This window comes from Devosia sp. GW821-FHT12F11 (assembly GCF_058806655.1).
Genome location: NZ_JBXAPX010000001.1, coordinates 1,061,544 through 1,117,812, shown reverse-complemented (window position 1 = coordinate 1,117,812; position 56,269 = coordinate 1,061,544). Strand labels below are relative to the sequence as shown.

Here is a 56,269-nt window from a genome sequence, read left to right as displayed (position 1 = left end):
GGTTCGCCGTGCCCAGCGCGGGTGACCAGATGTTCAGCGTCAGGCAATTGTCCCCCGGGCCATTCACCTCGGGCGGCAGCAGTTCGGCGATCATCGGCGGATAGGCCGGCTGAGGCGGCTTGGGTCCGAATACGGTGGCGTCGCGAACGCCGTCCCAGGCTTGGTGCGCCTGGGGTGGCCGCAATCGGCGCGGACCGGTGGGGGGCGCGGCGAACGGGATGCCCTTGAAACTGTGGATCCCCGCCGTCTCGGTGCCGCGAAGCTGCCCCTCGCTCGTTGCAACGACGGGGGATGCTGCGGCGGCAGACGGGCCGGTCGGCCACAACCCGGCTGCCAGACCACCGCTCGCCGCGCCCATCAGCACACTCCGTCGGTTCATCGCTGCCTCCTAGTCCGCTAGCTCGCCGCTTCGACAGGCCAGATCACATCGGTGCGGATCTGCTCGGGCGGCGTCTCCGGTGGGCTGAGGTAGCTCTCCCACATGTCCTTGCCGGGTGAGAGCTTCTGCTCCTTCATGACCCTGGTCATGAGATCGTAAGTCCTGGAGACGGTGTCGTAGGGACCGAAATGGGTCGCCGTCATGTTCGTCCCACCGGGGGTTTGCCCGATGGAAAGGCCGGCTGCGCGCAGAGCGGGAATGTCGTTTTCCAGCACCGGAAACCCCAACTCGAAGCTGGCCGATGTCGCATCGAAATCGGTGTAATGGGCGAGCGGGTTGCCGGCCATCTGCGCCTTCGCCGTGGCGAACATCTGGCCCAGGGTGGCGAACCCCTGCCCGATGGTCGCAGGCATCTGAAGCAGCGTCGAGCGCAGGCTGATGTAGGCGAATGGCCTGGGCGTCAGTTCGACAATGGCCGGATCAGCCATGGTGACCTCCTGTTGTTTGACCCAATCTAGCGCCGCGACTCCGACCCGGTTTGATCCAGGTCATTTGCGCCCTCAGCCTGCCGCTGCGGCCGGCGCTGCGGGCTGCCTGAGGTAGGTGATCTTCCCCGTTTCGTTGTAGAACCGCTCGGTGCTTGTGCGCTCGCATAGCTGCGTGGCTTCGCGGGTGACCGCCGAGGCAGCTGCCGCAACACCGAAGCGGTTGGCAGATTCGAGCGACCAGCCGCGCGCCAGGGCCAGGGTCATTGCCGCGACATAGCTGTCGCCGGCGCCGACCATGCTATGCACCGTCACCTCCGGCGGCGCGATGGTGAACTGGGCGTCGCGCGTGGTGACCAGCGAGCCTCGCTCCCCCATGGCAAACACGGCGACGTCGGCTGCCCCAGCGGCGACCAGTTGCGTCGCAACATCCGCGGGAGCGCCCCGCGCCGGAGTCTCCGCCGCCAGTTCTTCCGCTTCCAGCTGATTGAGCCGGATGAGGAACGGACGTCCGGCGAGGCCCTGCTTCAGGGCTGCCCCATGCGTATCGAGGATCAGCTTGGCATTGTGCCAGCGCACGACATCGCCCAGCCGGGCGTAGAAGTCCTCGGCCATACCGGGCAGCAAGCTGCCACTGGCGACCACGTAGCCGACGCCGCCGGCAATGATGCGACCGAGCTCGGCGAGAATCTCCTCGCCCTGTCGAGACTCCTGGGGTGGTCCGGGCAGCACGAAGCGATAGTGGAGCCCGGTTTCCTCCTCCATCACCGTCATCGAGGCACGCGTCTCGCCGCTCAGGGTGTGGTCGATGCACTCGACGCCGGCCGCACGCAGCAAGTCGAGGTATTGATGGCCGGTGTGCCCGCCGAGCGCGACGAAGGCGCGGCTGCTGCCGCCCAACTCGCGTATCGCCCGCGACACATTGGCTCCCCCACCGCCGGGATGCAGGATCGCCGGGCTGCATCGCAGCTTGCGCTGCGGTTCGAGCCGGGGCACCGAGGTGGTGGTATCGAGCGCCGGATTGAGGGTCACAGTCAGGATGGGCAATTGGCTCATGATGCTGATCCCGCCTCGGCTGCAGCAACGTGGATGGCGGCAATCTGCCGGAGCATTGCCAGCGCCTCGCCGCGCGGGCGCTGGAAGCTGTTCCGGCCGACGATCGAACCGTGCCCGCCACCAGCGGCGATGGCGGTGATCTCGGCATAGACCGCATCGATGCCCTTGGCCGCACCGCCGGAGAACACCACCAACCGGCGCCCGGCGAACGCCGCCTCGAGGACATGTGCGACCCGCTTTTCAAGGGCCGCGAAGTCCGCACCCTCGTAAGCGGGCCGGGCCTGGGCTGTTTCAACACGATCAGTGGGTGGCTTTACCTTGATGATATGCGCCCCGAGTTGGGCGGCGATCTGCGCACCATAGGCGACGACGTCGATGGCGGTCTCGCCTTCGTGGGACAGCGACCCGCCGCGCGGATAGGCCCAGATGACGACAACGAGGCCATGCGCCTTCGCCTCGGCCGCCCCGGCCCTCACCTCTTCGAACATCTCGTACTGGCGATCGGACCCGGGATAGATGGTGTAGCCGATGGCGCTGCAGCCGAGCTCCAGCGCGTCACGCACCGTCGCGGTGATCGCCTCGTCCTTGATCGAGCCGAGGCCGTTGGCACTGTTGGCCTTGAGTATGAGCGGCACTGCGCCGGCGTAACGGTCGGCGCCGGCGGCCAGGAACCCGAGCGGTGCTGCGAGGGCGCTGACCCCGGCCTCGATAGCGAGCTCGAAGTGATAGCGCGGATCATAGCCGGCCGGATTGGCTGCAAAACTCGCGGCCGGCCCGTGCTCGAAGCCCTGGTCGACCGGCAGGATCAGCAGCCGCCCGCTGCCCCCGGTAAGTCCATGCATCAGCATGCGGGCCAGATTTGCCTTCACGCCGGGCCTCTCGCCGTCGTACCAGCTGAGCACTTCGCGCACCGGGCCGGTGATCTGCATGTCATTGCTCCGTCAGGACGCCGCCCGCGCGGTCGGACGGGACGCCGCAGGGTGGGACGACAGCGAACGTGCCATGGCGATGGCGGCGCCGCGCAGGCCGGCGTCCGCTGCGGTCTTGATCACTTTCACCGGAACCTTGGCGATATAGGCCGAGCGCTCGCCCCGGCTTTCGAAGGCCTCGCGGAAATGGCCGGTTTGCAGCGCCGGAATGATGTTGGCAACGAGCCCACCGCCCATGTAGAGGCCGCCGCGTGCGCCGTAGAGAAGCGCGATGTCGCCCGCCACCCGCCCCAGCCAGGTCGCCATGATCTGCAGGGCGCGTGTGGCCACCGGATCCTCACCGGAGAGGCCAAAGGCCGCAATCTGCTTGGCGCCGCTGGATTTGGCCTTCACCTTCGCCTTTGCGACGAGCGCCTCGTAGAGCCCCGCCAGCCCGGCTCCGGTGAAGACGTCATCGCAGGCGACGTAGCGTTCTGCGAGGAAGTCCGTGCCGAGTTCGGCAAGGTCCTCCTTGGTCAGGACGAAGCGGAGGAAGCCGCCCTCGCCGACAATCGGCACCCAATCCTTGCCGGCCCGGACGAGCCCGGCGATGCCCACGGCCGCGCCGGCCATCATCACGGCCTTGTTGCCATATGGAACGGCCGCGCCGGCATGCAGCTCCTGCAGGTCATATGCCGACAGGTTCGGCAGCACGAGCGCACTGGCCTCGACATCGTTGATGAGGCAGACATGGTCGGCGCGGGTTGCGGCACGCACGTCGTTGCGGCTCAGCTTCCAGTTGCGGTGAGTGAAGGTCGCGGCGTCACCCTCCACGGTTCCCGCCAGCGCCAGCGATACCTTGTTGGGGCAGCGGGGGATGGAGGCGAGATAGCGCTCGACGGCCTGCATCGGCTGTTCAAAATCGGCCGTGCTGAGGAGCGCGAAGTTGGACACCGACAACTCGTCGATGTCAGCGATGGCAAGGCTGACATACCTGGCGCCAAAAGCGCCGACCAATGCCTGACGCGAATGCTCGATCATCTGGGGGCTCCCTGTTTCGTTTGAGCCAGCATGACGCCGGTCAAGGCCGGTGCGTTTGATCTGGATCATCCGACCACGCGTTTGACGCGGATCAAGAAGCGCAGGCGTCGGTCGGGCGAGCATCATCGGCAACGGGGCCCTCGGGCCTGCCAGCTGGAGCACTACCGATGTCGCAACACGCCGATCAGATTGCCTGGTTCGAAACGCTTCGCCGCACCGATGTCGGTCGGGTGGGCGGCAAGAATGCCTCGTTGGGTGAGATGGTGCAGGCCCTCGCCGCAAAGGGCATCCAGGTCCCGCCCGGCTTCGCCACCACCGCTGATGCCTATTGGCAGTTCGTCGACGCCAACGACTTGAGGAGCCGGATAACCGGCTACCTGGCCGCCTGGGAGGAGCACCGCTCCAGCCTGTCCGAAACCGGTGAGGCCATCAGGAACCTGATCCTCAAGGCAAGCTGGCCCGAGAGCACGGCCGAAGCGATCCGCGCCGCTTATCGCGAACTTTGCCGGCGCGGCGGCGGCGGCGACATCGACGTCGCGGTGCGCTCGAGCGCCACGGCCGAGGACCTGCCCGACGCCAGCTTTGCCGGGCAGCAGGAGACCTTCCTCAACATCAGGGGCGAGGCTGCGCTGCTCGCTGCCTGCCGCCGCTGCTTTGCTTCGCTGTTCACCGACCGGGCGATCAGCTACCGCAAGGCCAAGGGGTTCGACCACATGAAGGTTGCCCTGTCGATCGGTGTGCAGCGCATGGTGCGGTCCGACCTGGGCAGCTCGGGCGTGATGTTCTCGATCGACACCGAAACCGGCTTCGACAAGGTCGTACTGATCAATGGCGCCTGGGGCCTCGGCGAGAATGTCGTCCAGGGCGCGGTCGACCCCGACGAATACGTGGTCTTCAAACCCTTTCTCGGTCGGCCGGACGTCGTGCCGATCATCGAGAAGATCCGCGGGGCCAAGACCATCAAGATGATCTACTCCGGCGGCGAGACGCCGACCCGAAATGTGCCGACCTCGAAAGCGGAGCGCGCCGCATTGGTGCTCAACGATGACGAGGTCGTCACGCTCGCCAAGTGGGCCGTTGCCATCGAACAGCACTATGCCTGCCCGATGGACATGGAATGGGCCAAGGACGGCGCCACGGGCGAGATGTTCATGGTGCAGGCGCGGCCGGAAACGGTGCAGGCCCGGCGCGAAGCCGGCGCCATGAAGTCCTATCGGGTGCAGCAGCACGGCCGCCGGTTGCTTGCTGGGCTCGCGATCGGCGATGCCGCAGTGAGCGCCCCGGTATGCCTGCTCGACAGCGCCGCGGACATCGCGCAGTTCGTCGACGGCTCGGTACTGGTGACCTCGACCACCGATCCCGATTGGGTCCCGATCATGAAGCGGGCAGCCGCAATCGTCACCGACCACGGCGGACGGACATCGCATGCGGCGATCGTCAGCCGCGAACTCGGCCTGCCGGCGATCGTCGGCACGGGCAATGCCACCGAACTGCTGCACAGCGGCCAGGACGTTACCGTCAGCTGCGCGGAGGGCGATGAGGGCTCGATCTATGAAGGGACGGCAGAGATCGACGTGCAAACGCTCGACCTCGAGCACCTGCCCACGAGCCGCACCAAGGTGATGCTGAACCTCGCCAATCCGGGCGCGGCGTTCCGCTGGTGGCGTCTACCGGCGGACGGCGTCGGCCTCGCGCGCATGGAGTTCGTCATCAGCAACGCGATCCGCATCCATCCGATGGCGCTCGTCCGCTTCGATGACCTGCGCGACGAGCAGGCCCGGCAGGAAATCGAGCGGCTCACCGCCGGCTATGACAGCAAGCCGGAATTCTTCGTCGATCGGCTCTCCCGCGGCCTGGCCCGGATCGCGGCCGCCGTCTATCCCAAGCCGGTCATCATCCGGATGAGTGACTTCAAGACCAACGAGTATGCCGGCCTGATCGGCGGCGCGGGGTTCGAGCCCATGGAAGAAAACCCGATGATCGGCTTCCGCGGCGCATCTCGCTATTATTCCGCGCGGTACAAGGACGGCTTTGCGCTCGAGTGCCAGGCCATCGCGCGGCTGAGGAGCAGGCTCGGCTTCGACAATGTGATCGTCATGATCCCGTTCTGCCGATCGATCATCGAAGCCGATCGCGTACTCGAGGTGATGGCCGAGCACGGCCTCAAGCGGGGCCAGGACGGCCTGCAGGTCTATGTGATGTGCGAAGTGCCGTCCAACGTCGTACTGGCCGCGCAGTTCGCCCGCCGCTTCGACGGCTTTTCGATCGGCTCCAACGACCTGACCCAGCTCACCCTGGGTGTGGACCGGGACTCCGCCGAACTGGCGGGCCTGTTCGACGAGCAGGATCCGGCTGTCAAATGGATGATCGGCAACGTGATCGCCGAAGCGCACAAGGCCGGCGCCAAGATCGGGCTCTGCGGTCAGGCGCCGAGCGACCATCCCGAGTTCGCCCGCTTCCTCGTCGAAAGCGGCATCGACTCCATCTCCGTCAGCCCCGATAGTTTCGTGGCCGTCAAGAACCAAGTCGCGACCGCGGAAGCGGCGAAACGATCAGCAGCCTGAGGAGCAGCAAATGAACGATCTCGACCACCGCGAGCAGGCCCAGCTGGGCCTCAAATACATCGAAGACTCCGTCGTCAACCTGCTTACGAGGCACCCCAAGGGGCTCAGTTCATCCGCGATAGCTGAGGTGCTGGGCCTGAGCGCGGACCTCGAGCCGAAGCACCGCGATATGATCGCCTCCGGCATTCTGGAACTTCTCGTCCGCTCAGGGCGTATCCTGTGGGACCAGGCCAGTCACACCTATGTCGACAACCCGGACAAGTCCTGAGCACAGACGCATGTCACAGGAAGGCAAAGTGGTCTGCCTCGAATGCGAGGCAATCAACCGGCTGCCGGCCGGGCGCCCCGCGGCTGAGGCAAAGTGCGGCCGTTGCGGGAAACCACTGTTCACCGGGCGCCCCAGGGACGTCGATGCCGCGATGCTCACAAGGCAGATCCAGAAGGACACCATCCCGGTGGTGGTCGACGTCTGGGCCGCCTGGTGCGGGCCGTGTCAGGCCATGGCGCCGGAATACGAACGCGCCGCCGCGGAAACCGAGCCCAACGCACGCTTCCTGAAGCTTGACTCGGATGCCGAGCAGGCGATGTCGGCAAGTCTGGGAATTCGCAGTATCCCGACAATGCTGCTGTTCAGCGGTGGCAAGGAAGTTGGGCGCGTGTCCGGCGCCATGTCCGCGGCAAGAATCCGCAGTTGGCTCGCCGATCGCCTCGACCGGGCGGGGCGCTGAGACCTGGAGCGCTTTATCGCGAGCTGCGCGGTGTCGGCCCGCCCTGTCCTCGGGCTTCCAGCTCCTTGCGGATGCCGGGCGGTATTTCGCGACAGCCGCAATGGACTGCGTGTTCTGCATGCCACTCGAGCCGCTGCTCGAGGGTGGCATTGCTCGGCATCCGGTGCGCCAGGTGCCACTCGCGGTTGATCTTCATAGCTGCAGTCCCGACTGCCGAAGCGCCTCGGTCGCCGAGGCAACGACCATGACAAGCTCGGGCGCCTGGGGCGCTCCGACGCTGCCGAGTGCCGCCCAGCGCCGCTCGTAACCCTGGGGCAGCATGATGGCGCGAGCGTCCAGCTCCGCCATCACATTCTCAGGTATCCCCTGGCAACCGCAATTGGCGGCATGCCGGAGATGCCAGGCGATCGCCTCGTCAGCGGAGGCGCACTGCGACAGCCGATGATTGCGATGCCAGGCATGGTTTGGTTCCATCATTGCCTCCTGGCTAGTGCATGCGATCCTGCGCCCGAAACCACGACCGGGCCTCGGCGACGATCTGGGCATCGGTCGGATGATCGCTGGCCCGCACGTCCCAGACCCGATGCGCGAGCTCGGGGAAGTGCTCGTCGAGATATCCCTTGAACGTCGTCTTGGCCTTGCCCGGTCCCATGATCAGGATGGCCTCGGCGCTGCCGAGGTTTTCAGCAATCTCGCGCATCAGTTCATGATCCATCTCGAGCGTGCCCTCACCAATGTGGTTGGCCTTGCGGTGCACATGGTGCTCGGGTCGGTCGTCGCTGACCGATTGCATATCGGCCGTCATGGCGCCGATGCGGAAGATCTTGGCGTGACGCTGGTCGAGCCAGACGCAGGCGTGAAAGCTCATCGGGTATCTCCTACAGAACGGTAATCTGGTTGGTGACCTGGGACACGCCGGGCACGCACCAGGCCGTACTTTCCGCGAGCCCCTTCTCATGCCAGGAGGTGACTTCGCCGGAGAGCGTGACCTCGCTGCCATTGGCGGTCACATCGATGCGTTCGGCATCGAGCGGCGCGATACGCGCCAGCGCCTGCTTGATCTTCTCTTGCACCTTGTCGGCCCGAACGGGCGGCCGGATCTGTGCATCGCTGCGAATCTCGCGCACGCCTTCGAGCAGTTCCACATCGTCGATCGCGGCCTGCAGCTGGAAGGGCCAGTCGACATCGCCGTGCAGTGTGATGGTGCCATCCTTGACGGCAAGGTGGAGCCGATCCAGCGGAACCGAGACGTTGGAGGCCAATCGGGCATAAGCCCGCTCGGCAATCTGCTCGTCGGAGGTTCGGCTGACACCGGCGAGCTCGACGGACAGCTCGTTGATGACCGCCCGTACTCCCTTCACCTGGCCGGCGGCCCGTTCCGCCGCGGAGCGTTCGAGCAGGGTCCCGACATGCCCCGAGATGGTAACGATCCCCTCCCGGGCTGTGACGCCGATATGGCTCGAGTTGATTGAGGGATCCAGGTCGAGACGCGACTGGACGGCGGCCTGCAGCTTGTGATCTTCACGCATCGGATGCTCCTCGGGCATGTTCGGGAACGATGCTAACGCGGGCGCCGGCGGCCGCTTTGACTCAGCTCAAACGATGCCGGCAAGCCGCCAATCGAGCGCCGGATGCCGTAACGAGCGAGCCCGCCAGCGGCGCTGGAATGATCCCGCCGCCGGGGACTCTAGTGGGACATGAAGATCGGCAGGCGCCGGGTCGCCAGAACTGATTTGGTGGCGCCGCCGAGGACGAACTCGCGAATGCGACTGTGCCCGTACGCCCCCATCACCAGCAAGCCAGCCCCTCGCTCGATGGCGACCTGTTGAAGCGCCTCCCCGATGGGACGCTCCGATCGATTGAACAGGTGGACTTCAGCCGCGATGCCGTGGTGCCGCAGATAGTCCTGCAGGGCACCGACGGAGGCTGGCTCGACCGTCTTGTCATCGGTCGCGCAGAGGATGCTCACCTGCTTGGCGACCAGAAGCACAGGCAACGCATCGCGCACGGCACGTGCAGCGGCCCGACCACCATCCCAGGCGATCGCCGCGGACGCGAGATGCAAGGTGACCTCGCCGTCGGGAAACAGCCATGCCGGCCCCCCGGATCCGAACAGTACGGCCTCCGCGATCGCCGTCTGGTCGTCGCTGCTCGCTGTCGGCATGAGCAGCGAGCAGTCGAAAGTCCTGGCCTGGGCCGCAAAGAAACCTGCAGCAGCCTCGGGCCGGGTCCTGGCACTGCGCACGGTCAGGCCGATCTGGAACCGATTGGCGAGGTGGTTGACCTCGTCAATCAGACTTTGCGCTGTGGTGTGGCTCCTCGCTTCGGCGGCAGCAATCATCCCCGACACGTTGACGAGTGCGTCCCCCAGGACATTGTGAACCTCGCCTATATCCACCTCATGAGCGAGAGCGGTCACCTCGCCGCCCAGTGTCGCGGCCATGTCGAAGGCATGCAACAGGCTGCCCTTGGGCGTGGGATCGGGGTAGGAGCTGAGTGGCAGGAAAAAGCTCAGTGACATCGTGGGGCTCCTCAAATTGCGTCCGGGGTCTGGGCCACCGCAGCGATGGCCGGCCGATCCGGAGCAGCGAGCCGGCCCATGATAATTGCAGCGATGGCGCCGAAGCCGAAGCAGAGCAGCACCAGCGTGAGCAGCCAGCCAATGACGGGGATCATCCCCAGCAAGCCCATCACCACGATCGAAACCGCGAGAACACCGACCCGCTTGAGATTGCTTTCGACCGACGTCAGCGCCCGGGCAACGCGAACACCCACAAGGTAGGTTCCGGTCAGGTGAGCGAGAGCACAGGCCAATACGACGAAGACCAGAGCGAATGGCACCAGAAAGATGCCGAAGATCGTCAGCACCAGCACCGGCACCAGTCCGATGACAGCGGCGAAGGTCACGAGCCCTGCTGCGATGCGGCGGAATGGGCGCGTTGCTCCTGTCGATTGCAGCGACTGGGTCAGCCGCGGCGACAGCGTGATGACGACGACGCCGATGACGAAGAGCAGCAGCCACCAGAGGCCAATGCCCCAGACCGCGGGCCAGATGCTGCGCACCGCATGCTCGGCGGTCTTGCCCGCTTCCGATGCATAATCGGGAGTTGCCAGCTGCTCGAACGTCACGCGGTCGGCTGCGGCCACCGATGCCGGCACGGCAATCTGCCGCGGCGCACGTATCGTTACTTTGCCATCCACCCGGGCGCCGGGGCCGAAGGCGAGGTTCTCGCCGATGAAGCTCAAATCCCCCTGCACCGCCGAGCCGAGCGTCGCCGTCTGGGCGCTGATCAGCGCCGAACCCTCGATCCCCGACGATACCGTGACGGTCTGGCCGACGATGCGCAGGTTGCCGCCCACCGGCTGCGGCGAGGTCACCGACACGGTATTGCCCATGGCGGTGACGTCCCCGCCAACCTTGCCGGTGAGCGAGACCGAGAAACCCGCAGCATAGGTGTCACCCGCCACATCGGCGGTCTGCGAGACGTTGAAGCCAGCAAGATGGGCGTCGCCGCTGACCGGAGCGCGGACTGCAACGTCGTAGCCCGCGGCGAACACATCGCGCGCCACGGCTGCGTCGACCTGCGCCGATTGGCCGGCCGTGAACTGGTCGCCTCCGAAGGTGAGGCGGGCGCCGTCCTGTGCCAGCGCCTCAACCGGCAGCAAGAGCAGTGAAATGGCGAGCAGTCTGGCAAGGGAGTGCATTGGGAGCTCCATGGGATCACGAGGGCTCGGGCCGGACGGTCGGGCCTGCGAGTTCAGCCGGCACCATGACCGGCACGGACGGATGCTGGCGCCACGGCCGGAAATTGGACGCACGGAAGCTCTGCCAGGTGAACGAGGCGCCGCCCTCGGGCAGCCGTGCGCCCACATCGAGGACGTCTTCGAGATCACCGCCGGGCAGCATCTCGATCATCGGACCGGACGGCGTAAGCCCGGCAAACACCTCGCCGCCGGCGGCATCGGCGATGCGCTGCGCTACCGGAAAGCCGACCTGCAGGGTAACGGCGCCCGGCAGCCTGTTGCGGTAGACGACGACGAGTTCCTGAGCCTCACCCGCACCCTGCCCTTGCAGGAAGTTGTCCAGCACCCCGATCGCCTGCCGGATGGCGGAAGCGATCGAAGACTCCTCTGTCCCGCAAAAGCGGACCACGTAGACGAGTGGCCGGCCCTGATGGTCAGTCGTGTGGGTCGGCGGTGCAACGGGAGCCATCGGACGGTCCGATGCTGCGGTCTGGTTGGGTGTCATCGATCCCTCCTGCGCTCTGTTGGCCTAATTGTAGGCCCGGCCAGGGGGCCTGGTTTGACCGAGGTCAAATGGCCGGCCTTCGATCGGCGCGACCATGCTTGACAACCGGCGCCGAGACAGGGAGGCCCGCATGCCCAGCATCTTCCGCACACCAGCAGACCGAACCGCCTATCTTGGCGCCTATGACGAGATGTTGCGGCGCTGGCCGCGGCCGACGCTCCGGTCCTTCGATACCGGCCTGGGGAGCACCAATGTCATCGAGGTCGGAGATCCCGGCCTTCCCCCGCTGGTTCTGCTACCGCCGGTCTCAGTGAGCGCGACGGCCTGGTTCCCGATCGTCGGCATGCTCTGCCGCCACCATCGGATCTTCGCCATCGACGTGGTGGGGGACGCCGGTCGCAGCACGCTGATCAGGATGCCGCGTTCAGGCGCTGATTACGCTGACTGGCTGGTGGAGTGTTTCCACGCCCTGGGCCTCGAGCGTCCGGCGATCGTGGGTCACTCATACGGCGGCTGGCTGACGCTGCAACTGGCAGTCAATCGCCCGGCCGCCATCGGACCGATCATCCTGCTGGCGCCGGCGTCGGGCCTTTACCCGTTCCATTGGTACGCCCGTCTGTTCCTTCGGCTTGCCGAGAAGCTGCCCTTCCGTCCGCCGGCGCGACGCGTGCTGGAGGCGCAGGTTCATCGCGGCTACGAACTGGACGGAACCTTCGTCGCCCTCATGGACGCCGTTTCGGCCCATGTGCGGACGCACGTCCTGTTCCCCACGCCTCTGTCCGATGATGAGCTCACATCGATCAAGACGCCCAGCCTGATCCTGATCGGCGAAGACGAGCGCCTCTATGACCCGGCCGCCGCGCTCGATCGGGCTCGGCTGCTGATCCCCAACGTCGACGCGAGGCTGGTGCCGCAAGCATCGCACCTCTTGCCGATGGAGCGACCAGGCTTTGTCGACGCTGCCATCGAAGCGTTCCTCGATGACGCTGCGTTGGCCGGATACAGCGCTTGAGCAGGATCAAAGCGCCTGGAGCCGGATCGGACATGCTGCACCGGTTAGCAACGGAGGTTGTTCATGGACGACGAAGCCAAGAGTTCCTGGAAGACGTTCACCGAAGAAGTCGAGGTGGCCGGACAGCATCTGGTTGACGAGGTCAACCGCCTGCTGGCGGAAGGAAATGTTCGAAAACTCGAGATCCGTTCCGAACAGGGCGATGTGTACCTGTCGGTGCCGCTGACGGCCGGCGCCGTGGCGGGTGGTGTAGTGGCGCTTGCCGCTCCGTGGGTGGCCGTCATCGCCGCGATCGCCGGTCTGCTCGGCAAGGTGAAGCTGGAGATCGTGCGAACCGAACCGCCCGGGACGCCACCCACCACCGACCCGGGCGACACCCCGCCGGCCACCAGTTGAACAGGATAGAGGGCCGGAGCGATCCGGCCCTCTTCGGTTATTGCGCTACGTATCCGCCATCGACGAGATGGTAGCTTCCGGTGATGAAGGATGCTTCATCCGAGAGCAGGAAGGCCGTAAGCGCCGCCACTTCCTCGGACGTTCCCAGACGTCCAACCGGATGCAGGCCGCGGATGACCGTCAGCGCCGCCTCGTCGAGATGCTTGGACAGCAGTGGCGTATCGATGAAGCCGGGACCGATGGAATTGATGCGGACGCCATGCTTGGCATATTCGATCGCTGCGACCTTGGTCAGCCCGACCACCGCATGCTTGGCGGCCACATAGGCCGAAGCCGTGGCAAAGCCGACGCTACCGAGGATCGACGCCATGTTGACGATGGCGCCTCCACCCGACGCGACGATGGCGGGCAACTGGTAGCGCATGCCGTAGAAGACGCCGTTGAGGTTGATGTCGATTACCTTGTGCCAACCATCAAGCGGGTACTCGCCCGTCAGCGCTGCCGGCCCGCCAATGCCGGCGTTGTTGACGGCGAGGTGCAGCCCTCCAAAGGCCGATTTGGCGGCCTCGACCATTGCTTCTACTTCTACCGCGTCGGCGACGTTGACCTCGTGCGCCCGGGCGGTGCCGCCCGAAGCCTGGATGGCGCGGGCTACATCGTCGGCGCCTTCAGGATCGAGATCCGCCACCAGCACCTTGGCGCCATCGGCGGCCAGGGCGCGGGCGATCGCCGCCCCGATGCCCGACGCCGCGCCGGTGACGACCGCGACTTTGCCTTCAAAATCATAGCTCATTGTCAGCTCCCTGAGGTTCAGATGAGCCACTCAACCCGATGCAGCTGGACGGCGCTTTGACTTGGCTCAACCGGAGGCGCCGATTGATCTAGCTCAACGGCAATCCGCGCCGATGCTGTTCACTTGAAGTCCGTTCAATGGAGCAAAACAGCAATGCCCAGGCTTTCCCGCATCACACTCGAACTGGCTCGCGAGCCGCAACACCCGCATGGCGATCGCAACCACGGATACCATCTCTACCTGCCGCTGACCGAAGAGGGGCGCATCGATGTCGCGGCCTGGGACAAGGTGCGGACCGCCTGTCGCGTTCGCCGCTTCCGCCCGGGTGAGGACGATCAGCACGGCCGAATTCGTCGCGGCCCGGGCGGCAAGTGGAGCTTCGACTACGACGACCGCAGCGATTTCGATGACGAGGTCGGGTTCCGTCTCACCCAGGAGAGCTTCGTGCCTGGCGAGTATGTCTCGGTGCGCGAGGATGACGGCCGGATGCACACCTTCCAGGTGGTCGCCGTGCGGCCCGAATGATCAGGCCGCACGTCAGTCGCTGAGGGCGGCCAGAGCCGCCGCATCGATGATTTCGACGCGATCGATCGAAGGGACTTTGATGATCCCGTCATCCTTGAGACTGCGCAGCACGCGCGAGACGGTCTCGAAGGTGAGGCCGAGGTAGTCGGCAATGTCACAGCGCTGCATCTGCAGGGCGACGACATTGTCCGACTCCTGGCGATCAAGCAGATCGAGCAGGAAGGACGCGAGCTTTTCGGCCGCATTCATCCGCCCCAGCCGCATCAGATGATGCTGGGCACTGGCGAAGCTGGTGAGGGCAAGCTGGAGCAGGCGATGGGGCGGCACACCTGACGCATCGGTGTGCACCACACGGATTCCGGCGCCATCGACGCTCTCGGCGTAGCACTGGTGCTCGTCGCCGGCCTCAAAGCCGAACACATCACCGGCGAAATGGAAGCTGTTGATCTGGCGCCGGCCATCGCTGGTGACCCGGCAGAGGCGCACGGTGCCGAACTCGACCATGTACACGGTCCCCGCCTCATCGCCTTGCGCGAAGATCATCGAATCTATCGGATAGAACGTCACCGGACCCACCTCAGCCTTGGCCACCAGGGCGGGGCTCAGCTCGGTTCCCTGCCGTGGTGTTGGGGAAGACGCGCTGGCAAGGAAGATCGGTAGGTTGGACATCTCGACACCTCAATCTGGGATGTCGGAGCCTCGCTCATTCGGTCACGCGCCGAAATTCCGGTTGGTGTGCTAGGGATTCTACTAGGTGGCCCTCGGTACGGCGATCGCCGCCCGCACAGCATCCGATAGCGCCGACCCCAAGGTTGGCTTGGTTACCGTTCGAAAGCTCGAGGCAGCCAGCGGATGCGCCGCGCTGTTGGCCAGGAACACAACCGGCTCGAACTGCGCCAATATCCGTCCGCTGTCGGAGCCGGCAGCATCGAGCGCATGATGATCGATAACTGCGCAGTCGAAAGACGACGAGGCGTAATCCACCTGCTGCAGCGAGGCTGCGGCCGTCACGTCATAGCCTTCCGCCTCGAGAGCGAACCGGAGCGAGTTCCGAAGGACTGGGCTTGGCGCAACGACAAGCAGGTGAGCCATTACTGTTCTTTCCGCATCGAACGCGCCGATGCATCTGAACATTAGGGTGTGCCGGTGCACTGCTGATTGCGCTAGATCAAGCCGCTCCCTGCTCACCGTTCGGGGCGGACAGATCGATGTCCATCACCATCCTGACCAGCTCTGCCAGACTTCGCGCCTGCATCTTGCCCATCAGGGCGGCGCGATAGACCTCAACCGTGCGCGGACTGATGCCCAGTTCGGCCGCGATCAGCTTGTTGGGCAGGCCATCGACCACGCCCTTGAGCACCTGCCGCTCGCGCTCGCTGAGGCTGTGAAGGCGATCCCGCACGCGTTCGCGGACTTGCTCGGCATCGACCTGCGAGGTGGCGAGGTCGACTGCACGGCGTATCGACTCGATGATGGTCTCGTTGCTGAACGGCTTTTCGATGAAATCGATAGCGCCGTTTTTCATCGCTTCGACCGCCATCTGCACGTCACCGTGCCCGGTGACGACGATGGACGGCATCATGTGACCAGAGGTCCGGAGCCGGCGAAGCAGTTCCACCCCGTCGATATCGGGCATCCTGAGGTCGGTCACCAGGCAACCGTTGCGGATGCCGCCGGCCACCTCGAGGAAAGACTGGGCTGTGGCGTGCGTTCGCACGGCGAACCCAGACACGTCCAGCAGAAATGCCAGCGAGCTGCGCACCGACTCTTCGTCGTCGACGATATGCACCACGACGTTTGCGCTATTCACTTTGCATCTCCTTCACCGTGGGAAGGCTGAACGTGAAGGTAGCGCCGCCCGCGTCGTTGCGCGACACCGAAATCTCCCCTCCATGCGAGCCGATGATGCGTTGCGAGATCGACAGGCCAACCCCCATGCCACCAGCTTTGGTGGTGACAAAGGGCTGAAACAGGCGCGCGGCGACTTCCTCGGAAATGCCGGGGCCAGTATCGGCCACTTCCACCGACAGCCTGTCATTGGCTTGCCGGGTGGTGACGGTCAGTTCCTTGGTTTCGCTGTCCTTCATCGCTTCGACGGCGTTTCGCATCAGGTTGATGAGCACCTGCTGTATCTGCACTCGGTCGACGACGACCTGGCTGTCGCCCGGGCCGAATTCGAAATGCGACCGGACACCGCGCTCGCGTGAGCCCATCAGGGCCAGGGCCCCGGCCTCCTCAACCAGCCTCCTCATGTCCTCCGGCCGACGCTCGATATCCCCCCGGGTGACGAACTCGCGCAGGTGACGAATGATGTCACCGGCGCGCAGGGACTGCTTGGCCGCTTCCATCAGCGCGCCGCGCATCTTGACCGCATATTCCTCGCCCACCCTGTCCAGCATCATGGCACAGCCCTGGACATAGTTGGCGATCGACGAGAGCGGCTGGTTGAGTTCGTGCGCCAGGGTCGAGGCCATCTCCCCCAGTTCGTTGATGCGGGCCATCCGGGCCAGCTCGCCTTGCGCCGCCTCAAGCTGGGCGGCACTTTCCTGCCGCTCGGTCAGATCGCGAATGAAGCCCGTGAAGTAGCGCTTGTCTGCAGTCCTCGTCTCGCCCACCGCCAGGGTCATCGGGAAGGTCGATCCGTCCTTGCGCCGCCCCACCACGACCCGGTCGACGCCGATGATGCGTTTTTCGCCGGTAGTGAGGTACCGGTGGATATAGCCGTCGTGCTGCTCTCGATAGGGAGACGGCATGAGCATGCGAACGTTCTGGCCGATCACGTCTTCCGGCTGATAGCCAAACTGCCGTACGGCCGCCTTGTTGAAGGATGTCATGGTGCCATCCGTCTCGATCACTACCGTGGCGTCCGGGACGGTATCGAGGATCGATTGCAGATGGGCCTCGCGCGTTCGCAGCGAGGTCATCGCCTCAGTCTGCCCCCGAAGCGAACGGTGCAGCATGCCGCCGAGCCAGGCCACGATCCCGCCCACCAGTACGAACAGGCCGATATTGACGCCCAGCGCCAATGGCGGTTCGGACCGGACGGCAAGAAAGTAGAACACTGCGGGAGTGGCAATCAGCGTCGCGAAGATGCCTGGCAACAGGCCGCCCAGCATCGCGGCGACCAGCACTGCCGGAACAAACACCAGGCCGACGGCGGAGCTTGGCACCAGTTCATCGACGGCGTAGCGAACCATGAAGATGGCGAGGACCATGAACAGGGCCACCAGATAAGGCGCCCACCTGCCCTTCACTGCACCGTCAACCGCCATGTCGTCGCCCACTCGGCCAGGTGCGATGCTGCCGAACCGCTGTGCAGACGGCGCCGCGCCACTGGATCGGAACTCTAGTTAGAGGATCTGGCCGGAGCAAGGTTGGAGGTAGCGGCGAAGCGAGCAGCAGTGACGGCAAGCCAGAACAGAAAACCGCCGATCGTCAAACGCTCGAGCAGGCCGACAATCGGCCAGCCGAGCACCGCTGCGGCTCCGGCCGCCGCGCCCGACAGGGCGATCACGACCAGGCACACCGAGCTGAACCACTGCATCCGGCGCTGCCCGAGGCGATGCCAGTTCCCGATGGACAGCCAGACAGCGACGATCGTCGAGATGCTGGCGACGCCCGCCAGCGCCAGATGCACCAGGCCCCCAGCCGACACCGGCGCCCCCGGCATGTCCATGGCAAATGGCCACATCAACAGGCCGGAGCTGGCCGTGACCATCAGGGTGACGAACACCCGCCGCCACCCGCCATCAGCCAATATCCACCCGGCACTGGCAAAGGCCATGAGCAGCAGGTTGTAGAGGCCGAACCCAGCCTCAATCCACTTGATGCCGGGACGTCCCGCTGCGGTGAGTGCACTGATGGGGTCGGTGACCGGGTCGTACCCCGGCAGCACCGCGCCACCGGCCAGCACGGTGACGACGTAGAGCAGCGGCGCGGCGACGCCTCCCCAGAGCGCAATGTGTTCGAGGCGCCTCAATGCGCCACCAGGACCGGCACCGGCGCCGTGCTCAGAACATCGCGTGTCGCCCCGCCGAGCATCCACTCGCGCAGCCGCGAGTGTCCATAGGCCCCCATGACGATGAGATCGGCGGCCGTCCTGACCGCTTCGTTGCGGAGGGCAGCGCCGGTGCTGGTCCAGCCGTCGATGATGTGGACCTCCGCCCGGATGCCGTGTCGGCTCAGATAGCGACCGATATCCTCGTCCGGTGCGCGGCGCTGCTCCTCCGCCGCGCCGAGTTGCTCATCGACGATCGCGACCACGACGGACTTGGCCTTTTTCAGCAGCGGCATAGCATCGGCGACCGCACGGGCCGCCTCGCGTGTGTTCTTCCAGGCCACGAGCACGTTGTCGTAGACGGAGTGACCATCGAACGACGGCGGCACGAACAGGCATGGCCGGCCCGACTGGAACAGCACGGCTTCCTCGATCCATTGTCCCTTGTCGGGATCTCCGTATGGACGCGTGCCGACAAACAGGTCGGACTGGCGCGCCTCGCTCGCCAATACGCTGCCCACCTGGCGCGGATAGACGTCGAGGCGCCTCAGCTCGTAGGTCAGACCGAGCTGGCGGAACGTGGCGTCAAGCGCCTCCGTCCTGGCTTCGGCCTGAGCCACAGACTGCTCCACCAGCCGCTGCAAGAAGGCCGATCCACTCGGATCGGTGATGGCCAGTACGTCGGGCAACTGGTGCAGGTAAATGCCGGTGAGGTGGGCGTCGAGGGTCCGTGCAAGCCCGGCGGCGTGGGCGATACGGGTCGTATCCTCGCTCGAGCCGGTCAGGTGGATGGCAATGTCCTTGATCACGGCGGCCACTCACTGCGCAACGAAATGGGTGCCCAGGAAGTAGGGCCAGATGAACAGGGCCAGCAGCCCCATCCAGAACTGCAGCTTCAGAAAGCCGATGGTGAAGAGCCAGCCGGCGAACCAGAAGGCGCCGAGCGAGGTATGCTGGGTAATGTGGATGCGTTCCATGGGAGACCCCTGACCTTTGTGCAGGCATGTTGCCCGAGCTGGACCGGACCGGCTTGATCTGGGTCAAGCCGAACCGCTGGACGTCATCCCGGCTGCAAACTCGGCGATGCCGCGGGCCAGGGACGGGCCGCGAATCTCCTCCTCGCGGAAAATCCGGCTCGCCACCACGGGTGGTGGAGTCGCGGCCCGCATCTCAGCGAGGGCCGGGTCGGGTGGTGAATTCGGGCTGGTTCCACGACAGGTGACGAAGACGGCCGTGGCATCCGCTGTTGGCAGCATCCGCAGTGCGCTCAGCACCGGTGGGGCCACGTGGGCAGCCCAGACCGGGCCGCCGACGACCACCAGGTCATAATGCGCGTCCTTCGGGGCGACGACGCTCACCCTCGGCCGGTGCCGGGTGAAGATATCCCACGCCATGGCCAGCGGCCCGTACCAGGCGAGGTATGTCTGGCAGGTGATCTCGGCCAGGTCCGCGCCCAGTTGCTCGGCAAGGGCTTTGGCAACCTTCTGCGTGTTCCCGGTATTGGAGTAGTAGAGAATCAGGGCTGTCATGTTCAGCCTCCCCTTCGGCCTTCCAGCGTGTTCCCGGAAGCTGAGCATGCGGCATGCCGGTATAGGTTGATCTGGCTCAAGTCTCTTACCTGCCGGTTGTGGAAATGCTGCCTCGAGTGCAACCGAGCGGACGGTCACGGGCAGTCCCTCTCACCCAGCGGCAGACATGACCATTCGCAATCTCGAGCAGTGCTTCCGTCCCAGGTCCGTCGCGATCGTCGGGGCCTCGCAGCGCCCCCAGTCAGTGGGGGCGATCGTGCTTCAGAATATCCGCTCAGGCGGCTTTGAAGGCGCCATCTACCCGGTCAACCCCAAATACGACCGGATCGACGACATTGCCTGTTACCGCAACGCTGGCGAACTGCCGGACGCCCCCGACCTGGCGGTGATCGTCACCCCACCGCGCGCCATACCCGGCGTCATCGGCGAGCTGGGCAGCCGCGGCTGCAAGGCGGCGGTGGTGATCACTGCAGGCGTCGATACGGCCAGCGGCCTCAGGCAGGCCATGCTGGACGCCGCAAGACCGCATCTGATGCGCATCGTCGGTCCTAACACCATCGGCATGCTGTCACCGCTGGTTTCGCTCAATGCCAGCTTCGCTCACCTGCCGGCCAAGGCCGGCAGGCTGGGGCTGATCTCCCAATCGGGGGCCATCGTCAGTTCCATCGTCGATTGGGCGGCCGCCGAGGAGCTCGGCTTCTCCCAGTTGATCTCGCTGGGCGACATGGCCGACGTCGACGTCGGCGATTGCCTCAACTGGCTGGCGATGGATGCCGCCACCTCGAGCATCCTCATGTACCTGGAGTCGGTTCCCGAGCCGCGCAAGTTCATGTCCGCCGCGCGCGCTGCGGCACGCATCAAGCCGGTGATCGCGGTCAAGCCTGGCCGACACGGCGAGGCGGCCCGGGCCGCGATGACCCATACGGGCGCCCTCACCGGTTCGGATGCCGTGATCGAGGCTGCACTCCGCCGCGCCGGCGTCATCCGGGTTCGCAACCTGGAGCAGCTGTTCTACGCCGCCGAGGTCACGACGCGCTTCCGTCCGCTCAAGTCGGGGCGCCTCGGCATCGTCACCAATGGTGGCGGGGCTGGTGTCCTCGCGGTCGACGACCTGCTCGATCTGGACGGCAGCCTGGCTCCGCTCGATCCGCAGACGGTGGCGAGCCTCGATGCCGCGCTGCCGGCGACGTGGTCGCACGCCAATCCGGTCGACATTATCGGAGACGCTCCTCCGGGCCGCTACACCGCAGCCGTCTCAGCCGTGGCGGCAGACGCCTCAGTCGACGTCGTGCTCGCGATGAACTGCCCAACCGCCCTCTCCTCCTCGCTCGACGCCGCCCTCGCCATCGCGGGCCTCGCCACGAACGGCACGATCGCCGGCAAGCCCACCATCGGGTGCTGGCTCGGCAAGCAGACAGCCGAACAGGCCAGGGCGGCCCTGCGCGACAAGGGAATCGTCGCGGTCGACACTCCGGCAGCGGCAGCTCAGGCGGTGGACTTCCTCACCCGCTGGTCCCGGCTGCGCGAACGGCTGGAGCGGGTGCCGCCGAGCGCCGGAGCGGTGCAGAGCGACGCCCTGCGGGTGCGGGCCATCCTCGAAAGCGTTGCCCGCGAAGGCCGAACGGTGATGACCGAGCCTGAAGCGAAAGCAGTGCTGGCGGCCTATGGAATACCGGTGCCCGAAACCCGCATCGCGAAAACCGATCAGGAGGTCGGCAGCATTGCCGCCGAACTGCTCGAGCGGCACGATGCGCTGGTGGTGAAGCTGCTGGCCAAGCAGATCACCCACAAGTCGGATATCGGTGGCGTGGTCCTCGACCTGACCAGCCCCGAACTCGCTCAGGAGGCGGCTGCGCAGATCCGCGCCCGGGCAGCGGCGGCAGGGCTCGACGCATTCGAAGGCTTCACCATCCAGCCGATGGTCCGTCGGCGGCACGCGCACGAGTTGCTGCTGGGGCTCAACACCGACCCCAGCTTCGGCCCAGTGGTGGTGTTCGGCGCCGGCGGCGTTTCGGTCGAGGTGGTGCGCGACACGGCGACCGGACTGGCGCCTCTCGACGAGGTCCTCGCGGGCGACATGATTGACGCGACCCGCATCTCGCGCCTGATGGCGGGCTATCGCGACCGGCCTCCGGCCGCAAGGGCGGCGGTGATATCGGCGTTGCTCTCGCTCTCCCAACTGGCGATCGAGCAGCCGGGTATCGCAGCCATCGACATCAATCCGCTGCTGGTCGACGAAAATGGCGCCATCGCGCTCGACGCCCGTATCGAGATCGCGCCGGAACGGCTGCGCGAGGCGGCCCCTAACCGGCGGCTGGCGGTTCGCCCCTATCCCTCGGGCTGGGAGCAACAGCTGGGCTGCAACGGGCAGGCATATCTCATTCGCCCGATGCGACCGGCAGATGCGGCGCTCTATCCAAGATTCCTCGAGCGTGTGACCGCCGAGGATATGCGCCTGCGGTTCCTTACACCCATGCGCTCGCTCTCACACGAGATGATCGTCCGCCTGAGCCAGCTCGATTATGACCGTGACATCGCGTTCGTCGCGCTCGAGACCGAAACCGGCGACCTCGCGGGTATCAGCCGGTTCGCCTCGGATCCGGACCATCACAGCGCCGAGTTCGGCATCATGGTGCGCAGCGACCTCCAGGGGCAAGGGCTGGGCACCGCCCTGATGCGCCAGTTGCTCGACTATGCACGGGCGGATGGCCTCACCATGATCGACGGCCTGATCCTCCGGGAGAATGGCGCAATGCTCGAGCTTGCCGCCCGCCTGGGCTTCTCCCGGGTTCCCGACGCCGGGGCGAGCGAAGCTGTCAGGGTACGGTTGGCGCTCGGCGAGCCCAGTCCGGCATGATGATCCGCGGCCCGCAACTCCCCCGGGGCTTGGGTTGCAGAGCCGTTCTCAGCCTCCCGTGAAGCGGGCTGAAACGCGCCGCCGGCCTCCACCGAGATCGTCGGTGCGTGGCCGGCGTCCTCGGCCCCAGAGCCGATGCTTCAGCAGCTCCGAGGCGATCCCATAGGCCAGGACCACCCCGAGCAGCATCAGCAACAAACCGATCGGCAGCGGCACGAAGCCGGTGATGTCTTCGAGCGGCGCCACGACCAGCCCGATGCCGGCCAGCACAACTGCAGCCGACACGGCGACCAGCCAGTTGCTCGGTCGGCTCGCCAGCGCCGGGAACCTCGTTCGCATGACGAAGATGATGATCACCTCGGTCAGCAGCGACTCGATGAACCACCCGGTCTGGAAGGCAGCGGGATTGTCTCCAACCAGCCAGAGCAGCAGAGCGAATGTCAGGATATCGAAGACGGTGCTGACAGCGCCGAACGAGAACATCGAGCGCAGGAGCTGGCCGAAATCCCACCGTCCCGGCCGCCGGAGGATACCCGCGTCCACCGCATCCGTCGAAACGGCAAGCAGCGGAAGATCCGACAGGAAGTTGTTGATGAGGATCTGTTTGGCCAGCAGCGGCAGAAAGGGCAGGAACATCGAGGCGAGCGCCATGCTCACCATGTTGCCCAGATTGGCGCTGGTGGTGATCGCCACGTATTTCAGCGTGTTGGCGAAGGACGCCCGACCGGTAACGATGCCATTGAGCAGGACATGCAGATCGCGCTCGAGCAGCACGACGTCCGCCGCCTCGCGAGCCGCGGCGACGGCATTGTCGACCGAAATTCCCAGATCCGCCGCGCGTAACGCCGGTGCGTCGTTGATGCCGTCACCCAGGTAGCCGACCACCTTGCCCAGCCGACGGTAGGCTTCGATGATCCGCTCCTTCTGGTCGGGTGTGACCTCGGCAAAGACGTCGGTATGAAGCAGGCGGCGGGCTAGCGCCGGCGAACTGAGGCGCAGGATCTCGTCACCCGTCAGCACGCGCTGGGAGGCCAGCCCGATGGCCTCGGCCACGTAGGTGGCGACGTGGCGGTTGTCGCCGCTGACGATCTTGAGCCGGACGCCGTGCGCCTTCAGCCTCGCGACGACATCGGCGGCACCTGCCTTGACGCGATCTTCAAACAGCACATAGCCGACGAGCGTCAGCCCCGTCTCGTCCGAAGCCTCGATCGCCCCCGTTCCGGGCAGCGGGCGGATGGCGACGGCAATAGCCCTCGTCCCCTTGCTGCTCCATTGCTGCAACTGGGCGAGTTCGGCCAGCCTGCGCGCTGCATCGAGAGGCTTCGGCTCGCCCTCAAGCAGCGTATGGCTGCACCGCTCGAGCACCTGCGGTACGGCGCCCTTGCAAACGAGGAATGCGCCGTCCTGACACGCGACCGCCACCGAAAGGCATTTGCGCTCGAAGTCGTACGGGAGCTCTCCGAGTTTGCTGATCGGCTCAGCCAGTGGTGGCGTCCCCGCCAGCAGCGCCTGATCCAGCGGATTGTCGAGGCCGGCCTGGTACTGGGCGTTGATCCGGGCCCAGCGCACCACACTGGAGCCGTCGCGCCCATCCACCAGCTGGGAGATGCTCAGCACACCTTCGGTCAGGGTGCCGGTCTTGTCGGTGCACAGCAAATCCATGGCTCCCAGGTTCTCGATGGCGACGAGGCGCCGGATCAGCACCTTGGATGCCGCGAGTTGCCTGGCCCCGCGCGACAGCGTGACCGTGACGATGGCCGGCAGCAGTTCAGGCGTCAGCCCCACCGCCAGGGCTGCCGCAAACAGCACGGAATCGACGATGGGGCGCCCCAGCAGCAGGTTGACCGGCAGGATCACCAGCACGATGACGGCCATGGTCTGCGTCATCAGGAGGCCGAACCGTCGCACCCCGCGGGCGAAGCTGGTTTCGGGCTCAAGGCGGTCGGCATGCCTGGCGATCGTGCCGTACTGCGTGGTGGCGCCCGTCGCCCGCACCAGCATCCTTCCAGTTCCACTCCGCACCGACGTACCCATGTGCAGCAGGCACTCCTGCGGCGGCTCCTGACCGACAGGCGATGCGATCTTGGCGGCGGGAAAAGACTCCCCGGTCAACGGCGCCTCGTCCACGTGCAGGCTGTTGGCTTCGAGAGCAATGCCGTCGGCGGGGACCATGCTGCCCGCCCTGAGCAGCACAACGTCACCCGGGACGATTTCGCTGGCTGGCACCTCTCGGGTCTCTCCGTCCCGCAACACGGATGCCGTATTGCGGAGCCGGGCGCGCAGGGCGGCCACCGTATTGGCTGCACGGTACTCCTGGAAGAAACCAAGCACCGAGCTCGCCAGCACAATGGCGGCAATGATCACCCCCTCCTGCATCTCACCGATCCCGAAGGACAGGGCAGCGGCGGCCAACAGGATGATGACGAACGGCGATCGGAACTGCTCTGCGAGCACTCCGATCGGCAGATGGCCAGCGCCGTTTCCGAGTTCGTTCCTGCCGTAACGCGTGAGGCGGCTGGCAGCCTCATCGGTCGTCAGCCCGCCCGTCGGCGCGGATAGGCTATCAGCAGGTGCCGCCTCCATCGCTGCGCCGTCGCTTCAGAAGGCGCCCGCCATGTCGGCGGCAGGCTGAGGTGGCGCGGGCTCATCGGGAACTTCGGTCATTGTCGCCTCGGTCAGCAGCAGCGTGCTGGCGACGCTGACCGCGTTCTCCAGCCCCACCCGCACCACCTTGGTGGGATCGACTATTCCGGCTTCCAGCAGGTCGACATAGGCCTTTCGCGCGGCGTCGAAACCGACTGCCCCCGTGCTCTCGAGCATGCGGGCAACAACCACTCCGCCATCGACCGCGGAATTCTCGGCGATCTGCCGCGCCGGCGCCTCGAGGGCCCGTCGCAGGATCTGCAGCCCGGTGCGCTCATCGCCCTCGGCCACCGCGATCTCGGCATCCAAGGCCGGAGCGCAGCGCAGGAGCGCCAGGCCGCCACCGGGCACGATGCCCTCGGCGACGGCCGCCTTGGTGGCGCTGATCGCGTCGTCCAGCGCATCCTTCTTGGCCTTCATCTCGGCTTCGGTGGCGGCACCGACGCGAATCACCGCAACCCCGCCGGCCAGCTTGGCGAGCCGCTCTTCGAGTTTCTCGCGATCGTAGTCGCTGGTGGTCTTCTTGATCTCGCGGCGCAACTGATCTGCCCGCGCGGTGATGGCCTGCTTGCTGCCCTTGCCGCCGACGATGGTGGTCGTATCCTTGTCGACCACCACGCGCGTCGCCTTGCCCAGCATCTCCAGGGTAACGTTCTCGAGCTTGATGCCGAGATCCTGGGAGACCACCTGCCCGCCGGTGAGGGTCGCGATGTCCTCCAGCATGGCCTTGCGCCGATCGCCGAAGCCCGGCGCCTTGACCGCACAGTTGCGGAAGGTGGCGCGAAGGGTGTTGACGATCAGCGTCGCCAGCGCCTCGCCTTCCACATCTTCGGCCACGATGAGCAGCGGCGCGCCTGACTTGGCAACCGATTCCAGCAGGTTGAGCAGGTCCGCGAGGCCGCTCACCTTGCCATCGACGATGAGCACCAGAGCTTCTTCGAGCACCGCTTCCATACGCTCGGCGTTGGTCACGAAATAGGGAGAGATATAGCCGCGGTCGAACTGCATGCCCTCAACCACCTCGAGCGTCGTCTCGGTGGTCTTGGCCTCCTCGACGGTGATCACCCCCTCCTCGCCGACCTTGTCCATGGCATCGGCGACGATCTTGCCGATACCGGCATCATTGTGAGCCGAGATGGCTGCGACCTGCTCCTTCTCGCTGCGATTGCGGATCGGACGGGACAGCTCCTTGAGGGCCGCGATCGCCGTTAGCGCACCGCGTTCCAACCCGCGCTTGAGATCAATTGCACTGGCGCCGGCGACCACGTTTCGCACGCCATCGGCAAACATTGCGTGTGCCAGCACCGTCGCCGTGCTGGTGCCGTCGCCGACGATGTCGCCGGTCTTCTCGGCGGCCTGACGCAGCATGCGGGCGCCGAGGTTTTCCTCGGGGTTCTTGAGGTTGAACTCCTTGGCGATGGTGACCCCGTCATTGCAGACGATCGGGGCGCCCCACTTCTTTTCGATGAGCACCGACTTCGAGCGTGGCCCCAACGTGATGCTCACGGCATCGGCCAGTTGGGCGGCCCCGCGGAGAATCCGCTCACGCGCTTCGGACCGAAACAGAACCTGCTTGTAAGGCATGACCACAATCCTTTCCTCGACTGCCGGCCAGTGTGGCGTCGCTCGCCGCAGGCGGTCTTGATCCGCGTCAAGTCGCATCCGGCAGCGCTTGACCTGCATCAACCGAGAGCGGCTCGCGCCGCCATAGCCTGCAGTTGCCGATGCTCGGCCGGAGGTGATGACGTGCAGGCGGCGCCGATCGACATGGAACTCCAATCCGGCCTCACCAGCACCGAGGCACGGCGCCGGCTGGGCGTGTTCGGACCCAACAGCCTGCCCTCAGCCAGGCCGCCGACACTCCGGGATCGAGTGTTGCGCCTCGCGCGGGAGCCCATGCTGATCCTGCTGCTGCTGGCGGCGGCAATCTACTTCGTCCTGGGCAGCATGGCCGAAGGCATCATGCTCATGCTGTTCGCCGCGTTCAGCATCTCACTGATGCTCATCCAGGAGCGCCGCAGCGAAGGTGCCCTGGCCGCGCTGCAGCAGCTTTCTGCCCCAATGGCGCGGGTGCGGCGCGACGGCGAGGATGTTCGCCTTGCTGCGGCAGATCTGGTTCCCGGCGATCTGGTGCTGCTCAATGAGGGCGAGCGCGTCCCCGCCGATGGCGTCCTGGTAGCCGCCGCCCATCTGGCCATCGACGAGTCGCTGCTCACCGGCGAAAGCGTGCCAGTGGACAAGAGCGTGTCGCCGACCGAAGCGCCGCCCGCCACCAATCGCGTGTTCGGCAGTACGCTGGTCGTCAACGGCCACGGCATGGCGCGTGTGACCGAGACCGGTGCACGCACCGAAACCGGCAAACTCGGCGCGTCGCTGGCCAGCATCGTTCCAGAGGAAACTCACTTGCAGCGGGCAACCGGCCGCCTGGTTCGTGTGTTCGGCATTCTGGCCCTGTTCGTGTGCGGGGGCCTCGCGGTCTATTATGGGCTGGTGATGGGGGATTGGCTGCAGGGTATCCTCTCCGGCATCGCCCTGGGCATGGCGATGCTGCCCGAGGAGTTTCCGGTAGCGCTGGCGATATTCCTCGCCATCGGCAGCTGGCGACTTGCGCAGGCAGGGGTATTGGTGCGCCGTGCGGCGGCAGTCGAGGCGCTCGGCGCAACGACCTGCCTGTGCGTCGACAAGACCGGCACCATCACCGAGAACCGGATGCAGCTGCGCTATCTCGACGACGGCACAACCCGGCTCGACGTTCGGCAGGCAGCCGTACTGCCGGCCAGCTTCGTTCCCCTGCTCAAGAGCGCCTGCTACGCCTCGCGTCGCGGCGGCTATGACCCGATGGATCTGGCGGTGTTCGACCTGGCTGACAGCGTGCTGGCGGCGAACCTTGACGAACACGCCGGGCTCGAGCGGGAATATGGGCTCACCACCACCTTGCTGGCGATTTCCCAGGTATGGCGTGACGGCAATGGCCGCATCTTCGTTGCCGCCAAGGGCGCGCCGGAGGCGATTATCGGCATGAGCGCGATGAACGCTCCGGACACCGCCTCGATGATCGAACGCGCTCATGGCCTCGCGAACCAGGGGCTGCGGGTGCTGGCCGTGGCAGAGGCCGGCTGGGACGGTGCGGTGCTGCCCGACGACCCGCGCCAGTTTGCCTTCCGCTACCTTGGCCTCCTCGCCTTCGAGGACCCGGTGCGGGCCAGCGTGCCTGCCGCCGTGACGGCGGCCCACGCGGCAGGGGTCGAAGTGAAGATGATCACTGGAGACTTTCCAGCCACGGCCCGCACCATCGCCGCCGAAGCCGGAATTCCCAGTTCGGAAGTGGTGACGGGAGACGACCTGCGAGGCGCCAGCCCGGCTCTGATGCAGGAGTGGGCCCGGACGGTGAGTGTGTTTGCGCGCGTCCGGCCGGAACAAAAGCTCGAGCTGGTCGATGCGCTGCAGGCCAATGGCGAGACCGTGGCAATGACCGGCGACGGCGTCAACGACGCGCCGGCGCTCAAGTCCGCCGACATCGGCATCGCCATGGGCAAGCGCGGCACCGACGTGGCGCGCGAGGCGGCCGGCATTGTGCTGCTCGAGGAGGATTTCGGACGCATTATCGAGGGCATCAGGCTGGGGCGCCGGATCTTCGACAACCTGCGCAAGGTCATCATCTACATCGCCGCCGTGCACGTTCCCATCGCCGGGCTTGGATTCCTCCCCGTGGTCTTCGGCATGCCGATCGCCATCTGGCCGCTGCACGTGGTGGTATTGGAGATGGTCGTCGACTCGATGTCCTCCCTTGCCTTCGAGGACACCCCGGCAGAACCCGACATCATGCGCCGGCCGCCGCGCCGGCGCAGCGAAAGCGTCGCAGCCTTGCCGCAACTTCTGTATGGCCTTGCACAGGGCGCTGCGGTGCTGGCGGCAGCGTTTGGCATCTACGCTGGTGGATTGGCCCTCGGAGTCGATGCCGACGTGGCTCGGGCCATGACCATCGTGACGACGATCATCGGCAACCTCGGGCTGGTCCTCAGCAACTCGAGCCAGCACTCGGTTTTCGCCGGTGCCCTGCCCCGGCCGCAACCATTGTTCCTGCCCATCGCCGCCGTTACCCTGACGCTGATCGTCTTGGCGATCTATGTTCCGGCGCTACGCCAGGTCTTCCACTTCGGCGTGCCGTCGGCGGTGGAGCTGGTCGTTGCGGTGGCGGCCGGCCTCGGCTCGTTCATTCTCGTGGAAACGGGCAAGCTGCTCACGCCGGTGCGACGGATCGCAGGGGCTTTCTGAGCCGACGGAGGCAGAACAATGCGCGCCATGCGGATGCACCGGGCCGGAAGTCCCCTCGTCCTCGACGACATCGCGGTTCCTGCCCCAGCCCCGGGCGAGCTGCTGATCAGAGTTACCGCCTGCGGTGTGTGCCGTACCGACCTGCATATCGTCGACGGCGACCTACCGGCGCGCCGCCTGCCCCTCGTGCCCGGACACGAGATCGTCGGGATCGTGGCTGCGAACGCGGCGGGCTTCGCTGCTGGCGACCGCGTTGGCGTTCCCTGGCTGGGCGGAACCTGCGGGGAGTGCTCCTACTGCCTCGCCGGGCAGGAAAACCTCTGCGACCGGCCGCAGTTCACCGGTTATCATCGCGATGGCGGCTACGCGGAATACTGCGTGGCGCGGGCAGCCAATTGTGTTCGGCTGCCGCCCGGAGAAGACGACGCGCACCTTGCCCCCCTGCTGTGCGCCGGCCTCATCGGCTTTCGCTCCTATCGGCGCGCCGGCAAGCCAGAACGGCTGGGGCTGATGGGGTTCGGCGCTGCAGCCCACATCATCACGCAGGTGGCACGCGCCGACGGCGTGGCCGTCTATGCCTTCACCCGGCCGGGGGACGCAAGCGGCCAGGCATTCGCCCGACGTCTCGGCGCAGTCTGGGCAGGTGGAACGAAAGAACAGCCGCCCGAGGAGATGGACGCCATCATCATCTTTGCGCCAGCGGGCGAACTCGTACCACGGGCGTTGCGGCTCGTGCGCAAAAGTGGTCGGGTCGTCTGTGCCGGCATCCACATGAGCGACATCCCGGCATTTCCCTATGCCGACCTCTGGGGTGAGCGTGAGATCGCCTCGGTGGCAAACCTGACGACTGCCGATGCGACTGATTTCTTCGCACGGCTGGGATCAGTGGCCGTGGAAACAACGGTGACGACATACGCACTGGAAGCCGCGAACAGGGCGCTTGACGACCTGCGGGCCGGGTCGATCAACGGCGCCGCGGTGCTGTTGCCTTAGCGTCGCCGTTCATGCGCTTGACCCGAGTGATGCGGTCCCCCTCAAACGTCCGGGAGCGGGCTTCCCGGTCAATTGAAGCTGACGCGACTTTGATTTCGATCAAGGCCGAGGCTCAGGATACGCTTATCGTGTGAGTATGGTGCGATCATGCGATGAACTCCGAGTCCTGGTAGCCATGCTGATCCTCAGCGTGGCGCTAGCGCTTGGCTTCGGTTCAGCGGCGCATGCTGCCTCGTCGCGCATGTCCGCCGGGCAACACGACGTCGCCAGCATCCAACACGGATCGCGCGGGCATGACACTGGCACACAGGCGCCGTGCCACGACCAGATCACCGATTGCTGCCCGAGCCCGGCACACTGCGGCAGCTCCGGCCATGCCATCTTCGTTGTGCCGGCCGGCGCTTCAGCTTTCGCCTATTCCCGAGGCAGGACCTGGGCCTCCGCCACAGAGCGATGCCTCAAGGGGCTCGATCCGCTGGTCAATCCCCACCCGCCCCGTGACCGTGCCTGACATCCGCGGCTTCCGCGGCCGCTGACGTTTTCGCCCGCACCAGCGCCTTAGCGGCCCTGCTGCACGGCGTCTCGTCACCACCACATTCAAATTCGGCACAACGCAATGGGAGAAGACCATGCGCGTTATCACCCCCCTATGCATCGCGACGCTGTTCCTTGGCCTCGCCAATCCTGCGGTCGCCCAGACGGACCCACACCACCCCGAAGGCGCCCCCCCTTCCGCCGTAGCCGAGGAACCGGAAGGCGACTCGGCTCAACTCGCCGTTCCATCTGCCGGCAACGCGATGACCCAGTGTCCAGGCATGATGAGCATGATGCCGCAAGGCGCTGGGGAAACCGCCATGCCGATGATGCAAATGCACATGATGGCGATGATGCAGATGCAAATGCAGCTCATGCAGCAGATGCAGAGCGGCGGGATGCTCCAGCCCGCACCGAGCGGCTCACCCCAGATGCAGATGATGGAGATGATGCGGTCCATGCAGATCATGCAAATGGACCTGATGCAGATGATGCAACAGATGCGGAAGGACGCGGCTACGCCCCAGCCCCCTGCCATGGGAGCCGCGCCATGACCGACATCATCGCAACCAGACGCACGATGTCGACACTGGGGCTGGCTGTCGCCGCCAGCGTGGCGCTCATCGTGCTGTTCGTAACGTGCGCCCTCGTGGGGGTGCTGTTCCCCGACCTCCAGGCAACGCATGCCTGGGTGGGGTTGTTCACGCTCGCTCCCGTGACGTCGCCGCAGGCGTGGCTAGAAGGCATCTTCTTCAGCCTCGCCTTCGGTATCCTCACCGGCTCGATCATCGCTGCAGTCCACAACGCCGTTGCGGCGCGCGGACTCTGACACGGGCCGGCCGCAGGGCCGGCTCGCTTTCAAGACCATGCACGCCCCTCGTGGCTTCCAACTCCTCCACCAGGGAGCGCCGGAGCCACAACCAATGTTTTCTGAATGGAACTGACAAATGAAACGTCGCGAATTCCTCACAGGACTGCTCACCGGTTCGGCAGCACTGACTTTCCCACCCGCCCTGGTGCGGCCAGCGTTCGGAGCACAGTCTGCCGCCATGAAGTCACTGAACATCGCTCGTCGCAGTATCGAGGTACACGGCAAGTCGGCGACGGTCTTCGGACTGCAGCAGACCGATGGCTCGGCCGGCCTCCGGTTTCGGGCCGGCGATGCCTTCGACGTCTTGTTGCGCAACCAAACGGATGAAAGCACGCTCATCCATTGGCATGGGCTGACACCGCCCTGGCCGAACGACGGCGTCCCCGATGCTCCAAGCCCGCTGATCGCCGGTGGCGAAGAGCGGCACTATGATTTTCCGGTCCGAAGGGCGGGGACACACTGGATGCACGCCCACTCGCTCCAGGAACAAGCTCTGCTGGCAGCGCCTCTGATCGTTGCCGGCCCCGATGACGATCAGCGGGACGAGCAAGAAGTCGTCATCCTGCTGCACGACTTCTCGTTCCGGACGCCGGACGAATTGCTGGCCGGCCTTACCGGCGGCGCGGCGCCGGCCAGCATGCATCACGGTGGGATGGATATGTCGACGGGTGGGATGGACATGGACCTCAACGACATCGAGTACGACGCCTATCTTGCCAACGATCGGACATTGGATGATCCCGAAGTGGTCGAGGTCGAACGCGGCGGCCGCGTGCGGCTTCGCATCATCGACGGTGCGACGGCCACGGCTTTCACCATCGACCTGGGCCAACTGGTCGGTGAGTTGATCGCGGTAGACGGGGAGGACATCGTTCCCGTTTCGGGCAGCCGGTTCCCGATGTCCATGGGACAGCGGATCGACATTCGGTTGACGCTGCCCGGCGAGAGCCGTTCGTTCCCGATCCTGGCGCTACGCGAAGGCGCGCCGCAACGTACCGGGATCATCCTCAAGCCAAGTGGTGCGAACGTGTCGAAGGTCGATGCACTGGGCGAGCAAGACGGCCCGGTTCTCGATCTGGAATTGGAGTCGCAACTCCGGGCAGCCGTGCCACCGGCGCAACGGGCAGCGGACAAGTCGTACGAGATGCTGCTCAACGGCGACATGGCCGCCTACAAGTGGGGCCTCACGCTCAATGAACCGATCCTCGCCGACTTGGGTGATCGGGTCGAGATCAAACTGGCCAACATGAGCATGATGGCGCATCCGATGCACCTGCACGGTCACCACTTCCAAGTGGTCGCCATCGACGGGCAGCGGTTTGCCGGAGCGATGCGGGACACTGTGCTGGTGCCGCCGATGCGTTCGGTGACCGTCGCGGTCGATGCGGACAACCCAGGCCAGTGGGCCCTCCACTGCCACCACCTCTACCACATGGCGACCGGCATGATGTCGACCTTCGGCTATCGGATCTGAGGCCGAGGGCAATGAAAAACGTCACCCTCGAAGTCGACGACCTCCTCAGCATCCTCGACTTCACCGCCGTTGAAAAGCGGCTCGCAAGCTTCCCGGGCGTGCACCATGTCGCAATCAACGCTGGGTCGAACACGGCCAGCGTCAGCTATGACGAACGGCTCACCGCCCCGGAACGGCTGGTCGAGCAAGTGCGCGCCTGTGGCTTTCATTGTCGCGGCGAGGTAGCGCCGCGGCACGTTTGCGTACCCAACGAAACGCTCGCAATGCCAACCGTCGAACATGCTGGGCATGAGGCTCACTCGCCTGCCCCTGCCGTGTCGGCGAGACCGAGGCCAGTTTCGCCGGCCCACGATGCCATGGCGCATGAGATGGGCCACGGGGCGGGCATGAACATGGATGAGATGGTCCGCGACATGCGGAACCGGTTCATAGTGAGCCTCATCTTCACCGTTCCGATTTTTGCGCTCGATCCCATGGGGCTGGCGCCACCGCTGTTCGATCCCCCGTTCGGGCTCAGCATGGACATCACCATGTTCATCCTGGCGAGCGGCGCGATCCTCTACCCGGTCTGGCCGTTCGTCGTCGCCGCCCTTCGCGCCCTTCGCAACGGCATCCTCAACATGGCCGTGCTGGTGCTCCTCAGTGTCGGCACCGGATACCTGTTCAGCGTCGGCTCGACCTTCCTGTTCGACGGTGAGCAATTCTATGAGGCGGTGGCAGTACTGCTGGTCTTCATCCTGCTTGGGCACTGGCTGGAAATGCGGGCCCGGGCGGGTGCGTCGGCAGCAATCCGGGCGCTGCTCGACCTGGCGCCGCCCAAGGCAGCGATCCTCCGCGACGGGCGGGAGATCGAAGTGGCGACGTCCGATGTGCAGGTTGGTGACATTGTCATCCTGCGGCCGGGCAACAAGCTGCCAGTCGATGGAGAGGTGATCGAAGGAGAGTCGACGATCGATGAGTCGATGCTGACGGGCGAGTCGCTGCCGGTGACCAAGACGGTCGGCGACCGGGTGATCGGTGCGACGATCAACAAGAGCGGTACGCTGCGCTACCGCTCGACCAAGGTGGGCGCCGATACGGCACTGGCCCAGATCGTCAAGCTCGTGCAGGAGGCGCAGAACTCCAAAGCGCCGGCGCAACTACTGGCGGACCGGGCGTCGCAGTGGCTCGTTCTTGCCGCCATCGTCATCGGACTTGCCACCTTCGCGGTCTGGTTCTGGCTATTGGGCCAGCCGCTGCTCTTCGCCCTGACGCTCACCATCACCGTATTCGTGATTGCCTGTCCCGATGCATTGGGCCTCGCGACGCCCATGGCCGTCATGGTCGGAACCGGCCTCGGCGCCGCCAACGGCATCCTGTTCAAGAATGCCGCCGCACTCGAGGAGGCGACCAGGCTCGACGTGATCGTCTTCGACAAGACCGGCACGCTCACCATGGGCCAGCCCAAGGTCGTCGATCTCGTTGCCGCCGCTGACGTCGCCGAAAACGAGCTCCTGGCGCTTGCCGCTGCCGTCGAACAGAATTCCGACCATCCGATCGCCCTGGCGATACGCGAAAGAGCGGCGGGGCTTTCCCTGCCGCGGCTGAGCCGGTTCCACTACATGGAAGGTCGCGGCGCCAGTGCCCTGGTTGACGATGCGGCGATCCTGGTGGGCAACCGGCGCTTGATGGACGAAAGCGCCGTCGCCATGGGCGAACTGGGCGAGCGCGCCGAGGTCCTGAAGGGTGAAGGGCACACAGTGACCTATGTCGCCCGAGCCAGCCAGCTCGTAGGTCTTGTCGCGGTGGCGGATGCACCGCGACCGACATCGGCCGCAACAATCGCCAAACTGCACGAGCTTGGCGTTCGCGTCGCCATGCTCACCGGCGATAATGCCGGGACGGCCAGGCGGATAGCTGGTCTGCTTGGCATCGACATCATCCTCGCCGACGTGTTGCCAGGGCAGAAGGCAGACAAGATCAAGGAGTTGCAGAGCCAGGGTTTCAAGGTTGGGATGGTGGGCGACGGAGTGAACGATGCGCCCGCACTGACCCAGGCCGATGTTGGCTTCGCCATTGGCGCCGGTACAGATGTGGCGATCGAGAGTGCCGATGTGGTGCTGATGAAGAGCGATCCTTACGACGTGGTCGGAGCCATGGCGCTATCCAAGGCTACGTTGCGCAAGATGCACCAGAACCTGTGGTGGGCCACCGGCTACAATCTTATCGCCTTCCCGATCGCGGCGGGGGTGTTCTACCCGTTCCTCCTGAGCCCGCAGGTTGCCGCATTGGCGATGTCGGGCAGTTCGGCGCTCGTGGCAATCAACGCGCTGCTGCTGAAACGCACGCGGCTGGAGGGCATAAGGGTAAGCTGACGCGACAGGATCAGGCCTGAGCTGCTTTGAGTGGGTCCACCGGATGCTGCTCAAAGTGCCGCTGCGCATCCACCACCATCTGGCGCGTGCACCAGGTTGCATAGATGCCGCCGAAAATGCGCCCCAACAAGCGCGTGAACGGCCCGACGGGCAAGTCGTAGCGGATATAGACGCGCAGTGTCGTACCGGCTTCGGCCCGAGGGGCGAGTTCGAAACCCATCATGTAGCGGCCGATCACCCAGAGGCGCGGCTCTGCTGTCGTCTCCCAGGTCTTGCTGACTGGCGGTTCCCTGCCGGTGACGACCTCTTCAACGGACAGCGGAACGCCGAGAATGCGGCCAGTGAATCCAAACCTCGAACCGACGTTCCGCGTATGGTCAGCCTCCATGTGAATGTCCATGGAGGACCCCAGCATCATGCCGGACGACTGGCGCATATGTGCCGACAGGTTCGACTGGTCGTCGAGAAAAGCGTAGAGCGTGGCCGGCGGTGCCGCGACCGGTCCGTGAGCTTCAGAATATCTCGTGTAGATGTTCATAGCGCCCTCTCGTCTGCCGTCCGATTGAGAAGAAGCTCGGTGAAATTAGTCCCGATGCAGGTTGTGCCGCTTGATGTCGATCAAGTGCGCGACTGCTCGCGCGGGCCAATCTGGCGCGCATGACAAACTGGTACGTGATCACCGGCGGGCCGAGTTCGGGCAAGACAACAACCATCGAGCTTCTGGCCAAGCGCGGCTACCGCACGACGATCGAGCATGCGCGGCACCTAATCGACACCCAGCGCATCTCCGGACGGACGGTCGCCGAGATACGAGCCAACCAGCGCGAGTTTCAAAAGGGCGTTCTGCAGATGCAGATCGAGCAGGAACGGAGCCTCGATCCCGACGAGGTTTGCTTCCTCGACCGCGCCCTTCCCGATGCCTTGGCCTACTACCGTTTCCTGTCCCTCGAGCCGGAGCCCGAATTGATCGAGGCGCTGAAGTTCGCTTCCTACAGGAAGGTGTTCATCCTCGATCTGCTGCCGCTCGCCAACGACTACGCTCGCACGGAAGACGCCGTCGCCCAACGGCGCATTCATGAGCTGTTGATCGAGGTGTATCAGTCCCTGGGCTTTCCGATCCAACAGGTGCCGGTATTAGCCCCGGATCAGCGCCTGGATTTCATCCTTGCGCATTTGTGAGAGCCGTCGCCCCTACAGGCGGTGAGGGCATTCGGCTTCATCCAACGAACCGATGCGGGCCGATCAGGACGGCAAGAAGCTGACGGACCACGTGCAGCGTGCCGTTGCGGCAGGCCGGCAAATCGGCATCGCCAGAAAGGAGGCCGGAAGACTCCGGCGCGCCTGGCCGACGGATGCTTGACTTCGATCAAGCGGCCACCGGCCGCTCGCTGGCATTCTGAGCCGGCTGCGGCTGAAGGAGAAATGCCATGCGCGTCAAGGACAAGGTTGCCGTCGTAACAGGAGCCGGCTCCGGCATGGGGCTCGCCATTGCCAGGCTGTTGGTCGAACAGGGCGCCAAGGTCGTTGCTGCGGACTGGCACGGCGACGCTGTGGCGACAGCCGCGGCCGCAATCGGCGGCAGCATCGTGCCGATGACCGTCGACGTATCGGACGAAGTCCAGTGTTCGGGGATGGTCGACCGCGCGGTTGCCGAATTCGGCCGCATCGACATCCTGGTGAACAATGCGGGTGTGATGGACCTGTTTGCTTCGGTCGCAGATGTCGATAACCAGACCTGGCGGCGGGTGCTCGCCGTCAATCTCGACGGGCCGATGTACGCCATGCGTCGCGCCGTGCCCTTGATGCTCGGACAGGGCGGTGGCGCCATCGTCAACATCGCGTCGGTAGCCGGCCTTGGCGGAGGGTCCGCCGGCGCGGCCTACACGGCATCAAAGCACGGGCTGATCGGCCTGACGCGCAGCACGGCATTCCAATACGCGAAATCCGGGCTGCGCTGCAATGTGGTGGCCTCCGGCGGAGTGTCGACCAACATCATGCAGAGCGTTGATCAGGCGCGTCTGGACCAGGCGGCGCTTGGCCGGCTCGGCGCCTATCACGCCGTCAACCCCGGCATGCTCGAGCCCATCGATATCGCCAACCTCGTGCTGTTCCTCGCCTCCGACGAGGCCCGCTACATCAACGGCGTCGTGCTGCCCGCCGACATGGGATGGACCAGCGCCTGAGGCCGGGTTGCGGCATTTGATCGAGATCAACGGCCGCCCCGCCGATGGCGGCAAGGATTGCTCATGCACGACAAACGCACCAGCGACGGATCCGATGGCCTGCTCCTCACCAAGGGGCTGACCAAGATTTATCGCATGGGGGATGTCGAGGTGCAGGCGCTCAAGGGTGTCGACTTCGCAGCCTCGCCTGGCGAGTTCATCGTCATCCTGGGGCCGTCCGGGTCGGGCAAATCCACCTTCCTCAATATTGCCGGCGGTCTCGATACGCCGACGGCGGGCGATGTCTGGTTCCGCGGCGACCTGCTGACCCGGGCCTCCGAGGGACGCCTCACCCGCTATCGCCGCGACCATGTCGGCTTCGTCTTCCAGTTCTACAACCTCGTCCCCAGCCTTACGGCCAAGGAGAACGTGCAGCTCGTCACCGAGATCGCCCGCGACCCGATGCGGCCCGAGCAGGCGCTCGAACTGGTTGGCCTGGGCGATCGCCTCGATCATTTCCCGGCCCAGCTTTCGGGTGGTGAACAGCAGCGGGTGGCGATCGCCCGCGCCATTGCCAAACGTCCTGATCTGCTGCTGTGCGACGAGCCGACGGGGGCGCTCGACTCGAAGACCGGCGTGCTGGTGCTCGAGGCCCTCACCAAGGTGAATGAGGAGCTCGGCACGACCACGCTCGTCATCACGCACAACGTTGCGATCAGGCAGATTGCCCACCGCGTGGTGCAGTTCGCCGACGGCCGGATTGCCGCGTCGGACGTCAATACGGTCCGCAAGTCCCCAGCCGAAGTGAGCTGGTAGCGATGCGCGCGCTGCACATCAAACTGTTGCGGGAACTGCGGCGTCTATGGGCACAGGTCATTGCCATTGCGCTGGTCATGGCAGCAGGCGTTGCAACAATGATCATCGGCGTGGGCACCTACCAGTCGCTCGCCAATACCCGGGACGCCTATTACGAGACGCACCGCTTTGCCGACGTCTTTGCGGCCGTGACTCGGGCGCCCCGCCCGCTGCTCGATCAGGTCGCGGAAATCGATGGGGTGCTGGCGGTCGAAGGGCGCATCGAGCGGGTTGCGACGGCAGACATCGAGGGGGTTTCCGAGCCTGCCTCGGTCCTCCTCGTTTCGCTGCCGCGGATCGGCGAGCCGCTGCTCAACCGCATCTACCTGCGCAACGGACGCTTGCCTGACGGACCGGGCGAGGCGGTGGTCAGCGAGGTTTTTGCCAAGTCAAACGCCCTGGTTCCCGGCTCCTCCGTCAAGGTGCTGATCAACGGCACGCTGCGCGCCATCGCCGTCACCGGCATCGCCCTGTCGCCGGACTTCATCTACGCCATGGCTCCGGGCGAGATGCTGCCCGACGAGCACCGCTTCGGCGTGCTGTGGATGCAGGAAGCAGAACTGGCCGCCGCCTATGGCCTCGAGGGCGCATTCTCGAACCTGTCGCTCAGGTTGCTGCCCGGCGCCTCGCAGCCGCAAGCGATCGAAACGCTCGACGAGCTGTTGGCCCCCTATGGCGGGCGCGGGGCCTACGGGCGCGACCAGCAGATCTCGCACGTGTTCCTCGAGTCCGAGCTCATCGGGCTGCAGGCGATGAGCCAGATGCTGCCCCCGGTGTTTCTGCTGGTGGCGGCATTTCTGGTCAACATCACGCTGTCACGGCTGATCTCGCTCGAGCGCGAGCAGATCGGGCTGATGAAGGCGCTCGGGTATTCGAGCTGGGCGGTTGCCCGGCACTATGTCGAGCTTGTGCTGTTGATCGCGCTGGTGGGGTGCGCCGTCGGCTTCGTCGGCGGGTACTGGCTGGGCACCCAGCTGACCCTTCTGTACGCCAAGTTCTACAGCTTCCCGCTGCTGCACTTCAGCCGCGACCCGGCCACCTACGTGCTCGCCGCTGGAACGACCATGGGCGCCGGCATTGCCGGAGCCATCAACGCGGTGCGCAAGGCGGCCTGGCTGCCACCGGCAGTGGCCATGTCGCCGCCGGCGCCGCCCGACTATCGCAAGGTCGTCGGAAACGGGCTGAGGTCGTCGCTTCCGCTGCGCCAGACCACGGTGGTTGCGCTGCGGCACCTGCTGCGATGGCCGTGGCGAAGCGCCGGCGGCGTACTCGGCGTTGCGCTCTCGGTCGCGATCCTCGTCGGCTCGCTGTGGACGATCGGCGCCATGGAGCACATGATCCAGCTGAGCTTCAACCGGGCTGACCGGCAGGATGCGACGCTGGCGTTCCAGAGCCAGAGCACCATGTCGGCGCTGTTTGCGGTGGAGCGCCTGCCCGGCGTGATCCGGGCCGAGCCCTACCGGGCGGTAGGGGCCGAAATCAGCAACGGCCAGATCAGCCGTCGTGTCGCGATTATCGGCCGCCCCCTCGATGCTGATCTCAGCCGCGTCATCGACGAGAAGGGACGCAGCGTTCCGCTCCCCGAGAGCGGGCTGGTTCTGTCGAAAACCCTCGCCGACATTCTCGCCGTGCCGGCGGGGGGTAGGGTGTGGATACGATTGCTGGAAGGCGACAGGCGTGAGTTCCCGGTTCCGATAAGCGATGTGGTCGAAGGCTTCATGGGGCTCGGCGCCTACATGGAGCTCGGCGCGCTGAACCGGCTGGTCGGTGACGACACCGCGATATCCGGGGCGAACCTGGCGATCGACCCGGTGCAGCAGGCGAACCTCTTCTCCGTGCTCAAGCGGACCCCTTCGGCCGGCTATATCGCGCTGCAGTCGATTGCCCTGAACCAGTTCCGCAAGACGCAAGTCCAGAACCTGTTCGTCATGATGGGGGTGCTTGTCGGCCTGGCGGGCCTGATCGCCTTCGGGGTCGTCTACAACTTCGCCCGTATCTCGCTCTCCGAACAGGGTCGGGAGATGGCCAGTCTGCGGGTCCTCGGCTTCACCCGCGGCGAGGTCTCCTCCCTGCTTCTCGGCGAGATCGCCATCGTTACCCTCTTGGCCCAACCGCTCGGCTGGGCGATCGGCTACCTCATCGCGCTGGCCATGGTCGCCGGCTTTTCCAACGAGGTCTATCGGATGGCCCTGATCCTTGGGCCGGACGTCTATGCCTATTCCAGCCTGATTGTCTGCCTGGCGGCAGTGGTTTCGGGCCTCGTTGTTCGCCGTCGAGTCGACCGGCTCGACATGATCGCCGTGCTCAAGACCAGGGAGTAGAACCCATGTTCGGGCGGATAGTCATCGTCATCACAACGCTGCTTATCGGAGCCGGGCTGGCATGGGCCCTGTGGCCCCGCCCCATCGAAGTCGAAACGGCGAGGGTGGAGCGCGGAAGCTTCGACGTGATGGTCGAGGAGGAAGGTCAAAGCCGGATCCGCGAAGTCTTCACCGTGTCGGCGCCGGTCACGGGCCAGTTGCAGCGGCTGAGCCTGCATGCCGGCGACACCGTGCTGGCCAACCAGACCGTCGTCGCGATCATCAAGCCCGCCGGTCCGGGCCTGCTCGACGAACGCTCGCGCCGGATGGCCGAGGCCACCGCCGAGACGGCTCGCGCTGCGGTTGAATTCACTGCGACCCAACTCACTCAGGCACAAAGGCAGCTCGACTTCGCCGAACGGGCGCTCGAACGCACGATCTCGCTGTCGCAGCGGGGGCTGGTGTCGGCCCAGGCGCTCGAGAAGGCTCAGTACGACCTCGACGTTGCCACTTCTGCTTTGCAGAGCGCCAAGGCGAGCCTTGGCGTGCGTCAGAGCGAACTCGATAGCGCGCAGGCGGCGCTCATCGAGGGCGTCGGCGACAGCAGTGCAGAGGCATGCTGCGTCGAGCTGAAGGCACCCGTTTCCGGACGGATCCTGCAGGTGCTGACCGAGAGTGAACAAGTCGTCCAGGCCGGCACGCCGCTCCTCAATATCGGCGATCCAGCCGATCTCGAGATCGCCGCGGAGCTCTCGTCACGTGATGCGGTGCAGCTTCAGCCGGGGGCTCAAGCGACAATCGATGGTTGGGGGGGCCCGCCGCTGGCTGCGGAACTGGTCAGGATCGAGCCGATGGCCGTCACCAGGGTCTCGGCCCTCGGCATCGAGGAACAGCGCACGACGGCGACGCTCAGGCTCCTCGCCCCGCCCAGCCAATGGCAGCGTCTCGGACATGGATACCGCGTCATTGCGCACATTGTTCGCTGGCGGGGCGAGAACCTGCTGACCATCCCCATCGGGGCGCTGTTCCGCCTGGGCGGCGACTGGGCCACCTTTGTCGTCGCGGATGGCAAGGCCACCGCGAGGCGCATCGAGCTGGGCGAGCGCAACGCAGAGCTCGCCGAGGTGGTCGCTGGGCTCGAGGCCGGCGACGAAGTCATCCTCCACCCGGCCGACACCATCGTCACCGGCACCGCCGTCGTCGTATCCACCGCTGCAGGCGAACAACTCTAGGGCGCCCCGCCGACCAACAATCGGGCGCGCGGCAGCCTAACTGCGGGAGTGAGTTGGTTTGCTTTGGGAGTTTCACGGCGCGAGGCGGCGAGCGGCCTGGTCAGGTGGCGCTCTGCGCTCCGCCCTGCCCCGCCTGCAGGTCACTGGCAGGAGCGCTCTCGAGAACGGCCATGACGTTGCCCTCGGTATCCTTGAAGGTCACCAGCTGACCTACGCCGGGTATCGGTGTCTTGGGGATGACGATCGACCCGCCCGCCGCGACGATTGCGGCGGCAGCTTGGTCTGCGTCTGCGACATCGATGGTGGGTGCCGTCGACTGCCAAGACTCCGTCCGCTGCCCGATCCCGGCTCCCATGGCATTGGGGTCGGCAGCATCGACAGCGACGAGCCAATACGGCATCGGTCCCTCGAGTCTGGTCACCGTCCATCCGAAGGCCTGCCGGTAGAACGCGGCCGCCCGTTCCGGGTTATCGGCCGAAATGTCGATATGGACGAACCTGGGCATGATGCGCTCCCGCGAGGCTGATCGCCGCCTTTCGCAGAATCGCTCCAGATCCCACCGAGATGTTTGAGCTCGATCAAATCGCCATCCGCTGCCGCCCTTCCCTGCCGGACAAGCAATGTATTGGCGGGGCTTGGACTGGCGCCAGCGATCAGTCGGGGTCTTCACGCCGCGTTCCTCATCCAGCAGGTCGCGAGCGATCGACAGACGCTTGGGATTGGCCTCGCGGCAAAGCAGTTCGCCTGCTTCCCGCAAGGCCCTGCCCGTTGTTCAATCAGGCATCGTGACCGGTATCCTCTTGCCCATCGTCGTCGTCGTCATCGTCATCTTCGTCGTCATCGCGATGGCGCGACGGTTTGGCCTTGGCAGCAGCGAGATCTTCGGCGGTGCAAAGCACCGTACCGGTGATGCGACGGCCGTCCGGCAACATGAAGATACCCTCGGTTTCGCTGCCCACCCCCGCTGCAAGGCAGTGGTCGTAGATGAGGTCGGGCGTAAGCTCGCCTCGGATATCGGCGGCGGATGCCGGCAGCGCGCCAAGTACACAGATCCCGCATGCGGTTGCAGCGAGCCTAACGATAGTCCTGGTCATGGTAGCTCCTCCTTTCAGGGGCTTGGGTAGTCGGTTGGTCAGGCTGGGCCGGATCGGCTTCGCGTTCGGCGAACAACATCTCGAGGCCAAGTCCCGATGCGAGTTCGCTGCCATGCTCGGGACCGAGGACCATCAGGGCTGTGGCCCAGGCATCAGCCTGCATGGCGCTCGGCGCGCGGACCGTCACCGAAGCCGGGCCGTTGCAGAGCGGCGCGTGGCGCCGCGGGTCGATAGTGTGGCTGTAGCGCGTACCACGGTGCTCGACCACGTGACGGTAGTCGCCAGAGGTGGCGAGCGCCGCACTGGCGATCTCAATCACCCCGGCCGCGGTTCTGTATCCGAATTCGGGGCTCTCCAGGGCGACGCGCCAGCCCGAGCCATCGGGCTTGGGCGTTCCCGCACGCAACTCGCCGTCGATCGAGACCAGGTAGCTCGTAATGCCCTGCCGCTCGAGCACCCGGGCCAGTTGGTCGACGCCGTAGCCCTTGGCGATGCCGGAAAGGTCCAGCGAAAGCGGGGCATGCTTGCGCACCCGCCTGCCGATCGGATCGAGCTCAAGGGCAAGATGCGCCGGCCGGCGCTGCCCGGCCCCGGCAACTGCAATGGCGCCGGAATCGGGCGCGCCTTTACCGGGGCCGAAGCCCCAGGCAGAGACGAGGTCGCCGACGCCGATGTCGAAGGCGCCGCCGGAAACACGGCCGACCTCCAGTGCCGCCGCCAATACGGTCGCGAGCTCTTCGGGCACGTCGTACCACGTCCCGATCGGCGCGCGATTGAGCCGCATCAGATCGGAATCCGGCTTCCAGGTCGACATCTGCCCATCGACGACATCAACGCTCCGCTGCAGCGCCTGGTGCAGCTCGGCAAGCGGCCGATCCTCATCGGCGAAGCACACTATCGAGTAGCGTGTTCCCATGGTGGGCCCGTTGAGGATCCGCCGGACAAGCTTGGTTTCAGTACGCATCTTCGAGATAGAGTCCCTTGCGTTTCAGGGCGTCGACGGAAAGGCCGAGCGGGGCGAGGCAGGCGTCCATCGCCTCGCGTACGCCGCTCGCCATGTCGCGACCGCCGCACACCATGATCTGGGCGCCTCGCTCGACCAGTTCGCGGACCCGGGCGCCTTCCTCGAGCAGCCGGTCCTGCACGTAGGCGCCACCCAACACGCGCGAGAACGCGGTCGTGAGCGACGTCAGGCGCCCTTCGGCCAGCGCCTCTTGCATCTCGTCGCGATAGAGGAAGTCCGATCCCGGATCGCGGGCGCCGAAGAACAGATGGACCGGGCGATGCCGATTGCTGCGGACGAACCCGGCGAGCGGGGCGACGCCGGCGCCGGCCCCGACGAGGATCAGCGGCCGACGGCTGCGGTTGGGGCGGAAATCGGGGTTGGGCCGGATGAAGGCCTCCACCGTGTCGCCGGGGACAAGTGCATGCAGAAACTCCGAGCAGATGCCGCTTGCCTGCTTGCGGACGCAGATTTCGAGCACGCCGTCGGCCGAGGCGCTGGCGATCGAATAATAGCGCGGCACGTCACTGCCCGGCGGCAGGATGCCGACGAGGTCCCCGGCTTCGAAATGCGGCAGCTTTCTCCGTCCCGACCAGAACCCGGGACGGCCATCCGGCATGGCGAAACGCAGCATCGCGACGGGAGCCTGCACCTCGACGCCGAACAGCGCACGTTCGTCCAGCACCAGCCGGGTGGTGCGCGGGCGGGGCGGCACATGGGAGAGCGCGAGCGTGATACCGAGCCGCTCGCCCAGGATGCTGCCCCAGGCGGCGAAATCGGCAGGGGACTGGCGATCGATGCCGTAGATTGGCAGGAGCGGCTCGAGCCCACGATCGGCCAGCGCGGCCTCGACGATCGATGCATAACCGCAAAACTGCGGGAAGCTCTGGTCGCCGAAGCCCAGCACCGCGAAATCGGGGCGCGAACTGAACGATCCGAGCCGCGCCAGAAACTGCCGCGCCGAGGCGGGCGCCGTTCCGTCGCCGTAGGTTGCGGTGAGGACGAGCAGGCGGCTTGCCCTGGAGTAGGCGCTGCGTAGCTCGTTCATCGCGGCCAGGTGCACGCCGTAGCCTTGCGCCACGAGCGTCTCGTGCAGGTTCGCCGCGAAACCCCAGGTGCTGCCCGACTCGCTGCCGACCAGAATGACGGTATCGGCATCGCGCCACGGCGCATTGTGTGCGACGCGCGGCATGCTGCGGCGGCGCAACCACCAGATTGCCGAACCGGTCAGCGCCAGCACCGGCGCGGCGAGAGCGCCCAGGCCGAGCAGCACCGCCAGCACTGCGGCCCCCTGGCCGGTATGGAGCATGTAGATCAGCTCGTAGGCCTGCTGCCACATGCTGTTGGGCGTGAACGAGAGCATCGCGCCCGTCGACTGGTCGACATAGCCCTGGCCGGCACCGGTGGTGACGGTGAACACATCGCTGACATCGTCCACAGCGGGGAAGACCAACTCGCGCAGATCGCTGAGCCGAATGCTTGCCAGCCCGTCGAGCGAGGCAATGGGGGCGGGCGTCCCACCGGCGCCAGTGGGCGCAAAGGAGAACTCCGAGCCGGAACTGGGCACGAGTTCGAAATAGGCCGCCGACATGTAGATGCCGGTGGACGCGGTGATGAGCAGCGCCAGCACTGCAGCCCGGGCGAGATTGGTGTGCAGTCGCTGCGCTCCGGCACCGCGGGCGACCGCGAAAAGCTGCCGCCAACCGCCCATCTTGCGGACCAGCAGGCCGATGCCGCTCACCGAAAGCACCAGGATGGCGAGCGAGCCGATGCCGGCGATGCCGTGACCGGCCGAGCCGAGGAAGAGCGAACGGTGCAGCTCGGAGATGAAGGAAAACACCGGCGAAGGCGCATAGACGCCGACCACCGACCCGCTCGACGGATCGATGATCTCGGCGGTGCGGCTTGCCCCATCGCGGCCATAGGCGACGAGCTGCCCCGACGCCAGTCGCACGAGCCGCTCGACGCCGGGCACCGCGTCGGTCACCCGCGCCGCGACTGCGGCGACGGTGGGCGTACCGACGCTCGGCGCGGCGCCGACCGTCTCCAGCACCGGCTGCAACGACAGCACGAAACCGGTAATGGCCATGAAGATGACGAGAGCCAGGCCCATGAGGCCCGCCAGGGCGTGCAAGCGGCGCATCTGCCTCACCTACATGCTGATCGAGAGCTTGCTGACGTAGCCGGTGCCGTCGACCGTGGCCGGGGCTGATGTCACTGCGATCACGGCATCGTCGGAATATTCCCCGCCGTCTTCGACCGCCGTATCCACATGCACCTGGTAGCCGGCATCGATCAGCGCATCGGCGAGATCGGCGCGCACGGTCAGCGTTTCGCCGCCACCGACGCTGGCGCCGGTAATGCCGTCGAGGTTGAGCGAACCGGCCTGCGACACCCCCTGGGCCCAGCCCCGCAGCGTGCCGTAATACCTAGTCTTGTGGCCGGAGACCCAGAGCGTCGAGTGATAGGCTCCGGACGGGTCGGTGAGATAGACGGCCAGGTAGGCGGGCCGCCCCGAGTAGCGCACCATCTGCGCCTCGACCGTCACTTCCCTGGCCCAGGCCGTGGCGGGCGCCACCAGCGCCGTCGCCAGCATCAGCATCGCGGCAAGCTTCTTCATCTGCCAAACTCCATCGTATTAGTGCTGATGGACGTTCGAACATGCCAACCTGACGTCAGGCTGAAGCCGCAGCGGTTTCTCGTTCAGCTTGGCGTAAGGTTGCAGGCCTAGGCGCAGACAAGGAGCTCGGAACCCCTTGCGAGTATTGCTGATCGAGGACGACCACGTGCTGGGTGCGGCCATCCGCGACTTCCTGCTGTCGGCTGGCCATGCCGTGGACTGGATGCAGCGGATCGACGACGCCCGGCATGCGCTCGCCGGAGTGCCTTATGAGCTGGTTCTGCTTGACCTTGGCCTGCCCGACGGCCGCGGGCTCGACCTGTTGCGCGAGCTCAGGGGAGCCGGCAATGCAGTGCCGGTGATCATCACCACGGCGCAGGATCAGGTCGCCGTCCGCATCGAAGGGCTCAATGCCGGCGCCGACGACTACCTGGTCAAGCCGTTCGACCTGGCCGAGATGGGGGCCCGCATTGCCGCGGTCGTCCGTCGCTATGGCGGCAGCCCCATACCCACCCTGGTCGCTTCAGGGGTTGCAGTCGACCTGGCGCACCGCCGGGTCAGCGTCGATGGCAAGCCGATCAGCCTCACGGCGCGCGAGTGGGCGGTGCTGGAGCGGCTGCTGTCACGCCGCGGTGCAATCGTCACCCGGTCCGAGATCGAGGACTCGCTCTACGCCTTCGGCGCCGAGATCGAGAGCAACGCCGTGGAGGTCTATATCAGCCGCTTGCGCAAGAAACTGGGACGCGAGTTCGTCCATACCAGTCGCGGGCTGGGCTACCAGGTGCAGGAGTGAGCCGCCGCCCGTCAATCGCGCTGCGGCTGGCGCTCGGCCTGAGCGCCGGCATGGCCCTGTTGTGGGTCGGTGCGGCTACCATCTCGGTTGCGGTAATGCAGCACGAGCTCAACGAGGCCTATGACGACAGCCTGCGCGAGAGTGCGCTGCGACTGCTGCCGCTGGCCGTTCACGATCTGCGAGAGCGCGACCACGGCGTCGACCGATTGATCGTCAGCGGCGAGCAGGAAGACGGGGATGGCGATGATGACGACCGTCCACGGGACGGCGTCGCACACGATGCGAGCTTCACCTATTTCGTGCGCGACGCGGCCGGCGCCCTGGTGCTGCGCGACGAGCATGCGCCCGACGACATCGCCGTCAACGAGCCGATCGGTTTCGGCGACCTCAACGGCCAACGGACCTTCGCGCTCGAAGACCCGCGGTCCGGCTACTCGATCGTCATCGTCGAGCTGAGCGATCGCCGCGTCACGGCGTTTCGCGACAGTATCGCGGCCCTCGGCTTGCCGCTGCTGGCTCTTATCCCGCTGATCGCCGCCGGCGTGTGGCTGGCCATGCGGCTGGCGTTGCGGCCGCTGCAGGCGCTCCGCCGGGACATCGCCCAACGCGACAGCCGCAACCTCGAGCCTTTGCATGCCGACCGCCACCCGACCGAACTGGCGCCGATTGCCGAGGCGATCGGCGCGCTGCTTGGACGGCTGAAATCCGCGCTCGATGCCGAACGGGCCTTTGCCGCCCGCAGCGCCCACGAGCTGCGCACCCCGATCGCCGGTGCCCTGGCCCAGACCCAGCAACTGGCCGATGAGCTCGCCGGCAAGCCGGGAATCGAGCGCGTGCGCGAGATCGAGGCTGCCCTCAAACGCCTGTCACAACTATCCGAGAAGCTGCTGCAGCTGGCCCGGATCGAAGCAGGCTTCGCCGGGACCGACAATGAGATCGACCAGTTGCCGGTGCTGGGTATGGTGGTTAGAGACATCAACGCCGCCACGGCGTGGCGTGACCGGGTAGAGTTCGACCCTGGCGCCGCAACCGGCCTTCCCGCCGCCATCGACCCCGACGGGTTCGCCATCGTCGTGCGCAACCTCATCGAGAACGGCCTGAAACACGGTGCGCCCGCGACAAAGGTGCGGGTGTTCATCGGCCCGGCGAATACATTGCACATCCAGAACGATGGGACTTCGCTGGATCCCGCAGAGCTCGCCCAGTTGGGTCGGCCCTTCGTTCGTGGCGGAACCACCGCCGAGGGGAGCGGCCTCGGCCTGTCGATCGCCCGGGGCATCATCGAACAGGCGGGAGGCCGCCTGACGCTCACCTCTCCGATCGCAGGCAGGGCCAGCGGAGTCGAAGCGGTGATCGAACTGCCGCGACGGGGGGCGCAATGACCGACAGCACCGCTGCACCGCAGCCACACTGGATCGCCGCCCTGCCGATATCGCCGCGGCTGGGCCTTGTGGTGCTGGCCATCGCGGGCCTTGCCGCGGGTGGCGTGGCTGCTATCGCGAGCGCGGCCGATGTGTCGCGCATCATCTGGTCGGGCGCTACGGTACCGATCCTGATTGTGCTGCTTATCGAGATCGTCACCAGTTTGCGCAAGGGCTCGGTCGGGCTCGATCTGGTGGCCGCCCTCTCGATGAGCGCGGCGCTGCTGTTCGGTGAGGCGCTCGCCGCCAATGTGGTGGGGCTCATGTACGCCGGTGGCCAGCTGCTCGAGCAGTTCGCCGAAGGGCGGGCGAAGCGCGAGCTGACGGCACTGCTGGGGCGCGTCCCGCGCACCGCAATGCGCAAGCATGACGGTGCATTGGAGCAGGTGCCGATCGGCGAGCTCGTTCCCGACGACCTGATCCTGATCCGGGCCGGCGATACCTTGCCGGTGGACGGAACAGTCGTTGGGACGACGGCTGTGGTGGACGAGGCGGCCCTGACCGGCGAGCCGCTGCCGGTAAGGCGCAATGCGGGCGAAGCCCTGTTGAGCGGCTCGATCAATGCCGGCGACGCCTTCGAGATGACGGTCACGCATCCCGCCGCCCAGAGCACCTACGCACATATCGTCCGACTGGTGGAGCAGGCTCAACAGAGCAAGGCCCCGGTCGTCAGGGTCGCCGACCGCCTTGCCGTGTGGTTCCTGCTGGTGACGGTGACCATCGCCGGCGCCGCCTGGTGGTTGAGTGGCGACCACCTGCGGGCCCTTGCGGTGCTGGTGGTGGCAACCCCCTGCCCGCTGATCCTCGCCCTGCCGGTCGCGCTGATCTCCGGCATCTCGCGCGCCGCCAGCCAGGGCATCCTCATCAAGAATGGCGGAGCGCTCGAGGCGCTGAGCCGCGTCCGCACCGTCATCGTCGACAAGACCGGCACGCTTACCCATGGGGTGGCGCACGTCGCCGATATCCGCACCATCGATCAAGGCTGGGACGCCAACGAGCTGCTGCGCCTCGCCGCCTCCCTCGACCAGGCCTCCAACCATGTCATCGCGCAGGCGCTGGTTGCAGAGGCGCGCCGCCGTGGGCTGACGCTTACACCGCCGTCGGCGGTGGCCGAGGAAACCGGCTCAGGCATTTCCGGCCGGGTCGAGGGGCACGAAGTGACCGCCGGCGGAAGCCGTTACGTCGCCGCCCGCAGCGCCGGCGATCCCTATACCCTGAGGGCGGGGCTGGAGCCCGGCGCCGCCGTGGTCGCCGTAGCCGTCGACGGTCAGCTCGCCGGCATCATCGTCCTGCATGATCCGCTGCGGGATGATGCTGCCGGCGTGATCGCCGGCTTCGCACGGCACGGCGTGCGGCGGATCGTGCTCGCCTCGGGCGACCGGCAGGATGTGGTGGATGCGCTGGCCACGCGAGTGTCGCTGAGCGCCGCCATCGGCGACCTCTCCCCCGAGGCCAAGCTCGACGTGGTACGGCAGGAGGTTGCCCAGGCTCCGACCATGATGGTCGGCGACGGCGTGAACGATGCCCCGGCCCTGGCAGCGGCCACCGTAGGGGTGGCGATGGGCGCCCGCGGATCGGCCGCATCGTCGCAGACGGCCGGCGTGGTGATCCTGATCGACCGCCTCGACCGCGCGCTGAGCGCACTCGAGATCGCGGCCCGCACCCGGACCATCGCCACCCAGAGCGTCGCCGGCGGCCTGCTGCTGTCGCTTGCTGGCATGCTGTTCGCGGCATTCGGTTTCCTGCCGCCGGTGGCCGGCGCCCTGTTCCAGGAAGCCATCGATGTCCTGGTCATCCTGAACGCCCTCAGAGCGTTGCGGTAGTCGATCAAGGCGACGATGCCGGCTGCATCTCGGCCGGCGCCGGTTGACCTCGATCAATGCGGGCCGGCGGTGCTCAGCCAAGATGCCTCCATCTGGAGGAGGCTCACATGCGCATCCACGTCCTCTACGCTCACCCGGACATTGACAGCTTCAACGGCCGCCTCGCCGATGGCTACTGCCTGTCGGCAGCCAGGGCCGGACATGAGGTGCGGCGCCGGAACCTCGCCGAGCTGAATTTCGATCCCATACTGCATTACGGGCTTCGACGGGTTCAACCGCTGGAAGACGATCTGGCCGCCGCGCAGGAGAACCTGAGCTGGTGTGAGCACTTCGCGCTGTTCTATCCCGTCTGGTGGGGCAACGTGCCCGCCCTGCTGAAGGGCTTCTTCGACCGGACGCTCTATTCCGAATTCACCTTCCGGCACGACGTGAACGACCCGTTCTGGCGCAAGCTGCTCGAGGGGCGATCAGCCGACATCGTGACGACGTCGGACGCCACCGCGTCATGGCTCCGCACCAGATATCGCGATGCCGACATCAATGCTGTGAGCAAAGCCACCCTCGAGATCTGCGGCATGCACCCGGTCAGGGTTACACGGGTAGGCGGCGTCAAGGACCTCAAGCCGCAGCAGCGAGACGCCTGGGTAGCGCGCGTAGCGGAACTTCCAACTTTGCTCCCCCTGCAGCATTAGCGCAGGATCGGCCACCAACCAGGTGGACGGCTTTCCTCCCGGCGGCATGAACGCCGCCCGCCTTTTGACGGCCATCCGCACGTGCCGCTCGCGGGACTTCACCAGGCATTTGTCGCAGGTCAAATCGCGCTGCATGACATCGCGCTAGATAGGCTTGGCGGATGCCTGTCGGCGCCGCTCCACATCACCAGGCGGTCGATCGCAGCCATCCGAGGCAGTCGGTCTCGACCGGCCAGAAGGCAGGAGTTCGAAATGTCGCATGTCGTCGTTCTTGGCGCCGGACTCGGCGGGACCATCATGGCCTACGAACTGCGGGACCGGCTCGGATCGCAGCATCGGATTTCGGTGGTGAACAAGGGGCACCACTATCATTTCGTGCCCTCCAACCCCTGGGTGGCCGTCGGTTGGCGGGAACGCGAGGAGGTGGAGATCGATCTGGAGCCGGTGTTCAAGCGGCGCGACATCGCTCTCTACCCGCAAGGCGCCAAACGGCTCGATCCCGCGGCGAAGTCGATCGAACTGCTGGACGGCAGCTTCATCACTTACGACTACCTCGTCATCGCGACGGGCCCGGACCTCGCCTTCGATGAGATCCCGGGCTTCGGACCTGCGGCGGAAACCCAGTCGGTCTGCTTCATCGACCATGCGCTCACCGCAAAGGCGGCGTTCGATCGGCTGGTGGCCAATCCCGGCCCGGTTGTCGTCGGCGCCGTCCAGGGCGCCTCGTGTTTCGGGCCCGCCTACGAGTTCGCTTTCATCCTCGACAAGGCCCTGCGCCAGGCCAAGGTACGCGACCGCGTGCCGATGACCTTCATCACCCCCGAGCCCTATATCGGACACCTCGGCCTCGACGGCGTCGGCGATACCCGAGGCCTGCTGGAGAGCGAGCTGCGCCAGCACCACATCAAATGGATCACCAACGCCAGGCTGGATAAGGTCGAGGCAGGGAACGTGTACGTGTCGGAGTTCGCCGATGACGGCACGCTCAGGCAGTCGCACCAGGTGCCGTTTGCCTTCTCGATGCTGATCCCCGCCTTCCGCGGCGTCGAAGCGGTGCGAGGCATAGAGGGCCTCACCAATCCGCGTGGCTTCATCCTCGCCGACAAGTATCAGCGCAACCCGACCTTCCCCGAGATCTTCTCGGTCGGGGTGTGCGTCGCGATCCCGCCGCTGGGCAAGACACCGGTACCCGTCGGGGTGCCCAAGACCGGGTTCATGATCGAGTCGATGGTCACCGCCACGGCGCAGAACGTCGCGAGCCTCATCGAGGGCAGGGAACCCTCGGCGGTGCCCACCTGGAATGCGGTGTGTCTCGCCGATTTCGGCGACAGTGGCGTGGCCTTCGTGGCCCAGCCGCAGATTCCGCCGCGCAACGTCAACTGGTCCGCTTCAGGCAAATGGGTGCATAGCGCCAAGGTCGGCTTCGAGAAATACTACCTGCACAAGATGCGTTCGGGCCGCTCGGAGCCGTTCTACGAGACGCTGGCGCTGCGGGCCCTTGGCCTCGACAAGCTCAAGGAGGTCAGGCACGACGCCTGATCCTCCAGGTTCGTCCCCGGTTCGCCGACACAGGCCAGCGTTGGCCACCAGGCAGCAGCTTACCTGCCTGCGACCGATCTCGTCCCGGAAGGTCCCATGAACATCACCATCATCTACGACAGCATTTACGGCAACACCGCCAAGGTTGCGGCGGCTATCGCCGCGGCACTGGAGCGCGACAATTCGGTCACACTCTTGACGGTGCAGGAAGCCGGGCAAATCGACCTCGAAGAGACAGACCTGTTGATCATCGGGTCTCCGACGCGCGGCTTCCAACCGACCCCGCAGGTATCGGAACTGCTCGGCGGACTCGCCCCAGTATCGGCGAAGGCCATGGCGGCGGTGTTCGACACCCGGATCGATCTGAACGCCGTCAGGCCCGGTGCGTTGCGATGGGGCGTGAGCATTGGGGGCTATGCCGGCAGCCGGATGGACGAACTGCTCCACAGCCGGGGCTATACCCGCAAAGGCGAAATCGCCGGCTTCCTGGTGACAGGCATGTATGGGCCGCTCAAGGTCGGCGAGATCGAGCGTGCCGCCGACTGGGCCAGGAGCCTGGTGTGACGGCTGAACCGCTGCGCATGGCGCGATGTATCCAGACTGTTATTGCAGTCGACCGATCGTCCCGCTGAGCGCAATGGTGGACGCCAAGGTATTGTAGATCGTGCCGTATTTTCGGACATTGGTGTGGAGCAACTCCAGGCGCTGGTCGGTCTCGGAGGTCCTGACAAGCAGCCGGTAGCTGATCGACACCAGCTTCGGCGGGGCATCCTGACGCTCTGCGTCAATCTCGACCTCCACGCCCTCGAAGCTGAAACGGATCATCGGCGCCACCCGCTCGATGCCCTTGATGATGCAAGCCGCCAGTGCCGAGAGCAGCAGCTCGACCGGGTTCAAGGCGTCGTCACGTCCGGCCAGGTCGGTATCGAGGATGACCTGTGCGGACTTGGCCATGGCAATGCTCCCATGGCTGTCTGTCCTTCGGGCGGAAATGCGATAGTTCAACATCATGGGCTCGACGGGGCGACGGGGTTAATTGGACAGGAACAGGTTGACCGCGGGCTGCTCGAGCAACTCCTGAGTCATGCCGCCCAGCAGCCACTCTCTGAACCGACTATGGCCATATCCTCCGGCGACGATCAGGTCGGCCCCGATCGCGGTGGCGGCATTGTGGATGGTACTGGCGAGGCTCTGCCCCAAGGGCAGCACTTCACCGCGGGCCGGCAGACCGTGCAGATGCAGCCAGGACACGATGGTCTCGAGGCGCGCCCGCTCGCCGGTGTAATCGCCTTCATCAACAGTGGCGACCAGTACCTGATCTGCGCCGCGCAGGAACGGCAGGGCGTCGGCCACGGCGCGCCTCGCCTCGCGGGTGTCCTTCCAGGCAATTACGATGTTGCTGGCCTTCATGCTTTCTCCCGTCGGCGCCAGCGCCAACACCGGACGCCCGGTGGTCAGAACCAGCTCGCCGATATCGGGGTGAGCGCTGTAGTCGGGCAAGCCCGCCCGGGCTTGAATGACCAGCAGGTCACTGGCAAGCGACTCGCGCCGTAGCGCCTGGGTGGGGTTCTCGATGGAGCTGACGAAGGAGCGCACCAGATCGTGCGGGACCCTCGCTTCGAAATCGGCCTTGGCCAAGGTCAGCGCTTCCTCGATCTCGCCCCGGGCCGCGGCATACTGATCGATACCCGCCGGCCCCTCCAAGAGCACCGGGGAAGGTTCTGCGGCGGCAAACCCGGTGAGGGTGGCCCGGAAACGACGGGCAATATCGACGGCGGCGCCCAGTGTAGTCGGCGCGATCCTCGGCTCGAGGCTGACCAAAATGCTCTGAATGTCCATCAATCGGCTCCTTGTTCTGCCGCTACGCTAGCAGGGGAGGATGGGCCGCCATTGATGTAGCTCAAGCGCCGTCACGGCGCCCGCACTTGACAAAGATCAAGGCTGCATGCCCGCGACGGGTCATTTTGACAAGGCATGGGCCCCGTTCCATGCGGCACCTCCGGCACCCACCGTGTTCAACGGAGGTGCAGACCCCGGTCCCAGGTGGCTCTCGGACCGGGGTCACCTGTTGCACGCAAGCGCCTGCCGCAGGGGGCTGGCATGATAGCGGTCGGCAGCCTGGCTTGAGCCAGATCAAGATCCGGCCGGAGCCATCCTGCTTTGCTGTGGCAAAGGAGAGGTCGATGTCCAATCAAGCGCTGCCCCAACTGCCGGACGCACGACGCGGACACGCCAGCCGGGTACGGTTGGAGCGGTGCCCGCAACTTCGATGCTTCAGCGGTGATCCGAATACGGGATATGAGCTCACGCTGCCGCTTGACCGCGACGGAGAGATCGATGCCCTGATGCTGTCGCGCGCCCCCTCGCCGTGGCGGGTCCGGCGCTTCGAGCAAGGCCATGACGATCTCACCGGCAGTTTCGCCCGCGACCCGCTCGGCGCCTGGATCGTCCGCTACGGAAATGACCCGGCGCGATCCGACGGTTTTGCGGCCTCGGTCCGGTTCTGCGCCAACAGCCTGATCAACGTGGTCGAGGGTAAAGAGGTCTGGGCCTATCGAGTCACCGCGATCGAGCCCGTCTGAGCCGTACCGGCCCGGGTGAGCTCGAACCGGCTCGGCTCGCCGTCTCAGGCGACGACCAGCACGTCGGCATCGGCATGGTGAAGCACCTTCTGCGACACGCTGCCGAGGACGAGTTCGGTCAAGCCGCTCAAGCCGCGGCGCCCTACCACCACAAGGTCGGCGCCGGCTGCCTTGGCGGCCGCAACGATCTGCTGCGCCGGCTCACCCGCTACGGAGACCGTGCTCACATCCTTGATCCCGGCTGCCTCAGCCGCGGCCTGGGCGTCGGCGAGAATGCGATCGGAGACGAGCTGCGCCACCGCTCGCGATTGAGTGTCCAGTGCCTCGACCGCTTCGACCGAGCCGATGCCGTAGCGGTTCAGCAACGGGAGCGAAAGTGGCTGGAGGGTGGTCGCGGGCAGTTCCGCCTGGACGAAACGCCTGAGCGACTGGCCAACTGGTATGACATCGAGGACGTTGACGATGGTGAGGCTGGCGCCGAACCGTGTCG

The 56,269-nt window shown here is 65.9% G+C and carries 56 protein-coding genes (2 of these 56 only partly in view); 25 read left to right on the top strand and 31 right to left on the bottom strand.

The features are described from left to right. The 5 genes from AC1ROK_RS05595 to AC1ROK_RS05575 all read right to left on the bottom strand — a co-directional run. On the bottom strand, window positions 1-358 hold the beginning of the coding sequence (locus AC1ROK_RS05595; protein ID WP_492844634.1) for a carboxylesterase/lipase family protein. The gene continues 1,199 nt to the left of window position 1, outside the view; 358 of the gene's 1,557 nt are visible here — the first part of the coding sequence; the start codon lies at window positions 356-358; its stop codon lies off the left edge, out of view. Window positions 359-396: 38 nt separating this feature from the next. Next, window positions 397-867: a GyrI-like domain-containing protein gene (locus AC1ROK_RS05590; RefSeq protein ID WP_492844632.1), complete on the bottom strand. Its 471-nt coding sequence runs from the start codon at window positions 865-867 to the stop codon at window positions 397-399. A gap of 72 nt (window positions 868-939) precedes the next feature. Beyond that, window positions 940-1,920 (bottom strand): 1-phosphofructokinase family hexose kinase, encoded by a 981-nt coding sequence (locus tag AC1ROK_RS05585; protein WP_492844630.1) that lies wholly within the window; start codon window positions 1,918-1,920, stop codon window positions 940-942. Further along, window positions 1,917-2,849, bottom strand: a complete 933-nt coding sequence (locus AC1ROK_RS05580; protein WP_492844628.1) for a class I fructose-bisphosphate aldolase — start codon at window positions 2,847-2,849, stop codon at window positions 1,917-1,919. Before AC1ROK_RS05580 ends, AC1ROK_RS05585 begins: the two co-directional genes overlap by 4 nt. 12 nt (window positions 2,850-2,861) lie before the next feature. Beyond that, entirely contained in the window at window positions 2,862-3,995 is a 1,134-nt protein-coding gene (locus AC1ROK_RS05575) for a glucokinase (protein ID WP_492844690.1), read from the bottom strand. Between the two features lie 41 nt (window positions 3,996-4,036). Between AC1ROK_RS05575 and ppsA the strand changes: the two genes are divergently transcribed. Genes ppsA through trxC form a run of 3 tightly spaced genes read left to right on the top strand, consistent with a single transcriptional unit; the run spans window position 4,037 to window position 7,161 of the window. Further along, window positions 4,037-6,433 carry a phosphoenolpyruvate synthase gene (gene ppsA / locus AC1ROK_RS05570; protein ID WP_492844626.1) on the top strand — a complete coding sequence of 799 codons (2,397 nt, stop codon included), beginning with the start codon at window positions 4,037-4,039 and terminating at the stop codon, window positions 6,431-6,433. 10 nt (window positions 6,434-6,443) lie between these two features. Further along, window positions 6,444-6,701, top strand: coding sequence for a hypothetical protein (locus tag AC1ROK_RS05565; protein WP_492844624.1), 258 nt, complete (start codon window positions 6,444-6,446; stop codon window positions 6,699-6,701). 10 nt (window positions 6,702-6,711) lie between these two features. Next, the gene (gene trxC, locus AC1ROK_RS05560; protein ID WP_492844622.1) at window positions 6,712-7,161 is read left to right on the top strand and encodes a thioredoxin TrxC; all 450 of its coding nucleotides are present in this window, start codon (window positions 6,712-6,714) and stop codon (window positions 7,159-7,161) included. A 192-nt stretch (window positions 7,162-7,353) separates the two neighbouring features. Here trxC and AC1ROK_RS05555 read toward each other — a convergent pair whose 3' ends face one another. From AC1ROK_RS05555 to AC1ROK_RS05530, 6 genes are all read right to left on the bottom strand, one after another. Further along, a complete protein-coding gene (locus AC1ROK_RS05555) occupies window positions 7,354-7,509 on the bottom strand; it encodes a hypothetical protein (protein WP_492844620.1) in 156 nt (51 codons plus the stop codon). Between the two features lie 139 nt (window positions 7,510-7,648). Continuing rightward, window positions 7,649-8,029, bottom strand: a complete 381-nt coding sequence (locus AC1ROK_RS05550) for a translational machinery protein (RefSeq protein ID WP_492844618.1) — start codon at window positions 8,027-8,029, stop codon at window positions 7,649-7,651. A gap of 10 nt (window positions 8,030-8,039) precedes the next feature. Next, window positions 8,040-8,690, bottom strand: a complete 651-nt coding sequence (locus tag AC1ROK_RS05545) for a BON domain-containing protein (RefSeq protein ID WP_492844616.1) — start codon at window positions 8,688-8,690, stop codon at window positions 8,040-8,042. A 158-nt stretch (window positions 8,691-8,848) separates the two neighbouring features. Next, complete coding sequence (locus AC1ROK_RS05540) at window positions 8,849-9,682, bottom strand: universal stress protein (RefSeq protein WP_492844614.1); 834 nt, start codon at window positions 9,680-9,682, stop codon at window positions 8,849-8,851. 11 nt (window positions 9,683-9,693) lie between these two features. Further along, the gene (locus AC1ROK_RS05535; RefSeq protein WP_492844612.1) at window positions 9,694-10,866 is read right to left on the bottom strand and encodes a DUF8173 domain-containing protein; all 1,173 of its coding nucleotides are present in this window, start codon (window positions 10,864-10,866) and stop codon (window positions 9,694-9,696) included. Between the two features lie 16 nt (window positions 10,867-10,882). Continuing rightward, complete coding sequence (locus AC1ROK_RS05530) at window positions 10,883-11,410, bottom strand: GyrI-like domain-containing protein (protein WP_492844610.1); 528 nt, start codon at window positions 11,408-11,410, stop codon at window positions 10,883-10,885. A gap of 130 nt (window positions 11,411-11,540) precedes the next feature. On the opposite strand from AC1ROK_RS05530, the gene AC1ROK_RS05525 reads away from it, so the two are divergent. Together AC1ROK_RS05525 and AC1ROK_RS05520 are read left to right on the top strand one after the other, a co-directional pair. Next, window positions 11,541-12,422 (top strand): alpha/beta fold hydrolase, encoded by an 882-nt coding sequence (locus AC1ROK_RS05525; protein WP_492844608.1) that lies wholly within the window; start codon window positions 11,541-11,543, stop codon window positions 12,420-12,422. Window positions 12,423-12,485: 63 nt separating this feature from the next. Beyond that, the gene (locus tag AC1ROK_RS05520) at window positions 12,486-12,818 is read left to right on the top strand and encodes a DUF4342 domain-containing protein (protein WP_492844606.1); all 333 of its coding nucleotides are present in this window, start codon (window positions 12,486-12,488) and stop codon (window positions 12,816-12,818) included. A gap of 37 nt (window positions 12,819-12,855) precedes the next feature. On the opposite strand, the gene AC1ROK_RS05515 is transcribed toward AC1ROK_RS05520, so the two are convergent. Beyond that, window positions 12,856-13,611: an SDR family NAD(P)-dependent oxidoreductase gene (locus AC1ROK_RS05515; RefSeq protein ID WP_492844604.1), complete on the bottom strand. Its 756-nt coding sequence runs from the start codon at window positions 13,609-13,611 to the stop codon at window positions 12,856-12,858. A 153-nt stretch (window positions 13,612-13,764) separates the two neighbouring features. Between AC1ROK_RS05515 and AC1ROK_RS05510 the strand changes: the two genes are divergently transcribed. Then, window positions 13,765-14,136, top strand: coding sequence for a hypothetical protein (locus AC1ROK_RS05510; protein ID WP_492844602.1), 372 nt, complete (start codon window positions 13,765-13,767; stop codon window positions 14,134-14,136). Between the two features lie 12 nt (window positions 14,137-14,148). Here the strand turns inward: AC1ROK_RS05510 and AC1ROK_RS05505 are convergent, their stop codons facing one another. The 8 genes from AC1ROK_RS05505 to AC1ROK_RS05470 form a co-directional block, all read right to left on the bottom strand. Beyond that, the gene (locus AC1ROK_RS05505) at window positions 14,149-14,805 is read right to left on the bottom strand and encodes a helix-turn-helix domain-containing protein (RefSeq protein ID WP_492844600.1); all 657 of its coding nucleotides are present in this window, start codon (window positions 14,803-14,805) and stop codon (window positions 14,149-14,151) included. Window positions 14,806-14,886: 81 nt separating this feature from the next. Next, on the bottom strand, window positions 14,887-15,228 hold the full coding sequence (locus AC1ROK_RS05500; protein ID WP_492844598.1) for a DNA-binding response regulator: 342 nt from the start codon (window positions 15,226-15,228) through the stop codon (window positions 14,887-14,889). A gap of 76 nt (window positions 15,229-15,304) precedes the next feature. Further along, the gene (fixJ, locus tag AC1ROK_RS05495; protein WP_492844596.1) at window positions 15,305-15,928 is read right to left on the bottom strand and encodes a response regulator FixJ; all 624 of its coding nucleotides are present in this window, start codon (window positions 15,926-15,928) and stop codon (window positions 15,305-15,307) included. Window positions 15,929-15,938: 10 nt separating this feature from the next. Next, window positions 15,939-17,420: a PAS domain S-box protein gene (locus tag AC1ROK_RS05490; protein ID WP_492844594.1), complete on the bottom strand. Its 1,482-nt coding sequence runs from the start codon at window positions 17,418-17,420 to the stop codon at window positions 15,939-15,941. A 62-nt stretch (window positions 17,421-17,482) separates the two neighbouring features. Further along, window positions 17,483-18,115, bottom strand: coding sequence for a DUF998 domain-containing protein (locus tag AC1ROK_RS05485; protein WP_492844592.1), 633 nt, complete (start codon window positions 18,113-18,115; stop codon window positions 17,483-17,485). Next, window positions 18,112-18,942, bottom strand: coding sequence for a universal stress protein (locus AC1ROK_RS05480; RefSeq protein WP_492844590.1), 831 nt, complete (start codon window positions 18,940-18,942; stop codon window positions 18,112-18,114). Before AC1ROK_RS05480 ends, AC1ROK_RS05485 begins: the two co-directional genes overlap by 4 nt. A gap of 9 nt (window positions 18,943-18,951) precedes the next feature. After that, complete coding sequence (locus AC1ROK_RS05475; protein ID WP_326869116.1) at window positions 18,952-19,110, bottom strand: hypothetical protein; 159 nt, start codon at window positions 19,108-19,110, stop codon at window positions 18,952-18,954. A 63-nt stretch (window positions 19,111-19,173) separates the two neighbouring features. After that, window positions 19,174-19,662, bottom strand: coding sequence for a flavodoxin family protein (locus AC1ROK_RS05470; RefSeq protein ID WP_492844588.1), 489 nt, complete (start codon window positions 19,660-19,662; stop codon window positions 19,174-19,176). 166 nt (window positions 19,663-19,828) lie between these two features. Between AC1ROK_RS05470 and AC1ROK_RS05465 the strand changes: the two genes are divergently transcribed. Beyond that, complete coding sequence (locus AC1ROK_RS05465) at window positions 19,829-22,519, top strand: bifunctional acetate--CoA ligase family protein/GNAT family N-acetyltransferase (protein WP_492844586.1); 2,691 nt, start codon at window positions 19,829-19,831, stop codon at window positions 22,517-22,519. 48 nt (window positions 22,520-22,567) lie between these two features. Here AC1ROK_RS05465 and mgtA read toward each other — a convergent pair whose 3' ends face one another. After that, window positions 22,568-25,102 (bottom strand): magnesium-translocating P-type ATPase, encoded by a 2,535-nt coding sequence (mgtA, locus tag AC1ROK_RS05460; RefSeq protein WP_492844584.1) that lies wholly within the window; start codon window positions 25,100-25,102, stop codon window positions 22,568-22,570. Between the two features lie 15 nt (window positions 25,103-25,117). Further along, window positions 25,118-26,746 carry a chaperonin GroEL gene (groL, locus tag AC1ROK_RS05455; RefSeq protein WP_492844582.1) on the bottom strand — a complete coding sequence of 543 codons (1,629 nt, stop codon included), beginning with the start codon at window positions 26,744-26,746 and terminating at the stop codon, window positions 25,118-25,120. A gap of 162 nt (window positions 26,747-26,908) precedes the next feature. Here groL and AC1ROK_RS05450 point away from each other — a divergent pair, with 162 nt between their 5' ends. From AC1ROK_RS05450 to AC1ROK_RS05425, 6 genes are all read left to right on the top strand, one after another. Further along, window positions 26,909-29,437: a cation-translocating P-type ATPase gene (locus AC1ROK_RS05450; protein ID WP_492844580.1), complete on the top strand. Its 2,529-nt coding sequence runs from the start codon at window positions 26,909-26,911 to the stop codon at window positions 29,435-29,437. Between the two features lie 18 nt (window positions 29,438-29,455). Beyond that, a complete protein-coding gene (locus AC1ROK_RS05445; RefSeq protein WP_492844578.1) occupies window positions 29,456-30,430 on the top strand; it encodes a zinc-dependent alcohol dehydrogenase family protein in 975 nt (324 codons plus the stop codon). Window positions 30,431-31,059: 629 nt separating this feature from the next. Then, window positions 31,060-31,518 (top strand): hypothetical protein, encoded by a 459-nt coding sequence (locus tag AC1ROK_RS05440; protein ID WP_492844576.1) that lies wholly within the window; start codon window positions 31,060-31,062, stop codon window positions 31,516-31,518. Next, a complete protein-coding gene (locus AC1ROK_RS05435; RefSeq protein WP_492844574.1) occupies window positions 31,515-31,793 on the top strand; it encodes a hypothetical protein in 279 nt (92 codons plus the stop codon). The genes AC1ROK_RS05440 and AC1ROK_RS05435 overlap by 4 nt, the downstream gene beginning before the upstream one ends. A 118-nt stretch (window positions 31,794-31,911) precedes the next feature. Next, window positions 31,912-33,309: a multicopper oxidase family protein gene (locus tag AC1ROK_RS05430; RefSeq protein ID WP_492844572.1), complete on the top strand. Its 1,398-nt coding sequence runs from the start codon at window positions 31,912-31,914 to the stop codon at window positions 33,307-33,309. An 11-nt stretch (window positions 33,310-33,320) separates the two neighbouring features. Continuing rightward, window positions 33,321-35,663, top strand: a complete 2,343-nt coding sequence (locus AC1ROK_RS05425; protein WP_492844570.1) for a heavy metal translocating P-type ATPase — start codon at window positions 33,321-33,323, stop codon at window positions 35,661-35,663. A gap of 10 nt (window positions 35,664-35,673) precedes the next feature. Here the strand turns inward: AC1ROK_RS05425 and AC1ROK_RS05420 are convergent, their stop codons facing one another. After that, window positions 35,674-36,201, bottom strand: a complete 528-nt coding sequence (locus tag AC1ROK_RS05420; RefSeq protein ID WP_492844568.1) for an SRPBCC family protein — start codon at window positions 36,199-36,201, stop codon at window positions 35,674-35,676. 119 nt (window positions 36,202-36,320) lie between these two features. On the opposite strand from AC1ROK_RS05420, the gene AC1ROK_RS05415 reads away from it, so the two are divergent. From AC1ROK_RS05415 to AC1ROK_RS05395, 5 genes are all read left to right on the top strand, one after another. After that, a complete protein-coding gene (locus AC1ROK_RS05415) occupies window positions 36,321-36,842 on the top strand; it encodes an AAA family ATPase (RefSeq protein ID WP_492844566.1) in 522 nt (173 codons plus the stop codon). Between the two features lie 248 nt (window positions 36,843-37,090). Continuing rightward, window positions 37,091-37,846, top strand: coding sequence for an SDR family oxidoreductase (locus AC1ROK_RS05410; RefSeq protein WP_492844564.1), 756 nt, complete (start codon window positions 37,091-37,093; stop codon window positions 37,844-37,846). A 63-nt stretch (window positions 37,847-37,909) separates the two neighbouring features. Next, window positions 37,910-38,641 (top strand): ABC transporter ATP-binding protein, encoded by a 732-nt coding sequence (locus tag AC1ROK_RS05405; protein WP_492844562.1) that lies wholly within the window; start codon window positions 37,910-37,912, stop codon window positions 38,639-38,641. A 2-nt stretch (window positions 38,642-38,643) separates the two neighbouring features. Next, on the top strand, window positions 38,644-41,001 hold the full coding sequence (locus AC1ROK_RS05400; protein ID WP_492844560.1) for an ABC transporter permease: 2,358 nt from the start codon (window positions 38,644-38,646) through the stop codon (window positions 40,999-41,001). Window positions 41,002-41,006: 5 nt separating this feature from the next. Further along, a complete protein-coding gene (locus tag AC1ROK_RS05395; protein WP_492844558.1) occupies window positions 41,007-42,212 on the top strand; it encodes an efflux RND transporter periplasmic adaptor subunit in 1,206 nt (401 codons plus the stop codon). 100 nt (window positions 42,213-42,312) lie between these two features. Here AC1ROK_RS05395 and AC1ROK_RS05390 read toward each other — a convergent pair whose 3' ends face one another. The 5 genes from AC1ROK_RS05390 to AC1ROK_RS05370 form a co-directional block, all read right to left on the bottom strand. Continuing rightward, window positions 42,313-42,717 carry a VOC family protein gene (locus tag AC1ROK_RS05390; RefSeq protein ID WP_492844556.1) on the bottom strand — a complete coding sequence of 135 codons (405 nt, stop codon included), beginning with the start codon at window positions 42,715-42,717 and terminating at the stop codon, window positions 42,313-42,315. A 271-nt stretch (window positions 42,718-42,988) separates the two neighbouring features. Continuing rightward, a complete protein-coding gene (locus tag AC1ROK_RS05385; protein ID WP_492844554.1) occupies window positions 42,989-43,306 on the bottom strand; it encodes a hypothetical protein in 318 nt (105 codons plus the stop codon). After that, window positions 43,287-44,279 (bottom strand): FAD:protein FMN transferase, encoded by a 993-nt coding sequence (locus AC1ROK_RS05380; RefSeq protein ID WP_492844688.1) that lies wholly within the window; start codon window positions 44,277-44,279, stop codon window positions 43,287-43,289. The genes AC1ROK_RS05385 and AC1ROK_RS05380 overlap by 20 nt, the downstream gene beginning before the upstream one ends. Next, window positions 44,260-46,452: a PepSY domain-containing protein gene (locus tag AC1ROK_RS05375; protein WP_492844552.1), complete on the bottom strand. Its 2,193-nt coding sequence runs from the start codon at window positions 46,450-46,452 to the stop codon at window positions 44,260-44,262. The genes AC1ROK_RS05380 and AC1ROK_RS05375 overlap by 20 nt, the downstream gene beginning before the upstream one ends. A 9-nt stretch (window positions 46,453-46,461) precedes the next feature. Beyond that, window positions 46,462-46,929: a DUF2271 domain-containing protein gene (locus tag AC1ROK_RS05370; protein WP_492844550.1), complete on the bottom strand. Its 468-nt coding sequence runs from the start codon at window positions 46,927-46,929 to the stop codon at window positions 46,462-46,464. Between the two features lie 136 nt (window positions 46,930-47,065). Here AC1ROK_RS05370 and AC1ROK_RS05365 point away from each other — a divergent pair, with 136 nt between their 5' ends. From AC1ROK_RS05365 to AC1ROK_RS05340, 6 genes are all read left to right on the top strand, one after another. Further along, a complete protein-coding gene (locus AC1ROK_RS05365) occupies window positions 47,066-47,722 on the top strand; it encodes a response regulator transcription factor (RefSeq protein ID WP_492844548.1) in 657 nt (218 codons plus the stop codon). A gap of 95 nt (window positions 47,723-47,817) precedes the next feature. Then, entirely contained in the window at window positions 47,818-49,104 is a 1,287-nt protein-coding gene (locus AC1ROK_RS05360) for a sensor histidine kinase (RefSeq protein WP_492844546.1), read from the top strand. Beyond that, window positions 49,101-50,966, top strand: coding sequence for a heavy metal translocating P-type ATPase (locus AC1ROK_RS05355; RefSeq protein ID WP_492844544.1), 1,866 nt, complete (start codon window positions 49,101-49,103; stop codon window positions 50,964-50,966). The genes AC1ROK_RS05360 and AC1ROK_RS05355 overlap by 4 nt, the downstream gene beginning before the upstream one ends. Before the next feature lie 107 nt (window positions 50,967-51,073). Next, the gene (locus AC1ROK_RS05350; RefSeq protein WP_492844542.1) at window positions 51,074-51,658 is read left to right on the top strand and encodes an NAD(P)H-dependent oxidoreductase; all 585 of its coding nucleotides are present in this window, start codon (window positions 51,074-51,076) and stop codon (window positions 51,656-51,658) included. Window positions 51,659-51,910: 252 nt separating this feature from the next. Next, the gene (locus tag AC1ROK_RS05345; protein WP_492844540.1) at window positions 51,911-53,197 is read left to right on the top strand and encodes an NAD(P)/FAD-dependent oxidoreductase; all 1,287 of its coding nucleotides are present in this window, start codon (window positions 51,911-51,913) and stop codon (window positions 53,195-53,197) included. A gap of 96 nt (window positions 53,198-53,293) precedes the next feature. Next, window positions 53,294-53,761: a flavodoxin family protein gene (locus tag AC1ROK_RS05340; protein ID WP_492844538.1), complete on the top strand. Its 468-nt coding sequence runs from the start codon at window positions 53,294-53,296 to the stop codon at window positions 53,759-53,761. Between the two features lie 39 nt (window positions 53,762-53,800). On the opposite strand, the gene AC1ROK_RS05335 is transcribed toward AC1ROK_RS05340, so the two are convergent. Further along, the gene (locus AC1ROK_RS05335; RefSeq protein ID WP_492844537.1) at window positions 53,801-54,151 is read right to left on the bottom strand and encodes an OsmC family protein; all 351 of its coding nucleotides are present in this window, start codon (window positions 54,149-54,151) and stop codon (window positions 53,801-53,803) included. 78 nt (window positions 54,152-54,229) lie between these two features. Then, on the bottom strand, window positions 54,230-55,036 hold the full coding sequence (locus AC1ROK_RS05330) for a universal stress protein (protein ID WP_492844535.1): 807 nt from the start codon (window positions 55,034-55,036) through the stop codon (window positions 54,230-54,232). A 344-nt stretch (window positions 55,037-55,380) separates the two neighbouring features. Here AC1ROK_RS05330 and AC1ROK_RS05325 point away from each other — a divergent pair, with 344 nt between their 5' ends. Then, window positions 55,381-55,779 carry a hypothetical protein gene (locus tag AC1ROK_RS05325; protein WP_492844533.1) on the top strand — a complete coding sequence of 133 codons (399 nt, stop codon included), beginning with the start codon at window positions 55,381-55,383 and terminating at the stop codon, window positions 55,777-55,779. A 44-nt stretch (window positions 55,780-55,823) separates the two neighbouring features. On the opposite strand, the gene AC1ROK_RS05320 is transcribed toward AC1ROK_RS05325, so the two are convergent. After that, window positions 55,824-56,269, bottom strand: the 3' portion of a protein-coding gene (locus tag AC1ROK_RS05320) for a universal stress protein (protein WP_492844531.1). 73 nt of this gene lie beyond the right edge of the window; 446 of the gene's 519 nt are visible here — the last part of the coding sequence; the start codon falls outside the window, past its right edge; the stop codon is at window positions 55,824-55,826.

Coding starts and splice junctions, on each gene's coding strand:
- AC1ROK_RS05590 (WP_492844632.1), bottom strand. CDS start 867: ATGGCTGATCCGGCCATTGTCGAACTGACGCCCAGGCCATTCGCCTAC.
- AC1ROK_RS05585 (WP_492844630.1), bottom strand. CDS start 1,920: ATGAGCCAATTGCCCATCCTGACTGTGACCCTCAATCCGGCGCTCGAT.
- AC1ROK_RS05580 (WP_492844628.1), bottom strand. CDS start 2,849: ATGCAGATCACCGGCCCGGTGCGCGAAGTGCTCAGCTGGTACGACGGC.
- AC1ROK_RS05575 (WP_492844690.1), bottom strand. CDS start 3,995: ATGATGCTCGCCCGACCGACGCCTGCGCTTCTTGATCCGCGTCAAACG.
- ppsA (WP_492844626.1), top strand. CDS start 4,037: ATGTCGCAACACGCCGATCAGATTGCCTGGTTCGAAACGCTTCGCCGC.
- AC1ROK_RS05565 (WP_492844624.1), top strand. CDS start 6,444: ATGAACGATCTCGACCACCGCGAGCAGGCCCAGCTGGGCCTCAAATAC.
- trxC (WP_492844622.1), top strand. CDS start 6,712: ATGTCACAGGAAGGCAAAGTGGTCTGCCTCGAATGCGAGGCAATCAAC.
- AC1ROK_RS05555 (WP_492844620.1), bottom strand. CDS start 7,509: ATGGCGGAGCTGGACGCTCGCGCCATCATGCTGCCCCAGGGTTACGAG.
- AC1ROK_RS05550 (WP_492844618.1), bottom strand. CDS start 8,029: ATGAGCTTTCACGCCTGCGTCTGGCTCGACCAGCGTCACGCCAAGATC.
- AC1ROK_RS05545 (WP_492844616.1), bottom strand. CDS start 8,690: ATGCGTGAAGATCACAAGCTGCAGGCCGCCGTCCAGTCGCGTCTCGAC.
- AC1ROK_RS05540 (WP_492844614.1), bottom strand. CDS start 9,682: ATGTCACTGAGCTTTTTCCTGCCACTCAGCTCCTACCCCGATCCCACG.
- AC1ROK_RS05535 (WP_492844612.1), bottom strand. CDS start 10,866: ATGCACTCCCTTGCCAGACTGCTCGCCATTTCACTGCTCTTGCTGCCG.
- AC1ROK_RS05530 (WP_492844610.1), bottom strand. CDS start 11,410: ATGACACCCAACCAGACCGCAGCATCGGACCGTCCGATGGCTCCCGTT.
- AC1ROK_RS05525 (WP_492844608.1), top strand. CDS start 11,541: ATGCCCAGCATCTTCCGCACACCAGCAGACCGAACCGCCTATCTTGGC.
- AC1ROK_RS05520 (WP_492844606.1), top strand. CDS start 12,486: ATGGACGACGAAGCCAAGAGTTCCTGGAAGACGTTCACCGAAGAAGTC.
- AC1ROK_RS05515 (WP_492844604.1), bottom strand. CDS start 13,611: ATGAGCTATGATTTTGAAGGCAAAGTCGCGGTCGTCACCGGCGCGGCG.
- AC1ROK_RS05510 (WP_492844602.1), top strand. CDS start 13,765: ATGCCCAGGCTTTCCCGCATCACACTCGAACTGGCTCGCGAGCCGCAA.
- AC1ROK_RS05505 (WP_492844600.1), bottom strand. CDS start 14,805: ATGTCCAACCTACCGATCTTCCTTGCCAGCGCGTCTTCCCCAACACCA.
- AC1ROK_RS05500 (WP_492844598.1), bottom strand. CDS start 15,228: ATGGCTCACCTGCTTGTCGTTGCGCCAAGCCCAGTCCTTCGGAACTCG.
- AC1ROK_RS05475 (WP_326869116.1), bottom strand. CDS start 19,110: ATGGAACGCATCCACATTACCCAGCATACCTCGCTCGGCGCCTTCTGG.
- AC1ROK_RS05470 (WP_492844588.1), bottom strand. CDS start 19,662: ATGACAGCCCTGATTCTCTACTACTCCAATACCGGGAACACGCAGAAG.
- AC1ROK_RS05465 (WP_492844586.1), top strand. CDS start 19,829: ATGACCATTCGCAATCTCGAGCAGTGCTTCCGTCCCAGGTCCGTCGCG.
- mgtA (WP_492844584.1), bottom strand. CDS start 25,102: ATGGAGGCGGCACCTGCTGATAGCCTATCCGCGCCGACGGGCGGGCTG.
- groL (WP_492844582.1), bottom strand. CDS start 26,746: ATGCCTTACAAGCAGGTTCTGTTTCGGTCCGAAGCGCGTGAGCGGATT.
- AC1ROK_RS05445 (WP_492844578.1), top strand. CDS start 29,456: ATGCGCGCCATGCGGATGCACCGGGCCGGAAGTCCCCTCGTCCTCGAC.
- AC1ROK_RS05440 (WP_492844576.1), top strand. CDS start 31,060: ATGCGCGTTATCACCCCCCTATGCATCGCGACGCTGTTCCTTGGCCTC.
- AC1ROK_RS05435 (WP_492844574.1), top strand. CDS start 31,515: ATGACCGACATCATCGCAACCAGACGCACGATGTCGACACTGGGGCTG.
- AC1ROK_RS05430 (WP_492844572.1), top strand. CDS start 31,912: ATGAAACGTCGCGAATTCCTCACAGGACTGCTCACCGGTTCGGCAGCA.
- AC1ROK_RS05425 (WP_492844570.1), top strand. CDS start 33,321: ATGAAAAACGTCACCCTCGAAGTCGACGACCTCCTCAGCATCCTCGAC.
- AC1ROK_RS05420 (WP_492844568.1), bottom strand. CDS start 36,201: ATGAACATCTACACGAGATATTCTGAAGCTCACGGACCGGTCGCGGCA.
- AC1ROK_RS05415 (WP_492844566.1), top strand. CDS start 36,321: ATGACAAACTGGTACGTGATCACCGGCGGGCCGAGTTCGGGCAAGACA.
- AC1ROK_RS05410 (WP_492844564.1), top strand. CDS start 37,091: ATGCGCGTCAAGGACAAGGTTGCCGTCGTAACAGGAGCCGGCTCCGGC.
- AC1ROK_RS05405 (WP_492844562.1), top strand. CDS start 37,910: ATGCACGACAAACGCACCAGCGACGGATCCGATGGCCTGCTCCTCACC.
- AC1ROK_RS05400 (WP_492844560.1), top strand. CDS start 38,644: ATGCGCGCGCTGCACATCAAACTGTTGCGGGAACTGCGGCGTCTATGG.
- AC1ROK_RS05395 (WP_492844558.1), top strand. CDS start 41,007: ATGTTCGGGCGGATAGTCATCGTCATCACAACGCTGCTTATCGGAGCC.
- AC1ROK_RS05390 (WP_492844556.1), bottom strand. CDS start 42,717: ATGCCCAGGTTCGTCCATATCGACATTTCGGCCGATAACCCGGAACGG.
- AC1ROK_RS05385 (WP_492844554.1), bottom strand. CDS start 43,306: ATGACCAGGACTATCGTTAGGCTCGCTGCAACCGCATGCGGGATCTGT.
- AC1ROK_RS05375 (WP_492844552.1), bottom strand. CDS start 46,452: ATGCGCCGCTTGCACGCCCTGGCGGGCCTCATGGGCCTGGCTCTCGTC.
- AC1ROK_RS05370 (WP_492844550.1), bottom strand. CDS start 46,929: ATGAAGAAGCTTGCCGCGATGCTGATGCTGGCGACGGCGCTGGTGGCG.
- AC1ROK_RS05360 (WP_492844546.1), top strand. CDS start 47,818: ATGCAGCACGAGCTCAACGAGGCCTATGACGACAGCCTGCGCGAGAGT.
- AC1ROK_RS05355 (WP_492844544.1), top strand. CDS start 49,101: ATGACCGACAGCACCGCTGCACCGCAGCCACACTGGATCGCCGCCCTG.
- AC1ROK_RS05350 (WP_492844542.1), top strand. CDS start 51,074: ATGCGCATCCACGTCCTCTACGCTCACCCGGACATTGACAGCTTCAAC.
- AC1ROK_RS05345 (WP_492844540.1), top strand. CDS start 51,911: ATGTCGCATGTCGTCGTTCTTGGCGCCGGACTCGGCGGGACCATCATG.
- AC1ROK_RS05340 (WP_492844538.1), top strand. CDS start 53,294: ATGAACATCACCATCATCTACGACAGCATTTACGGCAACACCGCCAAG.
- AC1ROK_RS05335 (WP_492844537.1), bottom strand. CDS start 54,151: ATGGCCAAGTCCGCACAGGTCATCCTCGATACCGACCTGGCCGGACGT.
- AC1ROK_RS05330 (WP_492844535.1), bottom strand. CDS start 55,036: ATGGACATTCAGAGCATTTTGGTCAGCCTCGAGCCGAGGATCGCGCCG.
- AC1ROK_RS05325 (WP_492844533.1), top strand. CDS start 55,381: ATGTCCAATCAAGCGCTGCCCCAACTGCCGGACGCACGACGCGGACAC.